General features: G+C 58.7%; 52 protein-coding genes and 2 pseudogenes (2 of these 54 cut by a window edge). 29 read left to right on the top strand and 25 right to left on the bottom strand.

What is annotated here, in order from left to right:
* Positions 1–228, bottom strand: the beginning of a protein-coding gene (locus BN1135_RS19240; protein WP_042023952.1) for a lipoprotein. Its footprint begins 324 nt before the window's first position; 228 of the gene's 552 nt are visible here — the first part of the coding sequence; the start codon lies at positions 226–228; its stop codon lies off the left edge, out of view.
* A gap of 291 nt (positions 229–519) precedes the next feature.
* Here BN1135_RS19240 and BN1135_RS19235 point away from each other — a divergent pair, with 291 nt between their 5' ends.
* A complete protein-coding gene (locus BN1135_RS19235; protein ID WP_396027180.1) occupies positions 520–1,239 on the top strand; it encodes a hypothetical protein in 720 nt (239 codons plus the stop codon).
* A gap of 16 nt (positions 1,240–1,255) precedes the next feature.
* On the opposite strand, the gene BN1135_RS19230 is transcribed toward BN1135_RS19235, so the two are convergent.
* The 3 genes from BN1135_RS19230 to BN1135_RS19220 all read right to left on the bottom strand — a co-directional run bounded on the left by BN1135_RS19230 (position 1,256) and on the right by BN1135_RS19220 (position 4,765).
* Entirely contained in the window at positions 1,256–1,717 is a 462-nt protein-coding gene (locus tag BN1135_RS19230) for a DUF2919 domain-containing protein (RefSeq protein ID WP_042023947.1), read from the bottom strand.
* A gap of 148 nt (positions 1,718–1,865) precedes the next feature.
* Complete coding sequence (gene corA / locus BN1135_RS19225; RefSeq protein WP_042023944.1) at positions 1,866–2,813, bottom strand: magnesium/cobalt transporter CorA; 948 nt, start codon at positions 2,811–2,813, stop codon at positions 1,866–1,868.
* A 308-nt stretch (positions 2,814–3,121) separates the two neighbouring features.
* Positions 3,122–4,765, bottom strand: coding sequence for an electron transfer flavoprotein-ubiquinone oxidoreductase (locus tag BN1135_RS19220; RefSeq protein ID WP_042023941.1), 1,644 nt, complete (start codon positions 4,763–4,765; stop codon positions 3,122–3,124).
* Positions 4,766–4,934: 169 nt separating this feature from the next.
* Between BN1135_RS19220 and BN1135_RS19215 the strand changes: the two genes are divergently transcribed.
* The 6 genes from BN1135_RS19215 (at position 4,935) to BN1135_RS19190 (ending at position 11,278) form a co-directional block, all read left to right on the top strand.
* Positions 4,935–5,687 carry an electron transfer flavoprotein subunit beta/FixA family protein gene (locus BN1135_RS19215; protein WP_042023937.1) on the top strand — a complete coding sequence of 251 codons (753 nt, stop codon included), beginning with the start codon at positions 4,935–4,937 and terminating at the stop codon, positions 5,685–5,687.
* A complete protein-coding gene (locus BN1135_RS19210; protein ID WP_042023933.1) occupies positions 5,684–6,610 on the top strand; it encodes an electron transfer flavoprotein subunit alpha/FixB family protein in 927 nt (308 codons plus the stop codon). The genes BN1135_RS19215 and BN1135_RS19210 overlap by 4 nt, the downstream gene beginning before the upstream one ends.
* A 225-nt stretch (positions 6,611–6,835) precedes the next feature.
* The gene (gene serC / locus BN1135_RS19205) at positions 6,836–7,924 is read left to right on the top strand and encodes a 3-phosphoserine/phosphohydroxythreonine transaminase (protein ID WP_042023929.1); all 1,089 of its coding nucleotides are present in this window, start codon (positions 6,836–6,838) and stop codon (positions 7,922–7,924) included.
* A gap of 224 nt (positions 7,925–8,148) precedes the next feature.
* Positions 8,149–9,432 (top strand): 3-phosphoshikimate 1-carboxyvinyltransferase, encoded by a 1,284-nt coding sequence (aroA, locus tag BN1135_RS19200; RefSeq protein ID WP_042023927.1) that lies wholly within the window; start codon positions 8,149–8,151, stop codon positions 9,430–9,432.
* 220 nt (positions 9,433–9,652) lie between these two features.
* Positions 9,653–10,708: a 3-deoxy-7-phosphoheptulonate synthase AroG gene (aroG, locus tag BN1135_RS19195; protein WP_042023924.1), complete on the top strand. Its 1,056-nt coding sequence runs from the start codon at positions 9,653–9,655 to the stop codon at positions 10,706–10,708.
* Between the two features lie 96 nt (positions 10,709–10,804).
* Positions 10,805–11,278, top strand: coding sequence for a DUF4442 domain-containing protein (locus BN1135_RS19190; RefSeq protein WP_042023922.1), 474 nt, complete (start codon positions 10,805–10,807; stop codon positions 11,276–11,278).
* Positions 11,279–11,312: 34 nt separating this feature from the next.
* Here the strand turns inward: BN1135_RS19190 and ybcJ are convergent, their stop codons facing one another.
* Positions 11,313–11,546: a ribosome-associated protein YbcJ gene (ybcJ, locus tag BN1135_RS19185; protein WP_042023921.1), complete on the bottom strand. Its 234-nt coding sequence runs from the start codon at positions 11,544–11,546 to the stop codon at positions 11,313–11,315.
* Between the two features lie 262 nt (positions 11,547–11,808).
* On the opposite strand from ybcJ, the gene BN1135_RS19180 reads away from it, so the two are divergent.
* From BN1135_RS19180 to pdxY, 3 genes are all read left to right on the top strand, one after another.
* Positions 11,809–12,387 carry a VC2662 family protein gene (locus BN1135_RS19180; protein WP_042023918.1) on the top strand — a complete coding sequence of 193 codons (579 nt, stop codon included), beginning with the start codon at positions 11,809–11,811 and terminating at the stop codon, positions 12,385–12,387.
* 83 nt (positions 12,388–12,470) lie between these two features.
* Positions 12,471–13,223, top strand: coding sequence for a DUF429 domain-containing protein (locus tag BN1135_RS19175; protein WP_042023917.1), 753 nt, complete (start codon positions 12,471–12,473; stop codon positions 13,221–13,223).
* A gap of 200 nt (positions 13,224–13,423) precedes the next feature.
* Positions 13,424–14,287 (top strand): pyridoxal kinase PdxY, encoded by an 864-nt coding sequence (gene pdxY, locus BN1135_RS19170; RefSeq protein ID WP_042023915.1) that lies wholly within the window; start codon positions 13,424–13,426, stop codon positions 14,285–14,287.
* Positions 14,288–14,361: 74 nt separating this feature from the next.
* Here pdxY and BN1135_RS19165 read toward each other — a convergent pair whose 3' ends face one another.
* On the bottom strand, positions 14,362–14,754 hold the full coding sequence (locus BN1135_RS19165; RefSeq protein ID WP_042023914.1) for an NUDIX hydrolase: 393 nt from the start codon (positions 14,752–14,754) through the stop codon (positions 14,362–14,364).
* 338 nt (positions 14,755–15,092) lie between these two features.
* Here BN1135_RS19165 and BN1135_RS19160 point away from each other — a divergent pair, with 338 nt between their 5' ends.
* Complete coding sequence (locus BN1135_RS19160; protein WP_042024079.1) at positions 15,093–15,938, top strand: DUF5718 family protein; 846 nt, start codon at positions 15,093–15,095, stop codon at positions 15,936–15,938.
* A 57-nt stretch (positions 15,939–15,995) separates the two neighbouring features.
* Positions 15,996–16,436, top strand: a complete 441-nt coding sequence (locus tag BN1135_RS19155; RefSeq protein ID WP_042023912.1) for an acetyltransferase — start codon at positions 15,996–15,998, stop codon at positions 16,434–16,436.
* Between the two features lie 77 nt (positions 16,437–16,513).
* On the opposite strand, the gene BN1135_RS19150 is transcribed toward BN1135_RS19155, so the two are convergent.
* From BN1135_RS19150 to BN1135_RS22270, 3 genes are all read right to left on the bottom strand, one after another.
* Positions 16,514–16,834, bottom strand: coding sequence for a DUF4377 domain-containing protein (locus BN1135_RS19150; RefSeq protein WP_042023910.1), 321 nt, complete (start codon positions 16,832–16,834; stop codon positions 16,514–16,516).
* Between the two features lie 94 nt (positions 16,835–16,928).
* Positions 16,929–18,215, bottom strand: coding sequence for a citrate synthase (locus BN1135_RS19145; RefSeq protein WP_042023908.1), 1,287 nt, complete (start codon positions 18,213–18,215; stop codon positions 16,929–16,931).
* A gap of 177 nt (positions 18,216–18,392) precedes the next feature.
* The gene (locus tag BN1135_RS22270; protein ID WP_139244989.1) at positions 18,393–18,593 is read right to left on the bottom strand and encodes a hypothetical protein; all 201 of its coding nucleotides are present in this window, start codon (positions 18,591–18,593) and stop codon (positions 18,393–18,395) included.
* 64 nt (positions 18,594–18,657) lie between these two features.
* Here BN1135_RS22270 and sdhC point away from each other — a divergent pair, with 64 nt between their 5' ends.
* The 8 genes from sdhC (at position 18,658) to sucD (ending at position 28,277) form a co-directional block, all read left to right on the top strand.
* A complete protein-coding gene (gene sdhC, locus BN1135_RS19140) occupies positions 18,658–19,035 on the top strand; it encodes a succinate dehydrogenase cytochrome b556 subunit (protein WP_042023905.1) in 378 nt (125 codons plus the stop codon).
* Positions 19,029–19,373: a succinate dehydrogenase, hydrophobic membrane anchor protein gene (gene sdhD, locus BN1135_RS19135; protein WP_005333558.1), complete on the top strand. Its 345-nt coding sequence runs from the start codon at positions 19,029–19,031 to the stop codon at positions 19,371–19,373. The genes sdhC and sdhD overlap by 7 nt, the downstream gene beginning before the upstream one ends.
* A gap of 1 nt (position 19,374) precedes the next feature.
* Entirely contained in the window at positions 19,375–21,141 is a 1,767-nt protein-coding gene (gene sdhA, locus BN1135_RS19130) for a succinate dehydrogenase flavoprotein subunit (protein WP_042023903.1), read from the top strand.
* A gap of 130 nt (positions 21,142–21,271) precedes the next feature.
* Entirely contained in the window at positions 21,272–21,988 is a 717-nt protein-coding gene (locus BN1135_RS19125; RefSeq protein WP_042023901.1) for a succinate dehydrogenase iron-sulfur subunit, read from the top strand.
* 104 nt (positions 21,989–22,092) lie between these two features.
* Entirely contained in the window at positions 22,093–24,900 is a 2,808-nt protein-coding gene (sucA, locus tag BN1135_RS19120) for a 2-oxoglutarate dehydrogenase E1 component (protein ID WP_042023894.1), read from the top strand.
* A 34-nt stretch (positions 24,901–24,934) separates the two neighbouring features.
* Entirely contained in the window at positions 24,935–26,122 is a 1,188-nt protein-coding gene (gene odhB, locus BN1135_RS19115) for a 2-oxoglutarate dehydrogenase complex dihydrolipoyllysine-residue succinyltransferase (RefSeq protein ID WP_042023892.1), read from the top strand.
* Positions 26,123–26,238: 116 nt separating this feature from the next.
* Positions 26,239–27,405 (top strand): ADP-forming succinate--CoA ligase subunit beta, encoded by a 1,167-nt coding sequence (sucC, locus tag BN1135_RS19110; RefSeq protein WP_042023890.1) that lies wholly within the window; start codon positions 26,239–26,241, stop codon positions 27,403–27,405.
* The gene (sucD, locus tag BN1135_RS19105; RefSeq protein WP_042023888.1) at positions 27,405–28,277 is read left to right on the top strand and encodes a succinate--CoA ligase subunit alpha; all 873 of its coding nucleotides are present in this window, start codon (positions 27,405–27,407) and stop codon (positions 28,275–28,277) included. The genes sucC and sucD overlap by 1 nt, the downstream gene beginning before the upstream one ends.
* A 97-nt stretch (positions 28,278–28,374) precedes the next feature.
* Here the strand turns inward: sucD and BN1135_RS19100 are convergent, their stop codons facing one another.
* Together BN1135_RS19100 and BN1135_RS19095 are read right to left on the bottom strand one after the other, a co-directional pair.
* Entirely contained in the window at positions 28,375–29,178 is an 804-nt protein-coding gene (locus BN1135_RS19100; RefSeq protein ID WP_139244987.1) for a hypothetical protein, read from the bottom strand.
* Between the two features lie 459 nt (positions 29,179–29,637).
* A complete protein-coding gene (locus BN1135_RS19095; protein WP_042023884.1) occupies positions 29,638–31,578 on the bottom strand; it encodes an amidohydrolase in 1,941 nt (646 codons plus the stop codon).
* A gap of 191 nt (positions 31,579–31,769) precedes the next feature.
* Between BN1135_RS19095 and BN1135_RS19090 the strand changes: the two genes are divergently transcribed.
* From BN1135_RS19090 to BN1135_RS19085, 3 genes and pseudogenes are all read left to right on the top strand, one after another.
* Positions 31,770–32,483 (top strand): TetR/AcrR family transcriptional regulator, encoded by a 714-nt coding sequence (locus BN1135_RS19090; protein ID WP_175479077.1) that lies wholly within the window; start codon positions 31,770–31,772, stop codon positions 32,481–32,483.
* Between the two features lie 105 nt (positions 32,484–32,588).
* A pseudogene (locus BN1135_RS22690) lies at positions 32,589–32,691 on the top strand (sigma 54-interacting transcriptional regulator); the annotation flags it as partial.
* A 31-nt stretch (positions 32,692–32,722) separates the two neighbouring features.
* Positions 32,723–32,950 (top strand): annotated as a pseudogene (locus BN1135_RS19085) (formate dehydrogenase accessory sulfurtransferase FdhD); the annotation flags it as partial.
* A gap of 123 nt (positions 32,951–33,073) precedes the next feature.
* Here the strand turns inward: BN1135_RS19085 and asd are convergent.
* Both asd and BN1135_RS19075 read right to left on the bottom strand, forming a co-directional pair.
* On the bottom strand, positions 33,074–34,186 hold the full coding sequence (gene asd, locus BN1135_RS19080; RefSeq protein ID WP_042023879.1) for an aspartate-semialdehyde dehydrogenase: 1,113 nt from the start codon (positions 34,184–34,186) through the stop codon (positions 33,074–33,076).
* Between the two features lie 361 nt (positions 34,187–34,547).
* Positions 34,548–35,849 (bottom strand): D-amino acid dehydrogenase, encoded by a 1,302-nt coding sequence (locus tag BN1135_RS19075; RefSeq protein ID WP_342344175.1) that lies wholly within the window; start codon positions 35,847–35,849, stop codon positions 34,548–34,550.
* A gap of 430 nt (positions 35,850–36,279) precedes the next feature.
* Here BN1135_RS19075 and BN1135_RS19070 point away from each other — a divergent pair, with 430 nt between their 5' ends.
* From BN1135_RS19070 to rplY, 5 genes are all read left to right on the top strand, one after another.
* Positions 36,280–37,572 (top strand): HD-GYP domain-containing protein, encoded by a 1,293-nt coding sequence (locus BN1135_RS19070; RefSeq protein ID WP_082186849.1) that lies wholly within the window; start codon positions 36,280–36,282, stop codon positions 37,570–37,572.
* Between the two features lie 116 nt (positions 37,573–37,688).
* Entirely contained in the window at positions 37,689–38,111 is a 423-nt protein-coding gene (locus BN1135_RS19065) for a CBS domain-containing protein (protein ID WP_042023873.1), read from the top strand.
* Positions 38,112–38,354: 243 nt separating this feature from the next.
* On the top strand, positions 38,355–42,266 hold the full coding sequence (hrpA, locus tag BN1135_RS19060; protein WP_042023870.1) for an ATP-dependent RNA helicase HrpA: 3,912 nt from the start codon (positions 38,355–38,357) through the stop codon (positions 42,264–42,266).
* A 92-nt stretch (positions 42,267–42,358) separates the two neighbouring features.
* Entirely contained in the window at positions 42,359–43,240 is an 882-nt protein-coding gene (locus BN1135_RS19055; protein ID WP_042023868.1) for a hypothetical protein, read from the top strand.
* A gap of 113 nt (positions 43,241–43,353) precedes the next feature.
* Entirely contained in the window at positions 43,354–43,641 is a 288-nt protein-coding gene (rplY, locus tag BN1135_RS19050) for a 50S ribosomal protein L25 (protein ID WP_042023867.1), read from the top strand.
* A gap of 124 nt (positions 43,642–43,765) precedes the next feature.
* Here the strand turns inward: rplY and BN1135_RS19045 are convergent, their stop codons facing one another.
* Entirely contained in the window at positions 43,766–44,161 is a 396-nt protein-coding gene (locus BN1135_RS19045; RefSeq protein WP_042023864.1) for a MerR family transcriptional regulator, read from the bottom strand.
* 121 nt (positions 44,162–44,282) lie between these two features.
* On the opposite strand from BN1135_RS19045, the gene BN1135_RS19040 reads away from it, so the two are divergent.
* On the top strand, positions 44,283–45,446 hold the full coding sequence (locus BN1135_RS19040) for a thiolase family protein (RefSeq protein ID WP_042023862.1): 1,164 nt from the start codon (positions 44,283–44,285) through the stop codon (positions 45,444–45,446).
* On the opposite strand, the gene BN1135_RS19035 is transcribed toward BN1135_RS19040, so the two are convergent.
* From BN1135_RS19035 to BN1135_RS18985, 11 genes are all read right to left on the bottom strand, one after another.
* Complete coding sequence (locus tag BN1135_RS19035; protein ID WP_042023860.1) at positions 45,439–46,665, bottom strand: EAL and HDOD domain-containing protein; 1,227 nt, start codon at positions 46,663–46,665, stop codon at positions 45,439–45,441. The genes BN1135_RS19040 and BN1135_RS19035 overlap by 8 nt on opposite strands.
* A gap of 116 nt (positions 46,666–46,781) precedes the next feature.
* Positions 46,782–48,056 carry an OmpP1/FadL family transporter gene (locus tag BN1135_RS19030; RefSeq protein WP_042023857.1) on the bottom strand — a complete coding sequence of 425 codons (1,275 nt, stop codon included), beginning with the start codon at positions 48,054–48,056 and terminating at the stop codon, positions 46,782–46,784.
* Positions 48,057–48,308: 252 nt separating this feature from the next.
* The gene (locus tag BN1135_RS19025) at positions 48,309–49,589 is read right to left on the bottom strand and encodes an outer membrane protein transport protein (protein ID WP_042023854.1); all 1,281 of its coding nucleotides are present in this window, start codon (positions 49,587–49,589) and stop codon (positions 48,309–48,311) included.
* Between the two features lie 386 nt (positions 49,590–49,975).
* On the bottom strand, positions 49,976–50,749 hold the full coding sequence (locus BN1135_RS19020) for a DUF3379 domain-containing protein (protein WP_042023853.1): 774 nt from the start codon (positions 50,747–50,749) through the stop codon (positions 49,976–49,978).
* Positions 50,742–51,341, bottom strand: a complete 600-nt coding sequence (locus tag BN1135_RS19015; RefSeq protein WP_042023850.1) for a sigma-70 family RNA polymerase sigma factor — start codon at positions 51,339–51,341, stop codon at positions 50,742–50,744. The genes BN1135_RS19020 and BN1135_RS19015 overlap by 8 nt, the downstream gene beginning before the upstream one ends.
* 13 nt (positions 51,342–51,354) lie before the next feature.
* Positions 51,355–52,866, bottom strand: coding sequence for a BatD family protein (locus BN1135_RS19010; protein ID WP_042023848.1), 1,512 nt, complete (start codon positions 52,864–52,866; stop codon positions 51,355–51,357).
* Positions 52,867–52,886: 20 nt separating this feature from the next.
* Complete coding sequence (locus BN1135_RS19005) at positions 52,887–54,335, bottom strand: VWA domain-containing protein (RefSeq protein WP_042023846.1); 1,449 nt, start codon at positions 54,333–54,335, stop codon at positions 52,887–52,889.
* Positions 54,326–55,318 carry a VWA domain-containing protein gene (locus BN1135_RS19000; protein ID WP_042023844.1) on the bottom strand — a complete coding sequence of 331 codons (993 nt, stop codon included), beginning with the start codon at positions 55,316–55,318 and terminating at the stop codon, positions 54,326–54,328. The genes BN1135_RS19005 and BN1135_RS19000 overlap by 10 nt, the downstream gene beginning before the upstream one ends.
* Positions 55,315–55,854, bottom strand: a complete 540-nt coding sequence (locus BN1135_RS18995; RefSeq protein WP_042023840.1) for a DUF4381 domain-containing protein — start codon at positions 55,852–55,854, stop codon at positions 55,315–55,317. The genes BN1135_RS19000 and BN1135_RS18995 overlap by 4 nt, the downstream gene beginning before the upstream one ends.
* Complete coding sequence (locus tag BN1135_RS18990; RefSeq protein WP_042023838.1) at positions 55,839–56,741, bottom strand: DUF58 domain-containing protein; 903 nt, start codon at positions 56,739–56,741, stop codon at positions 55,839–55,841. The genes BN1135_RS18995 and BN1135_RS18990 overlap by 16 nt, the downstream gene beginning before the upstream one ends.
* Positions 56,732–56,834 carry the 3' portion of an AAA family ATPase gene (locus BN1135_RS18985; protein WP_042023837.1) on the bottom strand. The gene runs 848 nt beyond the window's last position, so 103 of the gene's 951 nt are visible here — the last part of the coding sequence; its start codon lies beyond the right edge, outside the window; its stop codon occupies positions 56,732–56,734. Before BN1135_RS18985 ends, BN1135_RS18990 begins: the two co-directional genes overlap by 10 nt.

Raw genomic sequence — 56,834 nt, 5'->3', positions numbered from 1 at the left:
GCCAGCGGCATCCAGTTCGATGCGATCCGGTTGCTTGCGGCCGATACGGCTCTGCATCTCGTCCAGACGGATCTTGCTCGACATGATGCCGGGGATCCCCAGCTGTTTTTCAAAAGAGACCTGATCTTTGAGGTACTGGTTGATTTCGGCCTCGCTGACGTTGTACTGGGTCAGTGAGCAGGCCCCCAGCAGCAGGGCGAGGGGGAGTAACAGCAGCTGTTTCAACATGATGGATTCCGCTTGGGCAAATATGATGGCGCTATCTTACGCGATAATGGGCGTGGATTGAGAGCCTCATACCGTGGGAAAGCACGGGGTTGCTGCATTCCCGGTTGTTTTTTGGCAACCGTCGGGTTCATCATCGACGGGTGAACAGAGTAGGGCAGGCCGTTGGCTGCTGGCGTGGGTCTACGCCTGAGCAGAGAGAGAACAGAGAACGAGAAGAGCACAGAGAGCGAGGAGAGCGCAATGGTTCGGATGAGCAAGGTTGGCCGCAGGGTGCTGCTGTGGCTTGGCTGCATGATGGGGCTCTGGAGCCCGTTGCTGTGGGCCGAGGTGAAAGTGATTCCGGTCTTCGAGGCTCAGGCGGCGGTGCAGACCCTCAAGGAGATCTATCCCCAGCTTGGGGTGAGTGCCATGGGCAATCAGCTGGTGCTGAGCGGAACGCCAGCCCAGCTGCAGGAGGCCGAAGCCACGTTGGCGCAGATCAACCAGCCGCCGCAAAGCCTGCTTATCGAGTGGCGGGTCGATGGTGCCGCCAGCGGTCAGCAACTGGGGGGCTCAATCAGTCGCGACAAGGCCAAACGGCAGTGGCTGCTCGATGGCAATGCCGAGCAGTATCAGCTCAGCCAGAACGACAGCTGGCAGGTGCGTGGGCTTTCGGGTCGTCCCGTGCTGCTGCAGATGGGCTCCTATCAGCCGGTGACCTTCTATCAGTGGAACGGGGGCGCCGTGGTGGGGATGATGCCGCTGATCAACGGCCTCTATGCCACGGCCACCTTGATTGGCGATCGGGTGCAGATTGCGCTGAGCAGCGAGCAGGCGAGGCTGGAGCAGGGCACCATCAGCACGGGACAGAGTGCCACCGAAGTGAGCGGGGCCCCGGGCCAGTGGCTGACGGTAGGGGAACTTTCGACCAGCTCAGCGGATCAGGGGAGCCGCCTTGGTACCCAGCTACAGGGAGGGCGAGGCAGTCAGAGCGAGCGCCAGACCCTGCAGATCCGGGTTACTCGCCAATAGATGTCAGCCCCGTCCGTCAGTGGGGCTGGTCTGCGGCATATTCCCGCAGCTGGCGACTGCGCAGCAGATACCAGAGGGCCCAGAGGCTGGCGACCAGCACCAGCGCGGTGGGCCAGCTGAACGACCATTTTTGCAGATTGAGGCTATGCAGTTGCATCAGCAGGCCGCTGACGGCAGAGCAGAGTAGCAGCAGCGGGCTGTGGCGCCTGAGTCTGGCGCGGATGCTTTGGGTCTGCTGATAGGTCCCCCCGCAGGCGAGCAGCGCCAGCATGGCGGGCACGTCGGTCAGCAGACTGATGTAGAGGGTGATCTTGTCCGGATAGAAGAGGGTCAGGATCTCGCTACCGCTCTCGCGGGTGACCCCAGCCATCAGAAACAGCCAGACCGAGCGGGTCAGCAGCAGGGCGATGGGCCAGAACCAGAGGGGCGGGCGTAACTGGCCGTGATCGTCATATCGGTGTTCGGGGTAGAGGGTCATGGTTGCCCGTTATCCACGTGAATGGAGTGATAGAGGGGATATGGGGCGACGAAGAGCCCTTTGCAAGGCGTTGGGAGCTGCGTGAATTAATCGGGGGGCCATGCCCCCCAATCTGTTTCTGCAGATATCGCAGCGTGCGTCAGCGGCCTTATAGCCAGCCTTTGCGCTTGAAGAAGAGGCCGGTGCCAAGCGATGACATCACCATCAGCACCAGCGACATGGGATAACCATACTCCCAGGCGAGCTCCGGCATCCGGCCGAAGTTCATGCCGTAGATACTGGCGATCAGGGTCGGCGGCAGGAAGATCACCGCAGCAACCGAGAAGATCTTGATCACCTTGTTCTGCTCCAGATTGGTGACCCCCATGGAGGCCTCCAGCTGGAAGTTGATCTTGTCGAACAGGAACTGGGTGTGAGGCAACAGCGATTCCACGTCGTGCAGCATCTCGTCAATCCACTTGTTCTGCTCCAGGCTCATGCGCTGGCGCAGGCTGCGTTTGAGGAAACGCAGGGCACGGCGGGTATCGTGCAGGGAGAGACGGATCTGGCCGTTGGCCTCTTCCTGCGCCATCAGCTCCTTGAGCATTGAATTGATTTGATCAGGCTCGAAGATTTGATCCGCGGTGTTTTCCAGGGTCTTGTAACCATCTTCGATCAGGTCAGAGAGGTACTCTACCTTGAGGTTTTGCACCTCGAGCAACACATCGAGGGCATCTTCCACCTCCAGCCGATCCTGGCGCATATAGTGGCGTAGCAGGCGCACCAGCCCGATATCATCTTCACGAATACTGATCAGCAGGTTGTTGCGCAGGGTAAAGGATACGTGGACACCCTTGGTGTCACGGCCGATCCGCTGGGGAAACAGAGAGTGAATGTGCAGACCATCGGTATCCCAGTAAAAACGGGCAGATGCTTCGATGTCGTCAAGCTCTTCCTTGTCGGGAACCTCTTCCAGAAACAGGCCCGTCAACCATTCTCGCTCTGCCGTGTCTGGTTTGTAGGCATCCAGCCAGATCGTGTTGTCAGGCACTATGTCGTCAGGCCCGAGCGTGACTATGTCCAGCACCTTGTTATTGAGAATGTAGGCGGTGATCATCTGTCCCCCCTTAAAAAGTCATGGGTCATCAGGGATGGTTGCACAGGTCATGCGGCCTAGATCGCACAGAAAGCGATCCCGTGGATAAGCAAAACGGGCCGATGGAAAACCTGAATGCGGCGAACTATACAGGGGCGGGCCGCGCTTGTCAGGGCCAATTCATAGGGGGTCTGGCGTGTTTGTTTAAAAAATCAGCGAGGTCGGATCAGCTGAGCGGCCGTGCGGGGTCGAGCCCGCACCAAGCAGGGGGGGATGGATATCAGGAACAGGGTTTTGATGTCACCACATCTTGGTATCGCTGTAGTTCATCACATATTGGGATAGTTGGGCCCGGATCCACCCTGTGGTGGTGTCCATACGATGTTTTGACTGGGATCTTTAATGTCACAGGTCTTGCAGTGAATGCAGTTGGCGGCATTGATCTGCAGTTTGGCCGCATCTTCCGTTTCCAGTACTTCAAACACCCCGGCCGGGCAGTAGCGTTGGGCGGGTTCGGCCCAGGTGGGCAGATTGACCTCGACCGGAATGCGCTCGTCCTGCAGCTTGAGGTGGCAAGGCTGATCCTCGTCGTGACTGGTGTTGGCCAGATACACAGACGAGAGCTTGTCAAAGCTCAGTCTGCCATCGGGTTTGGGATAATGGATGGGCTCGCAGCGGCTGGCCACGCGCAGCTGACGGTAGTCGTGAGCCTTATCGAGCAGCTTGAAGGGCGAGTTTGTGCCAAACAGCCGTTGCTCCAGCCAGTTGAAGGCACCGCCCAACCAGGGACCATAGTTGTGAAGAGCCGCGCCAAAGTTGCGCGCCGCCTTGAGCTCGCGGGCCAGCCAGCTCTGTTGCAGCTCGTCACCATACTGGGCCAGATCCCGTCCCCCCTCATCGCCCCCCCGCAGTGCCATCGCGACGGTTTTTGCCGCCAGCATCCCAGATTTCATGGCGGTGTGGATCCCCTTGATGCGGGAAAAATCCAGTGTGCCCGCATCACAACCGATCAGCAGGCCGCCCGGGAAGTGCATGCGGGGCAGGGCGTGCCAGCCCCCTTTGGTGATGGCGCGAGCACCGTAGCTGATGCGCTCTCCCCCTTGCAGCAGGTCGGCGATGAGCGGGTGATGCTTGAGGCGCTGGAATTCGTCGAACGGGCTGAGCCAGGGATTCTGGTAGTTGAGATCGACAATCAGCCCGACCGCGACCTGATCCCCTTCCATTTGATAGAGATAGAAACCACCGTGGCTATCGTCGCCGCCCTGCTTGCCAAGGGGCCAGCCACTGCCGTGCAGCACCTGTCCTGCTTTCCCCCGACCTGCTGGCAGTTGCCACAGCTCCTTGAAGCCGATGGCATAGTGCTGGGGCTGGGCAGGATTTGCCAGATTGAAGTCGGCGATCAGCTGCTTGCCGAGATGGCCGCGAGCCCCTTCGGCAAAGAGGGTGTAGCGGCCGAGCAGCGCCATGCCGGGCACATGATCCGCTTTCGGGTTGCCTGCCCGATCCAGCCCCAGATCGCCGGTGATAACCCCCTTGACCCGGCCCGCTTCCATGATAAGTTCGCTGGCGGTAAACCCCGGGTATATTTCGACTCCCAGTTTTTCCGCCTGCTGGCCGAGCCAGCGGCAAAGGTTGCCGAGGCTGACGATGTGACAGCCCTCATTGTGCATCCGGGGTGGCACCGCCCAGGCGGGCAGTTGCAGGGAGCGTTGCTCGCTTTGCAGCAGATGTACCTGATCGTCGCTGACCGGCACGCCAAGCGGCGCTTGCTGCCAGCAATCCGGCAGCAGCTCTTGCAAGGCGACGGGATCAAACAGGGCGCCGGAGAGCAGGTGGGCGCCAATTTCGGCCCCTTTCTCCAGCAGACAGACAGATAGAGTGGCATCCTGCTGTTTCAGGGCGATGGCTGCAGTGAGCCCCGCCGGACCGCCGCCGACGATGACGACATCAAATTCCATTGCTTCCCGTTCCATCTTGCCTCTGCGCTCTGGTTGGCCTAGGGTAATGCTGGTAGTTTACGTAAACGTAAAGCGGTTGTAAGCAAAACTGAGCAAGAAAAAGCAAAAAATCAGGCAAAGGCGTACTGCAACAAGTGCAGAGGCAATCTAATGAATTCAATCCAAACAGACGAGGCATGACCCCATGAAGCTGCTGGTCGCGATCAAACGGGTAGTCGACTACAACGTCAAGATCCGGGTGAAGGGAGACGGCTCCGACGTGGAGCTCGCCAATGTGAAGATGGGGATCAACCCCTTTTGTGAAATTGCGGTGGAGGAGGGGGTCAGGCTGCGGGAAGCGGGTATTGCCAGCGAGCTGGTGGTGGTGACCTTCGGCCCTGACGCGGCGGCCGAGCAGCTGCGCCATGCGCTGGCACTGGGGGCGGATCGGGCTCGTCATTATGTGACTGACGAGACGCTTACACCGCTCACCGTTGCCCGCGCCTTGCACAAGGTGTGTGAGCAGGAGCTGCCGGATCTGGTGCTGCTCGGCAAACAGTCCATTGATTCGGACAACAATCAGGTGGCCCAGATACTGGCAGCCCTCAATGATTGGCCGCTGGCGACCTGCGCGTCCGTCCTTAAGGTGGCCGCGGGGGAACTGCTGGTGACCCGCGAAATCGACGGCGGGCTGGAGACCCTCGGCATGCCGCTGCCTGCGGTGGTGAGCGCCGATCTGCGTTTGAATGAACCACGTTTTGCCTCGCTGCCCAATATCATGAAGGCCAAGCGCAAGCCGCTGGATAGCGCCCCGTTCTCGACACTCGCCGTTGAGGTGGCCAACCAGACCCGCCTGCTCGGGGTGATGGCGCCGCCAGCCCGCAGCGCCGGGATCAAGGTGGGCTCGGTGGATGAGCTGGTGGACAAACTCAAACACGAAGCGAAGGTGCTGCCATGAGCGTGCTGATCATTGCCGAACATCATCAGGGCCATCTGGCCGACAACGTGGCACAACTGGTCACTGCCGCCGTGTCCATCGGCGGTCAGGTCGATCTGCTGTTGCTGGGGCAGGGGCTGACCGAGGCGGGTGAACATGCGGCTGCCCTTGGCGGTGTCGACAAGGTGTTGCTTGCCGAACATCCCCGCTTGGCCGACGGGCTGCTGGATGGGGTCGACAAGTTGTTGGCCAGCTGGTGTCAGGGGTACAGCCACTGCTTGATGGCGGCGAGTGCCATGGGCAAGGCGCTCTTGCCACAGGTGGCGGCTCGGTTCGGGGTGGAGATGCTCTCCGAGGTGATCGGCATCGAGAGCAGCGACACCTTCCTGCGCCCCATCTATGCGGGCAATGCCATTGCCAGAGTGGCAAGCTCGGCGCCCGTCAAGGTGATGACGGTGCGGGCCACCGCTTTTGCCAAGGCGGCGACGGGCGGGCAGGCTCCCATCGAGCACTTGGCCGTGCCCGAATTCGCTGGCCGTACCCGGCTGGTTGAGCGCTGCGCGGTGCGATCCAGCAGGCCCGAACTGACCGCTGCCCGGGTGGTGGTCTCCGGTGGCCGGGCGCTTGGCTCCAAGGCGCAGTTTGCTTTGATAGAAGCGCTGGCCGACAAGCTGGGCGGCGCGGTAGGGGCATCGCGGGCCGCCGTTGATGCGGGATATGTCGCCAACGATCTGCAAGTAGGGCAGACCGGCAAGGTGGTGGCGCCGGAGCTCTATATCGCGGTCGGTATTTCGGGGGCCATCCAGCATCTGGCGGGGATGAAGGAGTCGAAGGTGATCGTGGCCATCAACAAGGACAGCGAGGCGCCCATCTTTCAGGTGGCGGACTATGGGTTGGTGGGGGATCTCTTCACCCTGCTGCCGGAGCTCACCGCCAAACTGTAAATTTGTCAGAAATGGCTGAGCTGTGGTCGTTTGTGCGCTCTGCCCGCCATTTCTGTGCATGTTCCCTGCAAGCCCTGACCCGTTCAGGGCTTTTTCTACTGCAAGGGGGATGCAGAGTGACGGTAAAAGGTTGAGCCAGCTCCCAAAAAGCCTTTGATCCTGTGGCGGCTCTTGTGTAAAACCTGACAAGTCATCGATTCCTCTCATCCACTCACGGAAAGCGTCATGAGCAAACAGATTTACAACTTCTGCGCCGGCCCCGCCATGCTGCCGGTTGAAGTCATGGAGCGCGCCCAGCGCGAATTTTGTAATTTTCAGGGGCTGGGAGCCTCGGTCATGGAGCTTTCCCATCGCGGCAAGCCCTACATGGCGGTGGCCGAGAAGGCCGAAGCCGATCTGCGCGAGTTGCTGGCGGTGCCGGACAACTACAAGGTACTGTTCATGCACGGTGGTGGTCGCGGTCAGTTCTCCGCCGTGCCCATGAACCTGCTGGGAGGGGCCAACAAGAAGGCGGACTTCCTGCTGACCGGCGTCTGGTCCCAGAGTGCGGTGGATGAAGCCAAAAAGTATGGCGATATCCAGACCTTCCAGGGTGTTGCCAAGAACGAGCAGGGGATCTCTCACCTGCTGCCGACCCCGGCATTTCGCGCCGATGCGGCCTATGTTCACTACTGTCCGAACGAAACCATCGACGGCATCGAGATGTTCGACATCCCGGCCACCGGCGAGGTGCCGCTGGTGGCGGATCTCTCCTCCACTATTCTCTCCCGTCCTATCGACGTGAGCCGCTTTGGCATCATCTATGCCGGTGCCCAGAAGAATATCGGGCCGTCCGGGCTTGCCATCGCCATCGTGCGCGATGATCTGCTGGATCAGGCGAGAGCCGATGTCCCCTCGATTTTTGACTACAAGCTCACTGCCAAGAACGACTCCATGTTCAACACGCCGCCCACCTACGCCTGGTATCTGGCCGGTCTGGTGTTCGAGTGGCTGAAAGAACAGGGTGGCCTCGAGGCGATGGAAGCGCGCAACAAGGAGAAGGCCGACTTCCTGTACGACTATCTCGATCAGTCGAGCTTCTACGGCAATCAGGTGGATGTCAGCTGCCGTTCGCGGATGAACATCCCGTTCCAGCTGAAAAATGCCGAGCTGGACAAGCAGTTCCTGACGGAATCGGAAGCGGCCGGCCTGCTGGCCCTCAAAGGGCACCGCATCGTCGGTGGCATGCGCGCCAGCATCTACAATGCCATGCCGCTGGAGGGGGTAAAAGCGCTGGTGAGCTTTATGGATGGCTTTGCCAAGCGTCACGGTTGAGAAACCACCCACATGCTTGCTGACGGCCTCTTGTGACAACTCGAGAGCCGCTTCCAGCTTTTTGCTGTGACTCAAGACGCCGGGGAGACCCCGGCGTCTTTTTTTCAACAGAACCAGCGCGCTGGCGTTCGCCGTGCGATTTCCCCTGAAAGTGCCCTTGCCGAGCGGGACGCAGGCTGTTAACGTCCGGACAGGCGTTTATTTTGAGATAGCACAGGAAGTCTATGAATTCGTTGCGTTTGGAACCCATCTCTCGTGTGGCCGGGGAGGTCAATCTGCCCGGCTCCAAAAGTGTCTCTAACCGTGCGCTGCTGCTGGCGGCGCTGGCCCGTGGCACCACCCGTCTGACCAACCTGCTCGACAGCGATGACATTCGTCATATGCTGGCTGCGCTGACCCAGCTTGGGGTCAAGTACAAGCTCTCCGCCGACAAGACCGAGTGCACCGTGCACGGTCTGGGTCGCAGCTTTGCGGTGAAAGAGCCGGTCAATCTGTTCCTCGGCAACGCCGGTACCGCCATGCGTCCGCTGTGCGCCGCACTGTGCCTCGGCTCCGGTGAATATACCCTGGGTGGCGAGCCGCGCATGGAAGAGCGTCCCATCGGCCATCTGGTGGATGCCCTGCGTGAAGCGGGTGCCCATATCCAGTACCTGAAAAAAGATGGCTATCCGCCACTGGTAGTGGACGCCAAGGGGCTGTGGGGCGGCGATGTGCACGTCGATGGCTCTGTCTCCAGCCAGTTCCTGACCGCGTTTTTGATGGCGGCGCCGATGGCGGCCGGTGATACCCGGATCCACATCAAGGGGGAGCTGGTCTCCAAGCCCTACATCGACATTACCCTGCACATCATGAAGCAGTTCGGGGTGGTCATCGAGCACGACAACTACAAGCTGTTCTACATCAAGGGCAACCAGACCTACATCAGCCCGGGTGACTTTCTGGTGGAAGGGGATGCCTCCAGCGCCTCCTACTTCCTCGCGGCAGGCGCCATCAAGGGCAAGGTGCGGGTGACCGGTATCGGCAAGCACAGCATTCAGGGTGATATCCACTTCGCCGACGTGCTGGAGAAGATGGGCGCGCGCATCACCTGGGGCGATGATTTCATCGAGGCGGAACAGGCGCCGCTGCACGGGGTGGATATGGACATGAACCATATTCCCGATGCGGCCATGACCATCGCCGTTGCCGCGCTGTTTGCCGAGGGGCCGACCTCCATTCGCAATATCTACAACTGGCGGGTGAAAGAGACCGATCGTCTGCACGCCATGGCGACCGAGCTGCGCAAGCTGGGTGTTGAGGTAGATGAGGGGCGGGACTTCATTACCGTGACCCCGCCGACCCAGCTCAAGCACGCCGAGATCGATACCTACAACGATCACCGTATCGCCATGTGCTTCTCGCTGGTGGCGCTGTCGGATACCCCGGTCACCATCAATGATCCCAAGTGCACCTCGAAGACCTTCCCGGATTACTTCGACAAGCTGGCCAGTATCAGCCAGCGTGGCTGATTACTGACAAATCCGTCACCAACTACTCTTCGGGCCCGCGCTGAGCGGGCCTTTTTGCCTTCCTCACCCGCATCGCCATTTCGCCTAGCATCATTTCAATAACTTGCAAGATTTCCTCGCAAAATAGTTCTGTGATTGCTGTAATTTCCTATTTACACATGCCCTGTCGCGGGCTATGTTGAGATTTCTTAATCGCAGTCATCTAGCAGGAAGCCTTGTCATGCAGCATCAAACCGACGACGTTCGTATCAGTGAAATCAAAGAGTTATTACCCCCGGTTGCGGTGCTTGAGAAGTTTCCGGCTACCGAGACCGCATCAAATACGGTCTTTGAATCCCGTCAGGCCATCCATCGGATCCTGACCGGTGAAGATGAGCGTCTGCTGGTGGTTATTGGCCCTTGCTCCATCCACGATCCGGTGGCCGCGCTGGAATATGGCAAGCGCCTCAAGGCATTGCGCGACGAGCTGAAAGGTCAGCTGGAGATCGTGATGCGGGTCTACTTCGAAAAACCGCGCACCACTGTTGGCTGGAAGGGGCTGATCAACGATCCATACCTCGACAACAGCTGCAACATCAACGACGGTCTGCGTATTGGTCGCAAGCTGTTGCTGGATCTCAACGACATGGGGCTGCCGACCGCCTCCGAGTTCCTCGACATGATCACCCCGCAATATGTGGCGGATCTGATGAGCTGGGGCGCTATCGGTGCCCGTACCACCGAATCCCAGGTTCACCGCGAGCTGGCCTCCGGTCTCTCTTGTCCAGTGGGGTTCAAGAACGGCACTGACGGCACCATCAAGGTCGCCATCGATGCCATCGGGGCTGCCAGTGCGCCGCACCACTTCCTCTCGGTTACCAAATATGGTCACTCTGCCATCGTGGCGACCCGCGGCAACCCGGATTGTCACATCATCCTGCGCGGTGGCCGTGAGCCGAACTACAGCGCCGCCCATGTCAGCGAGGTGGTGAAGGGGCTGGAGAAGGCCGGTCTGCCACAAAAGGTGATGATCGATTTTAGCCACGCCAACAGCAGCAAGCAGTTCAAGAACCAGATGGTAGTGGCTGAAGACGTAGCCGGTCAGCTGCGTGCTGGTAGCAAGGCGGTGTTTGGCGTGATGGTGGAGAGCCATCTGGTGGAAGGCCGTCAGGATCTGGTGGAAGGGTGTGAACTCACCGTCGGCCAGAGCATCACCGATGCCTGCATCGGCTGGGCCGACACCGAAGTGCTGCTGCGCAATTTGGCGGATGGTGTCGCCACCCGCAATGCCGTTTAACTGAGTCACAGGCTTCCAGCGCCATCGGAAGCCTTGTAGAACAGCTGCCATGCTGGCAACATGCTGTTTACACAAACTCATCGGATCAGTTCGCATATGGATTTGCAACGCTTCAAAGCCAATCTGGCGCTTCGGCTGTTTGCCTGGCGCTACATTCCCGTCATCGGATTTTGCGCTCCCGTTATCGAACAGATGAGCGCCAAAGCGCTGCGCATTCGCATTCCCCTTGGCTGGCGTACCCGCAACCATTTGGGCAGCATGTATTTCGGGGCGCTGGCCACCGGCGCCGATCTGGTGGGCGGCCTGCTGGTGATGGAGAAGGGGCGGCAGCGGCGCAAGAAGGTGCACTTCGCCTTCAAGGATGTGCAGGGGGAATTTCTGAAGCGTCCGGAAGGGGATGTACAGTTTGACTGCGCAGCGGGGGAGGAGATCGATGCCATGATCGACGAGTCGCTGGCGACCGGTCAGCGCATCAACCGCCCCATCCAGGTGGTGGCCACCTGTCCGTCATTGAACGGGGATGAGGCGATGGCGCGCTTTGTACTGACCTTGTCGATCAAGGCCAGCTAGCGAGTTATCAGAGGCAGACCCCTGACTCGGGGCGTTAGCCAATCTCCGGGCTGATGCCCTCTTTGACGACTACTTTCATGCCGTTGAAGTTGACGACTTGCTCCGCCACGATTTTGCAGCGTTTGCGGGTTTCGATCTGGCCGTCTACTTCTACCAGACCTTCGGCGATCAGCGCCTTGGATGCGCCACCACAGTCGGCCCAACCCTGATGTTTGATAAGGTCACACAAGGCAACGAAGGGGTGGCCTTCGAGCAAAAACGTCTCCATGGAAAATCCTCTAGATGGATGAATGCCGATTACAGCAGGGCGGCTATTTTAGGCAGTTAAGTGAGGCAATGAAAGGAAAGGCCGGTATGTCAGGCGAAAAAGTGCCAGATAGTGCTATTCCGTGTGCCAATCCGCCAAAAATCGCGGGATACCGCCGCTGGCGGCCGTGACGTATCGTGACGCACCTCGTCCCCGCTGGTGTGCCCACACTCTCCCCTGACTGTTAGGATCGGGTCACTCTCAATGGCCCAAGGAACTTCCCATGACACTTTCACGACAGCAACTGGCACGCCTGCTACTGGCGTGCAGCGCCCTTACCCTGTGCGGTGTCGCGCAGGCCAGTACACCGGTGCAGATTTCGCTGCCCGGGGTCAATTTGCCCGCCTCCCATCAGGTAGAGGGGGCACGCGCCTCGCTGCTCTATGGCCGCACCGGTCAGGTGAAGGGGATCGATCTGCCGATCTTCGCGCTGTCTGATGTGGATCAGTTCAGCGGTCTGCAGCTCGGGGTCTTCCTCGGTGCTGGGCGGGTGCGCCACCAGTTTAGCGGGGTGGCCATCAATGCCATCAACTGGCACGAAGGGCAGGATACCGGCGTCAATCTGGGGCTGGTCAACCTGACCAACAACGTGCATGGCCTCAACTGGGGTGCGGTCAACATCGCCAAGGGCAACGCGCTGGCCAACGTTGGTCTGGTCAACTATGCCGAGCGCACCACCTTCCAGATTGGCTTTATCAATGCCACCCAGCATCTCGATGGGTTGCAGATCGGGCTCGCCAACTACGCCGCCAACGGCGTTTTCCCCATTTTGCCGCTGGTGAACTTCCAGAAATCGTTCTGACAAGGCGGTTCGCTTTGCGTTAAGGGCGTCTGCTGATTACCCTGTGCCCCTTGCAACGTGTGACAGGCAAAATGAGGTAATTGATGACGGCAGGGCAGATGAGTGCAATCGGGATCGGCTGGGATGTGCGTGGTTGGCAGGGCAGCGCCCAGGCGGTGGCCGTGGTGGGCTGGCAGGCCGGTTCAAACAGCCTGCACTGGCTCGGGGTGTCGCCGCTGTTTCGCCTGAGCTCGCGGGTGGCGCCGGATCTGGCGGCCCTGCTGCGTCCGGCCCTGCAAAATGAGGCCACATTGGCGCAGGTCGAGGCCTGTCCGCAACTGGCGCTCGGTATCGACGCACCGCTCGCCTTTCCCCGCGCCTTGCGTGATCTGCTCAATGGCCAGCCACACAGTTGCGCCGCCCCCGAGCGGGAGATAGACAACCCCTACGCCTATCGCGACTGCGAACGCTGGCTTTATCAGCAGTACGGCAAGAAGCCCCTCTCGGCCACTTTCGACCGGCTCGGCAACAACGCCACCCTGGCGCTCTCCATGCTGCCGCAGCTCTCTGATCTGCAACTGGTGCCCAAGGTGCAGGCGCAGGCCAGCCGCGCCGTGCTGGAGGTCTATCCGGCACTGGCCAAAGTCGGCGGCAAGGCATCCCCAGCACGGCCCGAGCTGGCAGCCTTGCTGCCCGATGATCTGGTGGTTGGCACCGATCGCTACGATGCGGCGCTCTGCGCCCTGATGGCGCTGCAATATGCCGCTGGTGGCAAGATGGCTGCGTTGCCCGCACTGGTGCAACCGCCAAGTGACATGCCTCGTGACGAGGGGTGGGTCTATCACTTTGCCCGCTAGTATGGTGTTAAGCACAACGGGATATAACGGACGGGGGCACGGCGCATCATGGCGCCGCTCACTGTTCCGAACTTGGCTAAATGGCGCAAAAACCTGTCTTTAGTCAGGAAATTGCCTGTTCATCCCGCGCCAAGGTGGCGCATCGTTATCTTCATCCGATATATTGCCCACCTTGCTGATCCTTTGCTGTGGTATTCCCGATGAAATCCGTTCTCTCTATTCAGTCCCACGTGGTCTTTGGCTGTGCCGGTAACAGTGCGGCCGTCTTCCCCATGCGCCGCCTTGGTATGGATGTATGGCCCATCAACACGGTGCAGTTTTCCAACCATACCCAATATGCCCAGGGGTGGCAGGGGATGGCGATGCCAGCTGGCCATATCAGCGCGTTGGTTGAGGGATTGGGCAATATCGAGGTGCTCGGTGGCTGTGACGCCGTGCTGAGCGGATACCTTGGCTCCGCCGAGCAGGGGGACGAGATCCTGACCGTGGTCAAGGCCGTCAAGGCCGCCAACCCCGATGCCATCTATTTTTGTGACCCCGTGATGGGCCATCCGGAGAAGGGATGTATCGTTGCCCCCGGCGTCACCCGATTCCTGACCGAGCAGGCATTGCCGGTAGCCGACATGATGGCCCCCAACCTGCTGGAGCTGGAGACCCTCTGCGATACCCATCTGGCGGATCTGGCCCAGACCCGCACCGCCGCCCATCAGCTGCTGGCCCGCGGCGTCAAGCTGGTGCTGGTCAAACATCTCGGCCGTGCGGCGCAGGACTCCAGCCGCTTCGAGATGCTGCTGGCGACCCCGCAAGGGGATTACCTGATTGCCCGTCCGCTCTACGACTTTGCCCGCCAGCCGGTGGGGGTTGGCGATCTCATCAGCGCCCTGATGCTGGCCAATTTGCTGGCTGGCCACGATGCGGTCAGCGCATTCGAGCGCACCAACGCCTCGGTGGATGCGGTGCTGCAAGAGACCTGGCGCCAGCAGGCTTACGAGCTGCAGCTGATCGCCGCGCAAGACGCCTTTGCTTTGCCGGAGGTTCAGGCGCGGGCGGTGAAACTGCCCTGATGTAGGTAGCTTCGAATGTAAAGAGGTGAGCCATTGGCTCACCTCTTTTGTTTGCGCCGCTCCCGTTTGTGGGGTTAGCGGATCAGCCCCTGCTCAACCAGCCAGGCAAACAGCAGGCGGGAGACGGGGGAGAGTTCATCGAGATGAGTGCTGTCGAGCCAGCGCAGCTCGGCGATCTCGGCTGAGGCGACCGGGGTGCCGCTGGCTTCGCCGGTGTAGCAGCGCAGTCGCACCTCGACCCCTGCCGGTTTGCCATCGGCCTGGGCGCTGAATTCGCAGGCAAAGCGCAGGGTATCGGGTTGCAGAGTGACGGTTAGCTCCTCCTCAATTTCGCGGATAAGGGCCGCCTCATCGCTCTCGCCCGGTTCGCGCTTGCCGCCGGGGATGTAATAGATATCCTTGCCGTGGGAGCGGGCACAGAGCAGTTGCTGATCTTTAAAAGTGAGCCAGGCGAGTTTGTCGATCATCCGTTTTCTCTCCAATGGTGTTGCCGTGATGAGCCGTAGCGCAGTCAAGCGCGCCGCGGTTTTGCATGCTGGCAGCCTAACAAAGATGAAGTTGAGTCCCAAGGGGAAAGAGGGGAGAGGCCGGAAACGCACTGTTTCCAGCGCGGTGACCGTGCTGGTGAAATGGTGCGCAAGCGTTGTCTCGCCACAGGCGCCTCGTTCCTAAAAAAGCGGACTGGCGCACACCACAGCAGGCCCGGACTGGGCGAAGGTGGGGGCCTTGTGGTTTAATCTTGCCACTTTAGCGGTAGTGGGCGATGGGCCTGCTACCTGACGTGGGCAAGATGCAGGTGAGCAAGATGCAGATAGCAGCAGAGAGCAAGTTTATCGGACTCGGGGTAGCGGGCAATTTCGCCGGTCATCTGGAGCAGGCAGGCGAAGCGTCAGACTTCGTGGCGGTGGTGGTGCGTGATACCACGGCGCCCAAGGCACTGTTCCCCTTCTTCGTGCCGGGCCACCCGGGCCAGCTTGGGGTGTTCCCCTTAAGCGACAAGGCAGTGTTCCTGCCGGAAGCTGCGGTCAGTGGTGACGAGAAGGTGCAGATTGAGCCGGAAGTTGCCCTCTGGTGCGAGCTGGAGTATGCAGACAAGCAGGTGGTGGCGATCCATCCCCGTGCCTTTGGTGCCTACAACGACTGCTCCATCCGCCGTCCCAACGCCAAGAAGATCAGCGAGAAGAAGAACTGGGGCGAAGAGAGCAAGGGGCTGGCGGCCAAGCTGCTGCCACTTTCCGGTTTCGCCGCCGGTTGCGAACTCGATGACTATCGCATCGCCTGCTATCTGGAGCGGGACGGTGAGCTGCACGCCTACGGGGTAGACAGCGCCGCCATCGATTACAGCTACTTCCACGGTCAGCTGCTCGACTGGGCCATCGACAAGTTCAACCATCAACAGGAGGAAGGTCCGGCGGAGCACATTCAGGGGCTGCTGGCGCAGGCGGGACACCCTCCCCATGCGCTGATCAGTATCGGTGCCACCCGTTATACCCCGTTTGGCGAGACCCACTTCCTCAAACCGGGCGACACGGCCTGCGTGGTGGTCTACCCGGGCAGCCGTTATAGCGAAGTGGATATCTGCGAGGCGATCCGCACCCGCAGCTTTGGCGCCGATGTGTCGGTGCTGCTGCAGGCGGTGCAGGCTCGCTAATCACCTTTGCCAGCGGGGAGGTGTCTCTTCCCGCTGGTTATCATATCGAGTCATTTAATGAAGATTGTTCCTGTATCCCGAGCCGATTATCCGGCGCTGATCAAGCTGTGGGAGGCCTCGGTGCGGGCAACCCACCACTTCCTGCCACAGGCCGAGATCCTGGCCCTCAAACCCCTTATTCTCGAACACTACTTCGATGCGGTGACACTGCACTGTGCCCGCACAGAAGAGGGGAGCATTGCTGGCTTTAGCGGATTGCACGAGGGCAAGCTGGAGATGCTGTTTGTGGCCCCCGAGGCGCGTGGCGGCGGTGTGGGTCGTCTGCTGGTGGAACATGCCATCGATCAGGGTGGCGTGACGCAGGTTGACGTCAACGAGCAGAACGAACAGGCGGTGGGCTTCTATCTGAAGATGGGGTTCACCGTGACCGGGCGCTCACCGCTGGATGGTCAGGGCAAGCCCTATCCGCTGCTGCATATGGCGCTGGCGACGAGCTAGTCGCTCCTGATGAGGCGTTGCACCCATAAACGAACGGGGGATGGCGTCTGCCATCCCCCGTTTTTTGATCCCGCCTGTTACTTGCTGGCGACCTTGCTCACCACCTTGATCAGCTGATAGCGCAGGGACGAGGCGTCGGCCGGTACATCGGTGAGCTGCTCCTTGCTGACGCTGAGCTGGTACTGGTAGCCCGGCTCGAACTGGAAGCCTTCAATATCCTGGTAGAACAGCGTCCAGGGCTGCTGCTCATCGCTGCGCACCTGCATGCACTGCATCGGGCCAACCCCGACGCAATCGACCAGCTGGCTGTTGATATAGAGGGTCTCCCCCTGTGACGGTGCGGGTGCGCTCTGGCAGGCGGTCAGCAGCAAGGCGGCGCTGATAAACAGTGGTTTCATGATGGACTCCTTCAACGCGAAAGGGGGCATTAGAGCGGCAAACAAAAAGGCGGTCAATGACCGCCTTTGTAACAAATTATGTTGATTCAGCCTGTTAGCGCTGCTCGAGCGGAACGAATTCCCGCTGTGGCTGGCCGATATAGAGCTGACGGGGACGACCGATCTTCTGATCCGGATCCGAGTGCATTTCGTTCCAGTGGGCAATCCAGCCGATGGTACGAGAGATGGCGAAGATCACGGTGAACATACTCATCGGGATACCGATCGCCTTCATGATGATGCCGGAGTAGAAGTCCACGTTAGGGTAGAGCTTCTTCTCGACGAAGTAGGGGTCGGACAGCGCAATGCGCTCCAGCTCCATGGCGACATCCAGCAGTGGATCCTTGATCTGCAATTCGGTCAGCACTTCGTGACAGGTTTGACGCATCACCTGGGCACGGGGGTCATGGTTCTTGTAGACCCGGTGACCGAAGCCCATCAGACGGAACGGATCGTTCTTGTCTTTGGCCTTGGCGATGAACTCGGGAATTCGCTCCACCGAGCCGATCTCTTCCAGCATCCGCAGGCAGGCTTCGTTGGCACCGCCGTGAGCCGGACCCCACAGGGAGGCGATCCCCGCAGCGATACAGGCGAACGGGTTGGCACCGGAGGAGCCAGCCAGACGGACAGTGGAGGTGGAGGCATTCTGCTCGTGATCGGCATGGAGGGTAAAAATACGATCCATGGCCCGTTCGACGGTGGGGTTGACCTTGTACTCTTCGGTCGGCACGCCAAACATCATGTGCAGGAAGTTGCCCGCATAGGAGAGGGCGTTACGTGGCTGCATAAACGGCTGGCCGATGGAGTACTTGTAACACATGGCGGCCAGGGTCGGCATCTTGGAGAGCAGACGGAAGGCGCAGATCTCGCGGTGCTGCTCGTTGTTGATATCGAGGGCATCGTGGTAGAAGGCGGAGAGGGCGCTGACGACACCACACATGATGGCCATGGGATGGGAGTCACGACGAAAACCGCGGAAGAAGAAGGCGATCTGCTCGTGCACCATGGTGTGACGGGTCACCAGTCGGTGGAACTCGGCATATTGCGCCTTGGTCGGTGCTTCGCCATAGAGCAGGATGTAGCAAACTTCGAGGTAGCTCGATTGCATCGCCAGTTGGGCGATGGGGAAACCACGGTGCAGCAAGACACCTTGATCGCCGTCGATGTAGGTAATAGCGGATTTGCAAGAACCGGTGGCCATAAAACCGGGATCGAAGGTGAAATACCCTTGGGCGCCCAATTTTCTGACATCGATGACATCCGGTCCGATCGTACCAGAGAGGATAGGCAGTTCGACCGGATCTTTTCCGGGTAGGTGTAGGGTGGCTATTTTATCAGCCATAGCACGTCTCCTTTGCTCTTTATAATTTGGTTCCAGTCCTACTCTATTACGACTTTCATGACGCTGGCAAAGGTTGTTACCCATACCGAGGCGGCTGGAGCGCCTTATTTGAAACAGAGTTCCTTATCAATGTCAATTTTGCTGGGACCCCATTAATGACATTAATGAAATGTTAAATTAAATATGCGATCCAGTTTGCGGTTTTGTGTTTTCTTTGTAGCTGTTTGATTGTCTTCGGTTAAAGCCGCCGATATACTGCGCCACGTGGGTCATGGCTGTGGGCGTTTGAAACGCGTTGGCAAAGCCTGATGTGAAACCGAAAACTGGATTTTTGGCTTTTTCAGCGTGTTTTGGTAACAAATAACCAACAATCACCATCCCGTGCCCTCAAGTGTGAGTTAAAACAATAACTAACGTGCTCAATGGAGCTGAGTGGGCAAGCGTGAAAAACAAACAGAGACCGGTCAACCTCGACCTACAGACGATCAGCTTTCCTGTCACTGCCATTGCATCCATCTTGCACCGTGTTTCAGGGGTTATCACCTTTGTCGCACTGGGCATCTTGCTGTGGATGCTTGGTACTTCACTCGCCTCTCCCGAAGGGTTTGCCACCGTAGTTGCCATCATGGACAACTTGCTGGTCAAACTCGTGCTGTGGGGGATCCTGACTGCGCTGGCATACCACATTGTGGGCGGCTTGCGTCATCTGGTCATGGATATGGGCTATTGGGAAGAGCTGGAATCCGGTAATCAGAGTGCCCGTGTGGCCTTTATGATCACCGCGATCCTGGCGGTATTGGCGGGAGTGCTTGTATGGTAACCAATTCTGCAACCTTCGGGCGCAGCGGCGTTCACGATTACATCCTGATCCGCGCCACCGCCCTCATCATGACCTGTTACGTGCTCTATCTGGTGGGATTTGTCGCGTTTAACGACATCACCTACGAGGTGTGGGCAGGCTTCTTCGCCAAAACATTCACCAAAGTATTCACCCTGTTGACCCTGCTCTGCGTACTGATCCACGCCTGGATTGGTCTGTGGCAGGTGCTGACTGACTATATCAAGCCGGTAGGGCTGCGTGGGGCGCTGCAATTTGCCCTGGTCGTGGTGCTGTTTGTCTATCTGATGACGGGTTTCGTCGTGCTGTGGGGTGTGTAAGGTGACTATTCCAACTCGTGAATTTGATGCTGTGGTGATTGGTGCCGGTGGTGCCGGTATGCGCGCCGCGCTCTCGATTGCCCAGTCCGGCAAGAGCTGCGCGCTGTTGTCCAAGGTCTTTCCAACCCGTTCCCACACGGTTTCCGCTCAGGGCGGGATCACGGTTGCGCTGGGCAATGCCCACGACGACAACTGGCAGTGGCACATGTATGACACAGTCAAAGGCTCCGACTATATCGGTGACCAGGAGGCCATCGAGTACATGTGCAAGACCGGCCCCGAGGCCATCTACGAGCTGGAGAACATGGGCCTGCCCTTCTCCCGCTTTGAAAACGGTTCTGTCTACCAGCGTCCGTTTGGTGGCCAGTCCAAGAATTTCGGTGGCGAGCAGGCTGCTCGTACCGCGGCGGCCGCTGACCGTACCGGTCACGCCCTGCTGCACACCCTCTATCAGCAGAACGTCAAGAGCAAGACCACTGTCTTCTCCGAGTGGTATGCGCTGGATCTGGTGAAGAACCAGGACGGTCACATCGTTGGCTGTACCGCCATCGATATGGAGAGCGGTGAAGTGGTCTACTTCAAGGCCAAGGCCACCGTGCTGGCCACCGGCGGCGCCGGTCGTATCTACCAGTCCACCACCAATGCCCACATCAACACTGGTGACGGTGTCGGCATGGCGTTGCGCGCCGGGGTAGGGGTGCAGGACATGGAGTTCTGGCAGTTCCACCCGACCGGCATCGCCGGGGCAGGGGTACTGGTGACCGAAGGGTGCCGTGGTGAAGGCGGTTATCTGCTTAACAAAGATGGCGAGCGCTTCATGGAGCGTTACGCCCCCAACGCCAAGGATCTGGCCGGTCGCGACGTGGTGGCCCGCTCCATCATGATCGAGATCCGCGAAGGCCGTGGTTGCGACGGCCCCTGGGGCCCGCACATCAAGCTCAAGCTGGATCACCTCGGCAAAGAGGTGCTGGAATCCCGTCTGCCGGGCATCTGCGAGCTTTCGCGCACTTTCGCCCACGTGGATCCGGTCAAAGAGCCTATTCCGATCATCCCGACCTGCCACTACATGATGGGCGGCGTGCCGACCAACGTGAATGGCCAGTGTCTGGCGCAAGACAAAGATGGCAATGACGTACCTGTAGTCGGCCTGTTTGCGGTGGGCGAAATTGCCTGCGTTTCGGTGCACGGCGCCAACCGTCTGGGTGGCAACTCGCTGCTGGATCTGGTGGTGTTTGGTCGTGCCGCTGGCATGTATCTGGTCAACACCCTGGGCGAGATGGAGCACGGCCGCGAAGCGTCAGAGTCCGACATCGATGCCGCCATGGCCCGCTTCAACCGCTGGGAAAATTGCCGTGACGGCGAAGACCCGGTGCAGATCCGCAAGGACCTGCAGACCTGCATGCAGAATAACTTCTCGGTGTTCCGTGAAGGTGATGCCATGGCAGAAGGGTTGGCCGAGCTGAAACTCATTCGCGAGCGCCTCAAGCGTGCCCGGCTGGATGACACCTCCAAGGAGTTCAACACCCAGCGCATCGAGTGCCTGGAGCTGGACAACCTGATGGAGACGGCGTTTGCCACTGCGGTGGCGGCCAACTTCCGTACCGAGAGTCGCGGTGCGCATAGCCGCTTTGACTTCCCGGATCGGGACGACGAGAGCTGGTTGTGCCACAGCCTCTATCATCCGGACTCCGAGTCCATGACCCGTCGCGCGGTCAACATGTCTCCGAAAACCCGTGAAGCGTTCCCACCCAAGGTGCGGACTTACTGATTACGGAGACAAGCACAATGAAGGTCACATTCTCGGTATGTCGCGACATCTGCCGGTCTGTGAACAGAGGGGAGGAACACCCCTCCCTCTTATCCAACGTGCGGTATTACTGATTGCGGAGCCAAGCCCTATGAACGTCACATTCTCTGTCTACAGATACAATCCGGATGTTGATAACGTCCCCCATATGAAGGAATATCGTCTTGATATTCCTGAAGGTTCCGACATGATGGTGCTCGATGCACTGATCCAGTTGAAAGAGCTGGACCCCACCCTTTCCTTTCGCCGCTCTTGCCGCGAAGGGGTCTGTGGATCTGACGGTCTCAACATGAATGGCAAGAACGGTCTTGCTTGTATCACCCCGCTCTCTGATCTGCTGAAGAAGGGCAATAACGTGGTGCTGCGTCCCTTGCCCGGGCTGCCGGTAATCCGCGATCTGGTGATCGACATGACCCAGTTCTACACCCAGTGGGAGAAGGTCAAACCCTTCCTCATCAACGATGACAAGTTGCCGCCGGTGCGTGAGCACCTGCAATCCCCCGAAGAGCGCGCCAAGCTTGACGGCCTGTACGAGTGCATTCTCTGTGCCTGCTGCTCCACTTCGTGCCCCTCCTTCTGGTGGAACCCTGACAAGTTCATCGGTCCGGCCGGGCTGCTCGCAGCCTACCGCTGGCTGGCAGACAGCCGCGACACCGCGACCACCGAGCGATTGGGTAATCTGGACGACGCCTTTAGCGTGTTCCGCTGCCACGGCATCATGAACTGCGTGAACGTCTGTCCGAAAGGCTTGAACCCGACCAAGGCGATTGGCCAGATCAAGTCGATGTTGCTCAATCGGGCCGTTTAGTTTTTGGGCTAGCCCAACGTCTGGAGAGCCATCCCACCCGTGGCAGGATGGCTTTTTGAACCCTACAAGCTGCGCAGCAGTAACAAGATGTACAAGGGATAGAAATGCATAACGGCGTGATGAAGGCCTGGTTGGAGTCATCTCACCTGGCTGGTGCGAATGCTAGCTATATCGAGGATCTTTACGAATCCTTTCTGGAAAATCCTGACTCCGTGTCCGACGAGTGGCGCAGCCTGTTTAGCGAGCTGCCCCAGGTCAATGGCCACGTGGTTGAACAACCTCACTCCCAGGTCCGCGATTATTTCCGTCGTCTGGCCAAGGATCCTTCCCGTTACAGCGCCCCTGTTACTGATCCCCAAGTGGATGCCAAGCAGGTACGGGTGCTGCAGCTGATCAATGCCTTCCGTTTTCGTGGTCACCAGAATGCCAATCTGGACCCGCTGGGCCTGTGGCAGCGTGAAACCGTTGCCGAACTGGATCCCGCATTCCACAACCTGCAGGGCGCAGACATGGAGGCCACCTTCAATGTGGGCTCCTATGCCATCGGTCGCGAGACCATGGTACTTGGTGATCTGTACGCCTCCCTGAAAAAGACCTACTGCAGCAGCATAGGTGCCGATTATATGCACCTCACCTCCACCGAGGAGAAGCGCTGGCTGCAACAGCGTCTCGAATCCATTGAAGGGAAGGGGAGCTACACCCTCGAAGAGAAGACCCGTTTCCTCGAGAGCCTGACCGCCGCCGAAGGGTTGGAGAAATACCTGGGCGCCAAGTTCCCGGGGGCCAAGCGCTTCTCGCTGGAAGGGGGCGATGCCATGATCCCCATGCTCAAGGAGCTGATCCGTCGCGCCGGTGAGCAGGGCTGCAAAGAGGCTGTCATCGGCATGGCCCACCGCGGCCGCCTCAACGTGCTGATCAACGTGCTTGGCAAACGCGCACAAGACCTGTTCGACGAGTTCGCCGGCAAGCATGGGGAATCCTGGGGCACTGGTGATGTGAAGTACCACATGGGCTTCTCCTCCGACTTCGCGACCCCGGGTGGCAACGTGCATTTGGCGCTTGCGTTCAACCCGTCCCACCTCGAGATCGTCAACCCTGTTGTCATCGGTTCGGTGCGTGCGCGGATGGATCGCCATGGTGACAAGGATGGCTCCAGCGTGTTGCCCATCACCATTCACGGTGACTCGGCCATGTCCGGTCAGGGGGTGGTGGCCGAGACCTTCAACATGTCCCAGACCCGTGCTTATGGCGTGGGCGGGACGGTGCGCATTGTCATCAACAACCAGGTCGGTTTCACCACCTCTTACCATCGTGATCTGCGCTCCACCGAATATTGCACCGACATCGCCAAGGCGGTACAGGCGCCAGTGCTGCATGTTAACGGCGATGATCCGGAAGCCGTGGTGCTGGTGACCCAGATTGCACTGGATTACCGCAATACCTTCAAGCGCGACGTGGTGATCGAGCTGGTCTGCTACCGTCGTCATGGTCACAACGAAGCGGACGAGCCGAGTGCGACCCAGCCGCTGATGTACCAGCAGATCAAACAGCACCCGACCCCGCGCAAGATCTACGCCGATCAGCTGGTGGCCGAGGGCGCTGTCAGTCAGGAGCTGGCCACTACCCTGGTCAACGACTATCGCGACACCCTGGATCGCGGTGAGCGGGTGAGCAAAGAGTGGCGGCCGATGGAGTTGCACTCCGTCGACTGGACCCCTTATCTGGGTCACGACTGGGCGATGCACTATGACAGCACCTTGCCGCTGGATTACCTCAAATCCCTCGGCGATCGGGTGAGCCAGTATCCGGCGACCCATGTGCTGCAGCGTCAGGTTGAGAAAATTTACGAAGACCGTCGTCTGATGGCGGCGGGTGAGAAGTTGCTGGATTGGGGCTTTGCCGAGACCTTGGCCTACGCCACTCTGGTGGACAAGGGCTCCCGCATCCGCTTCACCGGTGAAGACTCCGGCCGAGGCACCTTCTTCCACCGCCACGCCGTGGTCCACAATCAGACCGATGCCAGCACCTACACCCCGCTGTGCAACCTGCACGACGAGCAGGGGCCGTTCGAGATTTACGACTCGGTGCTGACCGAGAACGCGGTACTGGCCTTTGAATATGGCTACGCCAGCGCCGAGCCGGCTGGCCTCACTATCTGGGAAGCCCAGTTCGGTGACTTCGCCAACTGTGCCCAGGTGGTAGTGGATCAGTTCCTCTCCTCCGGTGAGCAGAAGTGGGGCCGGATGTGTGGCCTGACCATGCTGCTGCCGCACGGTTACGAGGGCCAGGGCCCGGAGCACTCCTCCGCCCGTCTCGAGCGTTTCTTGCAGATGTGTGCCCAACACAACATGCAGGTGTGCGTGCCCTCTACCCCGGCGCAGGTATTCCACATGCTGCGTCGTCAGGTGATCCGTCCGATGCGCCGTCCGCTGATCGTGATGACGCCCAAATCCCTGCTGCGCCACCCACTGGCGGTGAGCAAGCTCGAAGAGCTGGCGGAAGGCACCTTCCAGAATGCTATCGGCGAAATTGATGCGCTGGATCCGAAAGCGGTCAAACGCGTGGTGTTCTGCTCCGGCAAGGTCTACTACGACCTGCTCGATGCCCGTCGCAAGGCCGAGCAGCAGGATGTGGCACTGGTGCGAATTGAGCAGCTCTACCCCTTCCCGGAAGAGGAAGTGCGCGCCATTCTGGCCCACTACAGCCATGTCACCGACTTTGTCTGGTGTCAGGAAGAGCCACAGAATCAGGGCGCCTGGTACTGCACCCGTCACCACTACGATGGGGTGCTGCCGGTCGGTGCCACCCTGCGTTATGCCGGTCGCCCCGCGTCAGCCTCGCCGGCCGTTGGTTATATGTCTGTCCACACCAAGCAGCAAAAAGCCTTGGTGGAAGATGCCCTTACCCTGTAAAGCCTCTGGCATAGAAGTAAAAGGAACTGATTAGATGACTATCGAGATCAAGGTACCGGACCTGCCGGAATCAGTGGCCGATGCCACTATCGCCACCTGGCACAAAAAGCCCGGTGATCTGGTCGCCCGTGACGAAGTGCTGGTCGACATCGAAACTGACAAAGTAGTGCTGGAAGTGCCGGCACCGCAAGCCGGTGTGCTGGGGGAGATCCTGCAAGGGGAAGGGGCGACCGTGTTGTCCCGTCAGCTGATTGCCATCCTCAACGCGGCCCCGGTGGCCGGTGAAGAGACTAAAGAGAAACCGGCAGAAGCGGTGGCCGATGACGGCGCCGATGGCTTGAGCCCCTCGGTGCGCCGCCTGATTGGCGAGCATGACATCGATGTGAGCAAGGTAACTGGCACCGGCAAAGGCGGTCGCATCAGCAAGGAAGATGTGGAGGCCTACATCAAGGCCAAGAGCCAGCCAGCTGCTGCCGCGCCCGTCGCTGTTGCCCCTGCGGCCAAAGTGGCGCCGCTGGGTGGTCGCAGTGACAAGCGGGTGCCGATGACCCGTTTGCGCAAGCGCATTGCCGAGCGTCTGCTGGAAGCGAAAAACACCACCGCCATGCTGACCACCTTCAACGAGGTCAACATGAAGCCCATCATGGATCTGCGCAAGCAGTACGGCGAGATCTTCGAGAAGAAGCACGGCATCAAGCTCGGCTTCATGTCCTTCTACGTGAAAGCGGTGGTGGAGTCCCTCAAGCGCTATCCGGAAGTGAATGCCGCACTGGATGGCGATGAAGTGGTTTACCACAACTACTTCGATGTCAGCATCGCCGTCTCGACCCCGCGCGGGTTGGTGACCCCGGTGCTGCGCGACTGCGACAACATGAGCCTGTCGGACATCGAGAAGGCCATCAAGGATCTGGCGGGCAAAGGCCGTGACGGCAAGCTGACCGTGGATGAACTGACCGGTGGCAACTTCACCATCACCAACGGTGGCGTATTTGGCTCCCTGATGTCCACCCCGATCATCAACCCGCCCCAGAGCGCCATTCTGGGGATGCACAAGATCCAGGATCGCCCGATGGCGGTCAACGGCAAGGTCGAGATCCTGCCGATGATGTACCTGGCGCTTTCCTATGATCACCGTCTCATCGACGGACGCGAATCGGTCGGCTTCCTGGTCTCCGTCAAGGAGCTGCTGGAAGATCCAACCCGTCTGTTGCTGGACGTCTGAGCACTGTAATACCCGAGTGAGCGAAAGATAACGAGGGGCCGCCCAGGCCCCCATTCATAGGGGATTGAGAAACACCAACCCCGGACGGAAATACCTACAACACGGATAGAGCATCTATGAATCTGCATGAATATCAGGCAAAAAAGCTGTTTGCCGAGTATGGCCTGCCGGTCTCCGAAGGTTATGCCTGTGCTACCCCACAAGAAGCGGCCGAAGCGGCTGACAAGATTGGCGGCAATATCTGGGTCGTCAAATGCCAGGTGCACGCTGGTGGTCGCGGTAAAGCGGGCGGCGTGAAAGTGGCCAAGAGCAAGGATGAGATCCGTGCCTTCGCCCAGAACTGGCTTGGCAAAAATCTGGTGACCTACCAGACAGATGCAGGCGGCCAGCCGGTCACCAAGATCCTGGTTGAATCTTGCACCGACATCGCCAAAGAGCTCTACCTGGGTGCCGTGGTTGACCGTGGTTCGCGCCGCGTGGTCTTCATGGCTTCTACCGAAGGTGGCGTGGATATCGAGAAGATTGCCCACGAAACCCCCCATTTGATCCACAAGGCGGCCATCGATCCGCTGGTGGGTCCGCAGGCCTATCAGGCCCGCGAACTGGCCTTCAAACTGGGTCTGGTCGGCGATCAGATCAAGCAGTTCACCAAGATCTTCTTAGGCTTGGGCAAGATGTTCCTCGACTGCGACTTCGCACTGCTGGAGATCAACCCGCTGGTGATCACCAAGCAGGGCAACCTGCACTGCCTGGATGGCAAGATCAACATCGACGCCAACGCCCTCTATCGTCAGCCCAAGCTGCGCGAGATGCACGACCCGTCACAGGATGACCCCCGCGAAGCGCACGCCGCTCAGTGGGAACTCAACTATGTGGCCCTCGATGGCAACATCGGCTGCATGGTCAACGGCGCGGGTCTGGCCATGGGCACCATGGACATCGTCAACCTGCACGGCGGCAAGCCCGCCAACTTCCTTGACGTTGGCGGTGGCGCCACCAAGGAGCGGGTGACCGAGGCGTTCAAGATCATCCTCTCCGACAGCAACGTCAAAGCGGTGCTGGTCAACATCTTCGGCGGCATCGTGCGCTGCGACATGATCGCAGAAGGCATTATCGGTGCGGTCAAGGAAGTGGGGGTCAAGGTGCCCGTGGTTGTGCGTCTGGAAGGCAACAATGCCGAGCTGGGTGGTATCAAGCTGGCCGAGAGCGGCCTCAACATCATTGCGGCCAAGAGTCTGACCGATGCCGCGCAGCAAGTCGTCAAAGCAGCGGAGGCCAACTGATGAGCGTACTGATTAACAAGGAAACCCGAGTCATCTGCCAGGGCTTTACCGGCGGTCAGGGTACTTTCCACTCCGAGCAGGCGCTCTCCTACGGCACCCAGCTGGTGGGCGGCGTCTCCCCGGGCAAGGGCGGCACCACCCATCTGGGCCTGCCGGTGTTCAACACCGTCCGTGACGCGGTCGACGCGACCGGCGCCACAGCCTCCGTCATCTATGTCCCGGCGCCGTTCTGCAAGGACGCGATCCTGGAAGCGATCGATGCGGGCATCAAGCTCATCGTCACCATCACCGAAGGCATCCCGACTCTGGATATGCTGGATGTGAAAGTGAAGCTGCAAGAGACCGGCGTGCGGATGATCGGCCCCAACTGCCCAGGCGTTATCACCCCGGGTGAGTGCAAGATCGGCATCATGCCGGGCCACATTCACAAGCCGGGCAAAGTGGGCATTGTCTCCCGCTCCGGCACCCTGACCTACGAAGCGGTCAAGCAGACCACTGACGAGGGCTTTGGCCAGTCCACCTGCGTTGGTATCGGTGGTGACCCCATCCCGGGCTCCAACTTTATCGACATTCTGGAGATGTTCCAGAACGACCCGCAGACCGAAGCGATCGTGATGATCGGCGAGATCGGCGGCAACGCCGAGGAAGACGCGGCTGCCTATATCAAGGCCCACGTCACCAAGCCGGTGGTCTCTTATATCGCCGGTGTCACTGCGCCTCCCGGCAAGCGGATGGGCCACGCTGGTGCCATCATCTCCGGTGGTAAGGGGACTGCCGCCGAGAAGTTTGCCGCGCTGGAAGATGCTGGCGTGAAAACCGTCCGCTCCCTTGCCGATATCGGCAAGGCCCTGCGCGAAGTAACCGGCTGGTAATTCTTTTTAGCCCGTTATCTCTAATAAAAATGCCGCCCGATGGGCGGCTTTTTTTGGAGCATTTTTAGTAAGCGTTATAATATATTTTTAGTCGAAACTACAGTCTCTTAAGTTCACTAATAGACTTGTTTTTATCGCCTAAATCTTGAGCTAGCTTTTGTATTTTTGCTGCTTTTTCTAAGCCAGAAGCGTCAAGCGTTTCTCCATTCATGATTGACTCTAACTCTAGAAGTATTTTATCCTGCAACTCATCTAATAAATAACCCAAAGCATCAGAACCAAACTCATCAATAAATTCTTTCTGGTGGGGTAATGCAACGTGCACGATTGTTTTTATTTTCTCTACATCTAATAAATTATCACTTAGCCCAGACTCAAAAAGTTTGGCTTGTACAACATAATGCCAAACAATTGCGCTGTAAGCTGAATAGTATGCCCATGCCAATTTACTGATAAATGGTCTGGCAGGAAGAGGGTTGATTGATACCAGCTCCTGCATGTCAATGTGCATGGAGATATATTTGAAAAATTGTTGTAGCTTCTTATCATGAGTAATAACATTAGATATTTCACTTGTCTTCAATCTTTGCATCATCGTAGATATTGGCTTTCCTAAATCTAGTTTACAAGTCGCAGCCCATAGTAATTCAATTGCATCTACCTGCTTGTTGAAAAGAATGTTCTGTCTTTGTTGCAATCCACTAAAACCGACCTGACGTAACGATTCTATTTCCCTGTCCTTTCTTGATAAGTCGGATTTTAATAGCTCTAGTTTTGTATCATATTCATGTTTAACAGCATTTGTTAAGCGCGTCAAAATAAGATTTCTAGATAAAAACAGTATAATCGCTAACGATGAAGTAGAAAATATTGCAGGTAGCCAATACATAAGTTTTTCCATATGAAATTTATTTCGTGACCCTATGAGCTAACTCGAATAGAGAGATGTATTAAATCCGTAGGTTCGAATAGCGAAGCGTATTCGGAGGTTCGGGAAATGTATTATGCCACAAGCGTCTTCAGCCACCAGTGACAAACAGCCCAATATTGTTACGCTGCCGCAACCAAGTTGGTTGATGCTGTTTCGCTGGTGAATCAATCCTGCCGCTGCTTGGGGCAGCCAGCTGGCCATGCTGGTTGCCAATGCCCCGTCGATTTGGTGCAAAGGGGCACGCCGAACGTGGGTTAAACCCGCTCATTATCCCTTGCGTAACTTTCCTCGCTATCAGTTCTGGCTATCACTCCCCGAAGTAAAAATGCCGACCCGGAGGTCGGCATGTTGCTTTTAGAGGCGCAGGTCTGGCTGCATGTGTTCAGAGTACCGCTGACGAGATACTCACACTCGCCATTTCGCCTGAGTCTATTGGCTAAAGACCGTCTGCCCGCGAAAGACGGTGCGGGTGACCTGGGTGTCGGCGATCTGCTCCGGCTTGCCGCTGGCGACCAGCTGGTAGAGATCCCGATCCAGCACGATAAAGTCGGCCGATTTGCCCGCTTCGATGGAGCCGCTGACGGCCTGCTGGCGCACCGCGCGGGCGCCGTTGATGGTGTAGGCATCCAGCATCTGGTCGAGGGTGATGCGCTGGTTCGCCCGAAAATCATCGCCGCTCTGGGGCGCATGGTTGACACCGGCGGCCATATTGACGAAGGGGCGTGGATCGCGGCTGTCGACCGGCGCATCGCTGCCGGCCACCAGAATGGCTCCCGCCTTGCGTGAGCTGGCCACCGGATAGAGGGCCTGCTTGAGATACCCCTTGGGATCGTACATCGCCTCATGAAGGTGCTGTCCCTTGCGGGTCGGCTGGATAAAGGGGGTGACCAGCATGTCATATTCGGGCTGGGGGTTGGTCCAGGCGTAGGTGAAGGTAAGGTAGAGGCCAAGCTGGCCGAGCCGCTGCTGATCGTCCGGATGCACTACCTGCAGATGGGCGAGGGTGTGGGGAATGCCGTGATCACCGTTGCTGGCGCGGGCCGCTTCCAGTGCATCGAGGGCCATGCGGGTAGTGCGATCGCCGATGCTGTGCATATGGATGCTAAAGCCCCCCTTGTCGAGTTCCCCTACGTAGCGGGTGAGATCGGCGGCGCGGTAGTTGACCAGCCCATTACTGCCGGCATCCTCGCTGTTGGCGGTGATGGTGACCTGCTCGCTTGCCTGATCCATGGCGAGGTGGGGCGTCTGGTAGTTGGCCAGCATGCCGGCGTTGGGCAGGAAGGGGGGCGTGCTGAAGGGATCCCCCTCCAATACACCGTCGAGGAAGATCTTGACCGCATCGGCCTTGATCAGCGGATCGCCGGCGAACTGGTCGCGCACCCGGTTGGCCTTGGCCAGATGGCCGCCGATATCGAGCTTGCCGCTGTAGTCATCCTCGTGAAAACAGGTGGTGGCGGTGACCCGCATATTGAGCAGCCCCTTATCTTCCATCTCCCGCAGGCGATCGCGGATAGAGTCGGTGGCACAGGCATCCTGAATGCTGGTAATGCCGCGTGAGGCCATCAGGGTCGAAACGGCGGGCAGGATTTGGCGATACTGGCTTGCCGCCTGCTCGTCATGGGCGCTGAGCAGGCCGTTGTCGGGGGAGGGGATGGCGCTGCGGGCCCCCTCGCGAATGACGCCGCTATCGAGATCCACATAGGGTTTGAAGGTGGCAAAGAGGCCACCCGGCGCCAGGGTGGCGTCGGTGAAGCCGACCTGTTTGCCGCTCTGGTTGGTCGCCTGTGCCAGTGCCCGCGAGTTGTAGGCACTGGCGTGGCCATCGACCCCGGCCAGCACCACCGGATTGTCGGGGGCGGCGGCATCGAGGGCCGCCAGTACGGTTTTATAAGCGGCGGTGGGGGTGTTGCCCTCGTAGGGGGACCACTGATTGATCACCAGCCAGTCGCCAGCCTTGGGGGCGTAGCGGGGCAGGCAGCGCTTCACCTTGGCCGCCAGCTCGCCGAGATCGACCGGCTTGCCGTCGAGATCGCACATATCGAGCGCCACCGTGCCCAGCAGGTGGATATGGTTGTCGTGCAGCCCCGGCAGCACCATCTTCCCTTGCAGATCCACCATCTGGGTGTCGGGGGTGCTGAGCGCCTCGGCCCCCTGCCGGTTGCCGACATAGAGGAACTGGCCACCGCTCACCACCATGGCCTCTGCCACCTGCCGTTGGCCATCTTGGGTGTGGATCTTGCCGTTGAGATAAAGAGTGCGAGCGGCGGTGGGCGGCTGCCCCTGTTGGCAACCCGCCAGCGTGACCGCCAGCAGCGGGGCGAGTAGTAAACATGTGCGGGAACGGGCGTGGTATGGTGCCTTGCAATCCATGCGGTGATCTCCTTGAGAGTCGTATTTAGTGCAGTGTTTACTGCACATTGCGCGATCTCTTTATGGTTGCTTGGTCAAAAAATGCCAGCAATTGCTGCAAATATTTAACGTTTTGTTTACCATGTCACATCAATCGGTGGCGAGTGAGGTGCAGATCACGCTTGCCGATGCATTCACAACAGGGAGGCGTGATGTCAGAGGAGTCAGTGACCGAGGGGCCTTTACCCCGGGGGGTTGCCATGCGCCGCCAACCCAAGCAGCAGCGCAGTCAGGCGGTGGCCAGCCGCATCGAGGAGGCGACCCTGAGCCTGTTGCAGGAGCAGGGCTTTGCGGCCCTCAACACCAATGCCATCGCTGATCGGGCGGGGGTGGGGATCAAGTCGCTCTACCATCTCTATCCCAACAAGGAGGCGATCATCGGCCGCCTCGCCATGGGGTGGCTGGCGGCGGTCTGCGAGGCGCAGGCGGCTATCCGGCTGCAGGCGACCAGCTGGCCGCAGGCGCTGGTGCTGCTCGACGAGGCACTGGAGGAGTTGGAGCGCCGCTTTGTCGGCTATGGCGCCCTCTGGCATGCGATGGATTTGATCCCCGAGCTGCATGCGCTGGAGCAGCAGCACGAGTGGGGCCAGATTGACTTCTGGTCATCCCTGCTGCGCGACTTTGGCTGCCGCTGGCCCGAGCCGGAGCTCACGAGTCTGGTGCGCTACTTCTATCGCACCGCCGATGTCACCAAGCAGTGCACCCGGAGCGATGGGGATCTCGGCCAGCAGATGTGGCTGCTGCACCGCCACTGGAGCGAGCAGCTGATCGCTGCCGCCATTGTCGAGCCCGACCCCGAACGGGTGTGGCAGGCAAGGCCAGCCCTGCTGCTGGGCACAGCGGTGCAGGCCAAGGTGGCGCCATAACAGGAACCGCAAGGTGTGCGGGCAGGCGCTCTTTGCCCTGATCGGCTGGCATCTATCTGGCAAGATATCTCTGCGAGGTGGGAAATCTGGGACACCCATCTTTTTGACAGCAACCCCATCGCGGTGGATGTGCGGCTGGTTGGTTGCCACCAACTGTGATTTGCTCTCCATGGTCAAGAACAAGTGCTTTAGAAGCGACCTCTACTACTAAAAGATCGCTGTCCACATTCTTCCGCTATCTGTGCCGTAGCGGTCGGCCGGATGGCGCCATTCTGGTGACCAGCCGCGCCAGCTTCGAGATGGTGCAAAAGTGCGCCAGCGCCAGGGTCGAGATCCTGCTTGCCATCTCGGCCGCCACTGAACTGGCGGTCGAGCGGGCCGAGCAGACCGGGCTGACGTTGGTGGGCTTTTACCGCCCCGGGCGGGCCGAGATCTACAGCGGTTGTCAGCGCATTTTGCTTAAGTGACGGCTAGAGAGAGGGCAAGGCCACGGGCCTACTCCACGGGCAAAGAGGGCAGGCAAAATGAAATAAAGAAAAAGGGCGGGGAGTGTGACTCCCCGCCCTTGTTGTTTCTGCTTCTGTAGCGGATTAACGGGCCAGCAGGATACGCAGCATGCGGCGCAGCGGTTCGGCGGCGCCCCACAGCAGCTGGTCACCCACGGTAAAGGCGGCCAGATACTCCGGGCCCATATTGAGCTTGCGCAGACGACCGACCGGAATGCTGAGGGTGCCGGTGACGGCCGCCGGGGTCAGCTCGCGGGCGGTGATGTCGCGATCGTTTGGGATCACTTTCACCCAGTCGTTGTGGGCAGCCAGCAGCGCTTCGATCTCCGCCAGCGGCACATCCTTTTTCAGCTTGATGGTGAACGCCTGGCTGTGGCAGCGCAGGGCGCCGATCCGCACACAGAGACCATCCACCGGAATGACGGCGTTCTCGATACCCAAAATCTTGTTGGTCTCGGCCTGACCCTTCCACTCTTCACGGCTCTGGCCGTTGTCGAGCTTGGTGTCGATCCAGGGGATGAGGCCACCGGCCAGCGGTACGCCGAAGTTGTCTACCGGCAGGGTGCCGGAGCGGGTCTTCTCGGTGATCTTGCGCTCGATGTCGAGGATGGCGGAGGCAGGGTCGGCCAGCTCGACCGCCACTTCATCGCGCAGCATCCCCATCTGGGTCACCAGCTCGCGCATATGGCGGGCACCACCACCGGAGGCGGCCTGATAGGTGGCCACGCTCACCCACTCCACCAGATCGGCCTTGAACAGGCCGCCTAGGGCCAGCAGCATCAGGCTGACGGTGCAGTTGCCGCCAACGAAGGTCTTGATGCCGTCGTTCAGGGCCTGCTCAATCACGTCGCCGTTGACCGGATCCAGAATGATGACGGCGTCTTTCGCCATCCGCAGGGAGGAGGCGGCGTCAATCCAGTAACCCTGCCAGCCAGCGGCTTTCAGGCGCGGATAGACATCCTTGGTGTAGTCGCCGCCTTGGGCGGTGATGATGATATCCTGCTTGGCCAGTGCCTCGATATCGAAGGCGTCCTGCAGGGTACCGGCATCGACGCCGAAGTTGGGTGCGGCCTCACCGGCCTGGGAGGTGGTGAAGAATGTGGGTTGAATATGGGCGAAATCCTGCTCTTCCTGCATCCGGCTCATCAGAACCGATCCCACCATGCCACGCCAACCGACCAAACCTACTTTTTTCATATTGTCCTACCCTGGATTGCTGCTAAAGAAACTCGCGATGACACCCGTAACCCCTTGTCTGGCGACGCCTGTTTACAAGCGGTTTACAGGCCATTTAAAAAATATGCGCTGCGAAAAATGCGTCTATCCACATTACGGATTGTGACGGCTTGCGCAAGTCGAATTGCACAATATTCTGTGCCGTTTGCTGCATTAACCGGCAGGGACAGCGTAGCTGCGACAGGCGGGTGGGGGAGAGGTCAACATCAGACGAAAAGGCCACCGGTTATGGCGGTGGCCTGTCAATAAAGCGGTTGAGAACGTCCTCTGCTGTTGTCTGAGGGCGTAGTTGGCAAGTGAAACAGCCCGACAGCTTAGGCGCTTAGCCGTAGCGGGCCAGGGTCAACCCCTCATCGCTAATGGCGGGCTCGCTGCCGCTGATAAGATCGCACAACAGCTGACCCGAACCGGCTGCCATGGTCCAGCCCAATGTGCCGTGGCCGGTATTGAGCCAGAGCCCGGGAATGGGGCTCGGCCCCACCAGCGGGGTGCCGTCCGGCGTCATGGGGCGCAGGCCGGTCCAGAACTCGGCCTGACTGATATCGCCCCCCTCGGGGAAGAGATCCCCCACCACCATCGCCAGGGTGTCATGGCGCCTTGGGTTGAGAGCGAGGTTGTAACCCGACAGCTCCGCCATGCCGCCGACCCGGATCCGCTCATCGAAACGGGTGATGGCCACCTTGTAGGTTTCATCGAGAACTGTGCTGCGCGGGGCTGCGTCTGCGTTGATCATCGGCAGGGTGAGGGAGTAGCCCTTGACCGGATAGACCGGCAACTCCAACCCGAGCGGGCGCAGCAGCGGCCGCAAAAAGCCGGTGGCATAGCTGCCGAGCGCACAGACGATGGCATCGGCGCGATAGCGCTGCTCGCCCGCCCGCACCGCCACGGCGCGGCCGCGGGCCTGCTCAATCTCGTCGATGTCACAGTTGAAGACAAACTTGACCCCGAGCTTCTCGGCTTCAAGGGCAAGGGCCTTGGTGAAGCGGAAGCAGTCGCCGGTCTCGTCGCCGGGCAGGCGCAGGCCGCCGACGATTTTGCCGCGTACCCGTGCCAGCGCCGGCTCTGCCGCTTCGCAGCCGCTGGCATCCAGCGACTGGTAGGGGACGCCATACTCCTCCAGCACCTCGATATCGCGCTGGCTGGCATCAAGCTGGGATTGGCTTCTAAACAGCTGCAAGGTGCCGAGCTGGCGCCCTTCGTAATCGATGCTCAGCTCGTCGCGCAGCAGCTTCATGCAGTCACGGCTGTATTCGGCGAGGCGCACCATGCGGCCCTTGTTGGTGGCATAGGCGGTCGGGGTGCAGTTGGCGAGCATTCTGAGCATCCAGCGCAGCTGGAAGGGGTCGGTGGTGGGACGCACGGTGAAGGGGGCATGTTTTTGCAGCATCCATTTGGCGGCCTTGAGGGGGATGCCGGGGGCCGCCCAGGGGGCCGCATAGCCGGGGGATATCTGCCCGGCGTTGGCATGGCTGGTTTCAAGGGCAACGCCCCCCTGCCGCTCCAGCAGGGTGACTTGATGCCCCGCCTTGGCCAGATACCAGGCACTGGTTACTCCGATCACGCCGCCACCGAGTATGACAATCTTCATACCGTCTTTCCTTGACTGATGTTCTGATGTGGCCACCACCTTAATCAGCCGCCACAGGATATTCAACCGCTCTGCGAAGGATTGGGATCTTCATCTGCCGCTATCGAACTGGCTGGTGTTTGTGGCGCTAAAAGAGCGATGCCCCAGTTACATGTTGTGTGTGGCCTAAGCTGGCCAAGGGACCTGTGGTATGTCATTCGTTGGGTTGTGGGGAAATCGCTGCCAGCAGGATGGGGAGGCAAGTCTGGCAACGGCAGGATAGCGAAGCAAGGTATTGGCAGACAGGTGTATTTTGATGGTGGTCCCCAAGTTGATTGCAGACTGGCCTTCCAACACGTTGTTGTGAAAGAACCAGCTTTATCGGGGCTATGAGGTAAAAGCGGCTTTTGTTGACTAACTTAATATTTAAGAGGGTGTAAATCGACTCATTCTATTCAGCATAACGTAGAAAATAGCACCGCATGGGATGTGGATCATGAACAATGAGCATGCAGGGACGAGCACAATTTCGTTGCAGGTAGATCTTCGGCAGGTGGTGTATGCCCTGTCGGCGTCACTCGATTTGGTGGGGATCGGTGATGTGGCTCATGGTAAGCGGGTCGGGATCATGGCGGCAGAATGTAGCCGGAACTTGGGAATGGATGATGTTGAACGCTGCTTGTTGTTCGAGTTAGGGGTGCTGCACGACATCGGTGTCTCCTCGACTATTACTCATTATCACCTTGTTAGCGAGTTCGATTGGGAGTCGTCCCAGCGCCACTGTGAGGTGGGATATCAACTACTCAAGGACTTTCGACCGCTGGCACCTCTGGCTCTGCCCATCCGTTATCATCACACTCACTGGCATCAGCTGTGCAAGCTGCGTGAAGTCGACGCCAAGGTCGCTCTTCAGGCGAACCTTATCTTTCTGGTGGATCGCTGTGATGCGCTGGCAGCACCCTATTATGGTGATGGCACACTGTTGCTGCATACCAGTGACATTCGTGCAAAATTGCAGTCATGTAGCGGCGAGTTTTTTGCCCCTGAGCTGGTGGATGCCTTTTTGGACACCTCCCGTGCGGAAGCGTTCTGGCTGCAACTGGAAGCGAGAGCCATCAATGATTACATGTTGGAAATGTTGCGGGAGCGGGAACCTTGCTTGACCTCCAATGGAGAACTGAAGGCGCTGGCGCGGATCTTTTCCGGCATTGTTGATGCCAAGAGCCCCTTTACCATGGCTCACTCCCTGGGGGTTGCTCGTGTGTCACGTTTGCTAGCCGAAGATATGGGGGTCAGTACGACTCATTGCGACATGCTCGAAATCGCGGGGTTATTGCACGATCTGGGCAAGCTCAGGGTGCCGGACGAAATTTTGGATAAACCCGGCCGTCTGACGGGGGCCGAGCGTGCCGTTATCAATACCCACAGCTTCGAAACTTACCAGATCTTGCGCCATATCGAGGGATTTGAAGAGATCGCCTGTTGGGCTGCCTATCACCACGAAGAGCCTGATGGAGAGGGCTACCCATTCCATCTGCCCGCCTCTGCTATGGCATTAGAGGCGCGCATTTTACGGGTAGCGGATATTTTTCAGGCGATGGTGCAGGATCGGCCTTATCGGCGCGGTCTGCCCACCGGTGAGGTGCTTGCCTTTATGATGCAACTGGGAGGTCAGGGGCGAGTCGATCCTGCAGTGGTTGCGGTCCTCGCTGATAATCTGCCAAGCATGATGCAGGCGGCCATTCCGGTTGCCAAAGCGGTTGATTTATATGACCACTAACGTGCAGGTGGCGCACACCTGACCGCGAGCCAGCTATGCTTGCAATAAGCTGTGCATAGCGCTTGCCGGAATAAGCGCATGAGGCCAGCGTTATTGACCACAATAGGGGAGTCGATATGGAATCGCTAAAAGCCCAAGATTATATGCAAAGCAGGCCCATTACCTTCACTGCCGACATGATGGTGCAGTCTGCGGTCGAAAAATTTTTGAACAGTCATCAATTGGGCGGCCCGGTGGTGGATGAGAAGGGGCATTTGATCGGCTGGATCTCGGAGCAGGATTGTATTGCTGTGATGCTCAAGGAGGCCTATCACTGCGAGCAAATAGCGCAGGTCAAGGATGTGATGCGCAACGAGGTGCTGACGGTCGGACCAGATACCAGCATTCTGGCACTGGCAGAGATGATGATGGGGCAAAAGCCGAAGATCTATCCGGTGGTGCAGGATGGGCGGCTGCTCGGGGTGATCAACCGTCACAACGTGATGCAGGCCATTCACGCCCAGCTTACCAGTTGTTTTGTCCACCATTCCCACGGCTGATCCCCAAATATTCTCTTCCCCAAAGCAGGCTTCGGTCTGCTTTGGCTATGTAGGGGCATCAATCAGCGATGATGTATGCCATCACGCAAAATGTTCCAATTCGTGCGCTGATCATCAGTGGCACATCCCGGCCGCTTGGCTTGCATGATGTTAGGGCTTGCACCTGTGTCACTCGCTCTTTAGGATCTGCCGCAGCTTATCGATATGGCCCCTTGTCGGGCTCCCATTTAAGGAATTCGTACCTTGTCTCTCTCTATCGAGGCGCTGCGCCGCCGCCTTTCCGCCTGCATGAACCTCGACGCCCGTCGTCTCTCCAGCCGTCTGCACGGGGTCAAGAAACTGCCGGAGGCTAAGCAGACTGCTGTGCTTGAGACCATTGCCGCTGATCTGGATGCCGCGCAAGCGCGCTATCAGTCGCGTCTGGCCGGCGTGCCCAAGGTCACCTATCCAGCCAACCTGCCGGTCAGCCAGAAGCAGGGGGAGATCGCCAAAGCGATCAGTGAACATCAGGTGGTGATCATCGCCGGGGAAACCGGTTCGGGCAAAACCACCCAGATCCCCAAGATTTGTCTGGCCCTCGGGCGCGGGGTGAAGGGCTTTATCGGTCACACCCAGCCGCGACGTCTGGCGGCCCGAACCGTTGCTGCGCGTATTGCCGAGGAGATGGAGTCCGAGCTGGGTCAATATGTGGGTTACAAGGTGCGCTTTACCGATCAGGTGAGCGAGCAGACCCACATCAAGCTGATGACAGACGGTATTTTGCTGGCAGAGATCCAGAATGACCGGATGCTCACCCAGTACGACACCATCATCATCGATGAAGCCCACGAGCGCAGCCTCAACATCGACTTCATTCTGGGTTACCTCAAGCAACTGCTGCCACGGCGCCCGGACCTCAAGGTGATCATCACCTCGGCCACTATTGATCCGCAGCGTTTCTCTCGCCATTTCAACAAGGCGCCGGTGATCGAGGTCTCCGGCAGGACTTATCCCGTTGATGTGCGTTATCGCCCCCTTGCCAGTGATAAAAGTGAAGGGCTGGAGGAGCGCGACGAGCTGCAGGGGATCTTCGACGCGGTAGAAGAACTGGCCCGTGAAGGGCTGGGGGACATCCTGATCTTCATGAACGGCGAGCGGGAGATCCGTGATACCGCCGATGCCTTGCGCAAGCTCAATCTGCGCGATACCGAGGTGTTGCCGCTCTACGCCCGTCTCTCCAACGCCGAGCAGAACAAGGTGTTCCAGCAGCATGCAGGGCGGCGTATCGTGCTCGCCACCAACGTGGCAGAGACCTCACTCACAGTGCCGGGCATCCGCTATGTCATCGATCCGGGTACTGCCCGGATCAGCCGTTACTCCTGGCGTACCAAGGTGCAGCGTCTGCCTATCGAGGCGGTCTCTCAGGCGAGTGCCAACCAGCGTAAAGGGCGTTGTGGCCGGGTGGCGGACGGTATCTGTATCCGGCTTTACTCGGAGGAGGATTTCAACGGCCGTCCGGCCTTTACCGATCCCGAGATCTTGCGCACCAACCTGGCGTCGGTCATCTTGCAGATGCTGGCGCTGGGGCTTGGCAATATGGAAGCCTTCCCCTTCGTTGAGCCACCCGAGTCGCGTCACATCAAAGATGGCCTGACGCTGCTCAAAGAGCTGGGGGCGGTGCGTGAACTGCCGGCCCGTGAATCACAAGGGCAGGAGCTGGAAGCCAAACTGCAACTGACCGATACCGGTCGTCAGCTGTCGCGCATTCCCCTGGATCCCCGTCTGGCGAAGATGGTGATCACCGCAGCGCAAACCGGTTGTTTGAGTGAGGTGATGGTGATCACCGCCGGTCTCAGTATCCAGGATCCTCGCGAGCGGCCGATGGAGAAAAAGCAGGCCGCCGACGAGCAGCACCGACGCTTTGAAGACAAAGACTCGGATTTTCTCGCCTTCGTCAATCTGTGGAACTACCTCAAAGAGCAGCAGGATCTGCTGGGCAGCAACCCGTTCCGCCGGATGTGTCAGAAGGAGTTTCTCTCCTCCCTGCGGGTACGCGAATGGCAGGATATCCACTTCCAGTTGCGCCAGACGGTAAAAGAGCTCGGTTTTAAAGCCAACCATGAACCGGCAGACTTCAAGACGGTGCACTGTGCGCTGTTGACCGGGTTGCTCAGCCATATTGGCAACAAGGATCTGGAAAAACCGGAGTTTCTTGGTGCGCGCAACGGTCGTTTTCACCTCTTCCCGGCGTCGGGTCTGTTCAAGAAGCCGCCCAAGTGGGTGATGGCCGCCGAGTTGGTGGAGACCTCACGGCTCTACGCCCGGGTCAACGCTAAGATCGAACCCGAATGGGTGGAGCCGCTGGCAGCGCATCTGATTAAATTGCACCACAGTGACCCCCATTGGTCGAAGAAAAATGGTGCCGTGATGGCCAAGGAGAAGGTGACCCTCTACGGTCTGACCCTGGTCAATGAGCGGACCATCAACTTCAGCACCCTGGATCCGGCCCTGTGCCGTGAGCTGTTTATCCGCCGCGCGCTGGTGGAGGGGGATTTCGAGACCCGTCATCGCTTCTTTGGCGAAAACCGCAAATTGTTGGCCGAGGTGGAAGCGCTGGAGCACAAATCCCGTCGCCGCGACATTCTGGTGGATGATGAGGACCTGTTCCGCTTCTATGATGCTCGCCTGCCCGAGGAGGTGATATCAAGCCGCCACTTCGACAAATGGTGGAAGGAGGCCCACAAGCAGGATCCCGAACTGCTCAACTTCGAGCGGGAGATGTTGATGAAGGGCGATGCGGCCCACATCAGTGATCTTGATTATCCCAACTTCTGGCAGCAGGGGCGGCTCAAGCTCAAGTTGAGCTATCAGTTTGAACCGGGGGAGGCGGCCGATGGCGTCACCCTGCATATTCCGTTGCCGCTACTGAATCAGGTAGACGTGCAGGGGTTCGAGTGGCTTATTCCGGGCTTGCGTCATGAGCTGTTGGTCGCGCTGATCAAGTCGATGCCAAAGCCGATGCGCAAAAACTTCGTACCGGCGCCCAACTATGCCGATGCGCTGCTGGCCAGCCTTAATCCCGAGCAGGGGCCGCTGTTGGACGAGATGGAGCGCCAGCTGCGGCGGATGACAGGTGTCACAGTGCCTCGCGAGTCATGGGACTGGAATGCGGTGCCCGATCACCTGAAGCTCACCTTCCGGGTAGTGGATGACAAGCACAAGCAGGTGGCGGAAGGGAAAGATCTGGACGCGCTGAAAGAATCCTTGCGTGGCAAGGTGCAGGAGACCTTGTCGCAAGTGGCGGATGATGACATCGAGCAATCCGGCCTGACCCTCTGGAGCTTTGGCGAGTTGCCGCAGGAGTACAGCCAGAAGCGGGGCGGTTTCGAAGTGAAGGCTTATCCGGCGCTGGTGGATGAGAAAGACTCGGTCTCCATTCAGCTGGTGGAGAGTCCGGTGGCCCAGCAGCAACTGATGTGGGCGGGTCAGCGCCGGCTGGTGCTGCTCAACGTGCCTTCTCCCATCAAGTACCTGCAAGAGAAGCTGCCCAACAAGGCCAAGCTGGGGCTCTACTTCAATCCGTTTGGCAAGGTGGCCGAGCTGATCGATGACTGTATTGCCTGCGGTTGCGACAAGCTCATCGAGCGCCATGGCGGCCTGGCATGGGATGAGGCCGGTTTTGAGGGGCTCAAAGAGTTTGTCCGGGCCGAGCTCAACGATGCGGTGGTGGAAGTGGCCAAGCAGGTGGAAGCCGTGCTGACCCTCTCCCATGAGATCAAGAAGCGGCTCAAGGGCAAGATGCAGCTCGATACCGCGTTCGCCATGTCAGATATTCAGCTCCAGCTCGACAAACTGATCCATAAAGGCTTTGTGACCGAGACCGGCTGGCAGCGGCTGCCGGACTTGTTGCGTTACTTGCGTGCCATTGAGCGGCGCATGGAGAAGTTGGCTATCGACCCCAACCGGGATCGGGTCTACATGCTCAAGGTGCAGAGCGTGGAAAGCGATTACAAGGGGCTGTTGGCCAAGATCCCCAAATCCCAGCTGGTACCGACCGAGGTGGCTAATATCCGCTGGATGATCGAGGAGCTGCGGGTGTCATTTTTTGCCCAGAATCTGGGGACCCCCTATCCGGTTTCAGATAAACGGGTGCTTAACGCCATTGCGCAGTGCTAAGCTGCTATCTGTCTGTTTTAACAGCGTGATATAGAGAATGAGAAGGGGCTGCTGTGTGGCGGCTCCCTTCCTCTGGGGGTCAGGAGGCAAGGATGCTGGGGATCTGGTTAGGGGTCGCACAGGTGATGATCAGCGGCTATCAACCCATTGCGGAACACACATGGGTGCAATTAAACCCGGAATACTACCCATTGGCGCGTACCCCGCCTGCGATGTTTGTTGCCTGGCGCGGCAATCAGTTTCCGCCTTTGGCTCAAAAGCAGAAACAGGGTCGCTGGCAGATCCTGTTTCCTGCCAGATTAGTGCCCCCCTTTGATCTGTTCGAGGGGGAGGCGCAGCTTTCTAAAACCTATCTGGCAAGGCTGCGGCGTATCGATGAGATGGCCTATGGGGTCGCGTCTGGCCAGGCCGTTGCCGTGATGCAGCAGGGGAGTCGTTCACCGGTTGATGTTGATACTGCGCAGTCTGTGACCCCTTTTATCGCCGAGTTCCATATCCCCCAAGGGGCATTTGGCGGCACTGATATGCCCATTCCTGCTGACAACAGCGAACCCCTGCTGGCAAAGCTTGGGCTGACGCCGCGTGCAGCGGGAATGCTGTCCACCAAAGGGATGAAGCCTGCCGATATGACGCTGGCCAGTAGCGTGGCTGAGTCATCAGTGAGCCGCGATACCATGCTCACCCTCTCTGCTCCGGCAGCGGGTACGCAGCATACGGTGTGCCATCAGGTCGCCGCGGGTGAGACCCTGTGGCGCATTGCCAACCAGTTATCCAGTGCCCAGGGGGCGGATACCTATAGCTATTTGCTGGCGCTGGTAGCCGAAAATCGGGGGCGGCTCGGTAACAGCATCAACGTCAGGACGGGGGATGGACTTTATTGCCCTCGCGCCGAGACACTGGCGCAGTTTGATGCTTTGAGTGCGGCCCAGCGCCAACAGCAATTTGCCCGCCTGGAGCAGGGGCAGCGGAGGTAAGGGGCATCTGCCTTGTATCCCTATTTAGCCCGTGGTAGTATTCGCGCTCGTTTTGCGAGGTGTTGACCGGTCGCAGTCAACACCATAAATTCATCTTAAAAGAGATACACACTATGTCTTTCGTATTCCAAGCTGAAGTCCGTACTGACCTGGGGAAAGGTGCGAGCCGCCGCCTGCGTCACGCTGACCAAGTTCCTGCCATCATCTACGGTGCTGGTAAAGAAGCACTGTCCATCGCTGTTGACCACAAGAAAATTGTTCTGGCTCAAGAGAAGCCGGAATTCTATGAGTCTGTACTGACCATGGTTATCAATGGCGAAGAAGTTAACGTAAAAGTGAAAGCTATCCAGCGTCACCCTGTACGTTACAAGCTGGTTCACCTGGACTTCGTTCGCGTTTAATCGCGAGCTATTCAGTTGAAGAAAAAGCCACTCTCAGGAGTGGCTTTTTGCTATCTGATATTTAATAAAGCCAGCCAGTAGCGACCCGAATCATGAGGTGCCGGGTGGTGCTAGTTGATCCAGGCTATCTCAATTGACCGAGTGCTTGCTGGCAACGCTGTTCGGCTGCATCCAGCTCCAGCAGTACCATCCTGATATCTTCCATCTGCTGTTGCAGTGTCTCCCGCTTCTCTGCGACCAGCCCTAGCATGGTCTGCAGCTGGCTGCGGCTGCTCTTGTCGGCATCGTAGAGATCAAATAATTCGCGGATCTCCGCCAGACTGAAACCAAGCCGTTTGCCACGCAAGGTGAGCTTGAGACGCACCCGATCCTGCTTGCTGTAGATCCGGGTCTGGCCCTCTCTGCCTGGATCCAGCAGACCCTGATCTTCATAGAAGCGAATGCTGCGCGTTGTAATATCAAATTCCCGGGCCAGCTCACTGATGCTGTAGCGCCGTTTATCATCCTTGCTTTTGTTCATACAGGCTTCTTGGCGAACGTTCCTGATGGGCACCTTACCTAAACGTAAACGGCACTGCAACTCTTGTTCCATCGCGCCAGACCGCCTATGTTATGGCCATGTAACAAGGAAGGGTCTGCAGATGGATATTGTGATTGTGGCGGCAAAGCGTACCCCCATGGGGGCATTTCAGGGGGCATTGGCAGCGATGACGGCCCCTGAGTTGGGGGCTTGCGCCATTGCGGCGGCACTGACTCAAAGCGGGCTTGATCCTGCACAGATCGATGAAGGGTTCATGGGTAACGTGCTGGCTGCAGGGATGGGCCAAGCACCTGCCAGACAGGCGCTGTTGAAGGCGGGGCTGCCTGATAGTGTACCCGCCACCACGGTCAACAAGGTGTGCGGTTCAGGCATGAAGGCGGTGATGCTGGCGGCAGACTCCATTCGCCTGGGAGATAACCGGGTGGTGGTGGCGGGCGGAATGGAGAGCATGAGCCGAGCCCCCTATCTGCTGGAGAATGCCCGCAGCGGCTTTCGGATGGGTCATCAACAGGTGCTGGACCACCTGTTTCTTGATGGCTTGCAGGATGCCTATGATGGCCAGCTGATGGGCGTACATGCCCAGCACAGTGCGGATCATGCCGGGCTGACCCGCAGCGCCATGGATGCGTTTGCTCTGGCATCGTTGCAACGGGCTCGTCAGGCGCAGCAAGCGGGCTCTTTTGCCATGGAGCTGGCGCCTTGTTATCAAGATGGCCGGCTGTTGCTGGCCGAAGATGAGCAGCCGGGCAAGGGGCGACCGGATAAAATACCGACCCTGAAACCTGCGTTTGGCCAGGGCGGAACCATCACAGCTGCCAATTCAAGCTCGATTTCGGATGGCGCTGCGGCACTGATCTTGATGGATGGCGCCACCGCGCGCGCGCGGCAGATACCGGTGCTGGCACGGATTGTCGGTTATCAGAGCCATGCTGCGTTGCCCGCCGAGTTTACCTCTGCACCTATCGGCGCGATATCACGCTTGCTTGAACGGCTGGCCTGGTCGGTGGACGAGGTGGATCTGTTCGAAATCAACGAGGCCTTTGCCATGGTCACTATGCTGGCCATGAGCGGGTGTGGCATTCCTCATCACAAGGTCAATGTGCATGGCGGGGCTTGTGCGCTGGGTCATCCGCTGGGGGCGAGCGGCGCGCGGATTCTGGTGACGCTGATCACTGCGTTGAGACAAGAGGGCTTGCGCCGGGGGGTGGCTACGCTCTGTATCGGTGGCGGGGAGGCGACCGCCATCGCGGTCGAAGTCATTTAACCGGGGCAGTTATCGCGTGCCACTGTTCATTGACCCAGGCGGTTGCCGTCAGGTAGAGGTGACTCACCTTGTCCTCATTGAGCCCTAACTGTGCTGTCTTGGCGGTGACCCGCGACCAGTTGGCATTTTCATAATCTTCACAAAATGCGAGATAAAAACCGAGGTTGCCTTGGCGTTTCAGCAATGCCAGCCGGATATCTTCGACTAAGGGGATAGTCCCCAGTAGCTTGTCCATGGGTTGTTCCATCAACACATCCAGCAAAGAGAAAAGGCCGGTAATAAAGGCTTGTTGTGACTGCTGGGCCGGGGCGTGGGCATGGGCGAGCAGTTCGCAGAAACGTGCTCTGATCAGCGACATCTGGTAGAGCTCGGCGCTCTTGCCCTTACCTGCACTGGTGGTAGCGATCAGCGAAACAAAACGTTTTAGTTGGGTATTGCCGAGGTAGATGGCTGCTTGGCGAAACGAGGAGATAGGGTTGCTCTGTCCTTTGAGGTGGTTGACGTAGCGTAGCAGCTTGAGGGAAAGGGACACATCCTGGCTCAATAACTGCTCAATCCGGTTAAAGTCCAGCTCGGTTTCGTTGACCACATTGAGCAACTGCATTACCACGACCTGGGCTGGTGCCATGGTGGCTTGCTTGACCATTTCTGGGCGGCTAAAGAAAAAGCCCTGGAACAGCTGGATGCCCATATTTTTGACCCGTTCGAACTCGGCCTTATCCTCTACTTTTTCAGCCAGATAGGTCAATCCAAGTGACGTATGACGCTGGATAAACACCTTGATCATCATCAACGACGTGGCACGTAAATCAAACTTGATGATATGGATAAAGGGGAGAAAGCGCTCCCAATCCGGCGACATGGTGAAGTCATCGAGCGCCAGCTGATAACCCAGTTTGTGCAGCTGTTTCACCTTTTCTAGCAACGCATCATCCGGCGGCGAGTCTTCCAGAATTTCGATCACTACTTTTTCGGGCGGCAGGCACTCTGCCAAGCCCTCTAACAGCAGTGAGTGAGGGAAGTTGATAAAGCAGGGCAGGCCACCCAGCAGTTGATCGATGTTCTGTTGCAGGAATTGTTCGACCACCAGACGCGAAGTAGCCTGCTGGGAGGAGATACCAGGGAAGACGTTATTCAGGCTATCGCGAAAGAGCAGCTCATAGGCATAGGTATTGAGGTCTCTATCGAGTATTGGCTGTCTTGCTACGTAGGAATACATGCCTTGCTCCAGTATGGGTACTGGGTTGAGTTTATGGTGTAGCAGAACACTATGCCAGTGCTCACCATATGGAGTAAGGCAATAATTGGCATAGTGTTTTTCTGCAGGGAAGGAATTTAGAAGAGATAGCTCAATTGTGCACCAGCCAGCCAGGCATCCCCTTCGGAAGTGCCCTGGAAGGTGGAGCTTGTTGTTTTATTGGTGTTTGGTATCGGTAGTTGCATTGTTTCAGTGACATCTACTTTTTTACCATCGATCAGGGTCAGCCCGAGATCCATGGTCAGGTTTGACGTGAACTGATAACCCATTCCCAGGCTGTACCAGATCCGATCGGCGTCCGGGATGGAGATGGTGCGACGATCGGCTGGCACCGGACTTGCGTCATAGGCCACACCGGATCGCAGTTGCCACTTGGGCGTGACCTGATAGGTCATACCGACGGCATAGCGCCAGCTATCTTCCCAGTGCTCATCCTTGATGTGCATGCTCTGCAAATTGTTAAGATCAGCTTCCAACTGAACGAATTTGCTCCAGTTGGTCCAGTTCAGGCTGCCGTGGAGAGCCAGCTTGTCAGTCAGCTGATGGAAAGCCGCCAATTCTGCCGTCGCGGGCAATGGTAGATCCAGACTGCCGGTATCTCTGAGCTCGGTAACGGAGCCGTCAGCATTGGGCCGGCCTACAATAGCGTTCCCCGAGAGCGTCAAAGTGACATCGTGACGGTAGGAGAGGCCGATCCGGGTTTGCTCGGACAACTCCAGCAAAGTGCTCACATTCCAGCCCCATGCCCAGCCATCTCCTTGCAGATGTTTTGCGATCAGGTTGCGAGAGGGGAAGGTGCCGCCGACTTCGCCTTCGCCCTGAATGGCCGAAATTCCGGCCCCCACCGACCACATCTCATTAATGCGATAGGCGAGTGAGGTACCCAGATCCATGGTCTTGATATCAGAGACATTGCCAAAGTGGCCGGCGCTGTAGTTATCCGGCATCTTGACGCCAAGACCGTAGTAAGAGGTAGCCGAGAAGCCGAGGCGCCACTGCTCATTGAGTGGAATGATGAGATAAGCGTTGGGAACCCAGGCTGCGGCGGCGATATCGTGTGCACTTGCATCGGAAGTGACGATGCCGGTTTTTGTCGGCAAGCGGGAGTTGCCTTCAATATTGACGTCAGGACTGACATAGATGGCACCGCCAGACAGCGCCATCTGATCGAAGCGGGTCATGGCAGCCGCATTGCGGGAGAGCACGCTGGCGTTATCTGCAATGGCGGCCTCACCGGCAAAGGCGCGTCCGAGACCTGTAGCGGACTGTTCAGCCAGCTGGAACCCGGCGGCATGGGTCTGACCCGCGATCACCAGCAGGGCGATTGCGGACGGTTTGATGATGGGATGCATGGCAAAATCCTTGCTGTTACCCGAAGGTTCAATAGGTCATATGAATGGAGGCAGGATTTTATATGGTATGACCAGTAAGGCAACGGTAATGGCCGGTATCTGGATAAAACAAGATTTAATGCTGGGATGATGCACTCTAATAGCTTGATTGGAAAAGAAAAATAAACACGTGTGTGCTACATGTGTGCGCTGAAATGAGTATTTCGGATAAAAAAAGAGCGCCTGGCGGCGCTCTTTCAAATCGGTCAATCATCAGAACTTCATATTGAAGCCAACAGAAGCCAGGAATGCATCGCCATGGGAAGTACCGACCCAATGCGGGTTTGTTGGGCTTGCAGGGCCATGTGTAGCACCCAAGCTTTCATCTACATCTACTTTCTTGCCATCGATATAGGTCAGGCCGAAGTCCAAGCTCATATCCGGGTTGAAGTGGTAAGTTGTACCGGCGCTATACCAGATACGATCAGAGTCAGGAATGCTCAAGCTGCGATATTCAGCTTCGATCGGGGTCTTGTCATAAGCAAAGCCCAAGCGCGCTTCCCAAGCAGGGTTGATGTACCAGGTACCGCCGATCGCATAACGTGTTGAATCTTTAAACTTCTCATCTTTTTGCAACAGAGTTGCACCGCTAGTAGAGGTTGCTTTCAGCTCTTGGAAAGCGCTCCAGTCGGTCCAGTTGACAGAGTAGTGAACAGCAAACTGCTGATTGAGACGGTGGTAACCGGCAAACTCAGCTTGAGCTGGTAAGTCTATTTTCAGATTGCCATCAACAGTTTTGCCAGCCAAACCACCTGCAACAGCAGGAAGATCATTGGAATAATCACCATCAAAGCTCATTTTCACTTGTGAGCGATAAGTAAGTGCAAGACGGTTATTCTCGTTGATTTCGTAGAGTGAGCCGACATTCCAGCCAAAGCCCCAAGTATCCCCCTTCATATGGGAAACGCGTGTCTCATTAGGCAGCGTGGGAATCAGGTCTCCGTTGAAACGGTTCAACTCTGCAGCGCCATAAACCGCATTGATACCGGCACCGATGCTGAATTGGTCATTGATCCGGTAGGCAATATTAGGGTTGATATTGAAGGTAGTGAGAGAGGTGTCACCTGCACCTGAGCCAGCGGCAAAACTTTTATCGTATTCAGTAGACAGTCCGTAGTTGGAGAACAAGCCAATTCCCCAAGCCCACTGGTCATTTAGTGGCTGGATAAAATAAGAGGCAGGAACAAATGCTGCGGGGGCAATGCCGTCTTCGCTAGCACTTGCTCTGCGCAAAGGAACTGTTCCATCCACATCCACATCCGGCTTGATATAGGTGCCGGAGACGGAGACCGCCATCTTGTCGAAGGTGGTCATGGCTGCCGGGTTACGGGCCAGCACGGAGGCGTTATCGGCGATGGCTGCTTCGCCTGCATAGGCGCGACCCAGACCGGAGGCTGAGTGCTCGTTCAACTGGAATGCCGCAGCATGGACTTGACCGGTGGCCAGTGCGATGGTGGCGGCAATCAGGCTCTTCTTGAAAATAGTTGTCGTCATGGGGTTCTCTCTTGTAGGCAGATTTTTTTGCCAATGAAGACTGCACGTCCGGTGCAGATCACGGCAAAATCCGTTTTTATTTCAGCTTCTTCTTGTCAATTCTGGTTCGATTCTATGGATCTGGTAGGAGGTAAGAAATCAGACCAGTGACAGCAGAATACATAAAAGTGACTAGTGTGTTAATCATTTGTTTTAACTTGCTGTTTAATTCATCACTTTCAAGGGGTAACGGGGGATTATTGACCGAGATAACCGATCCGGGTCACAAAAATAATTTTACTGATTTTTCGAAATTTTGAGGCAAATCAGCGGTAAAGGGGCGTAAGGGGAGATAACAGGCAGCGGCTTACCACCGCCACCTGTCATTCAGGGGCTGTCAAGCTTTGTTAAATGGCCCAGTGCAGGCGTGACTGCAGTGCCGTGGCAACAGGTTCGAGGGACTCTTTCATCTCGCCAATCAGCACCATGTTGGCCCCTTTGAGTTGGACGATTTCCCCTTTGAGGGTGCCATCTTCAAAGCTGGCCTGTTGCAGGGTGAGGGGCACATGTTTGGGCACCAAAAACAGGGTGATGGGCCCCATCTTCCCCTGGATCACCATGTGTAAGGCCGGCCCTTGATAAAATGAGCAGTGATTGGCATAGGTGACGTTAAGTCCATTCATCTCGCTCAGGGTTGCCCCGTATTTTTCCATCTTGCTGTTGATGCTGTGCAGGTTGACCCTCTCATCCGTTCCCTGGATAAAGGGCGCTTCCTCATAGACATGGGCCATGGCCACTTGGGCGAGGGAGCTAGCGGTGGGGGCCGCTTCTGGCAGGCTGATCCAGCGAGTGCTCATCCCCAACAAGAAGGCCACCGATGCAGCCATGGCGATCTGGCGCCAGGGGGACGGCGTCCGATCGCTGGCGAATGTTTTGGCGCTGTTCAGGGGATGAATATAGTCATCGGGCGTATCTTGCAGCATGGCTTGTTTGAGCAGGATCCGCTCGGCTAGTCCGGCGGGGACGTCTACCTGCATGGCGCGCTTGAGGGTTCTGTCAAACTGCTTCATCTCGTCGAGGTAGTGGCGATTGGCCTGGCTGGCATCGGCAGTCTCGAGAAAGTCGGGCTGTTGATCATTGGGCTGGATCATGGCGTTGCGGCGAAATTCGAGTTCATCCATGTCCGTGTCCTCTTGCTTGGTTCTTCTGCTCCATCGCCTCCTTGATCTGGTTGCGGGCGCGAAACAGTCTGGTCATGACAGTATTTTTGTTCAGGCCGAGCATCTTGGCGATCTCCTCACCACTGAATCCCCCTACGACTTGCAGCAGGAGTGGCTCCTGATATTCCTCTGGCAGGCGGGTGATGTGACGGCGCAGCCATTCGTTTTCCATCTCCTGCTCGCTGTGTAAGGCGTCAGGATCACTTTGCGGGAAATCATCGAGATCGACCAAATCGAACTGCTTGCGTTCAAAGCGGCGAGCGTTTTCCCGTCTGAGGATGGTGATCAGCCACCCCTTGGCTGCCTTGTCATCCTGCAGGGTGTCGATCGCCTTCCAGGCGCGCAGGAAGGTCTCTTGCACCAGATCTTCCGCCACGCTGGGATCCCGGGTCAGCCAGTAGCCATACCGGTAGAGATCCCCGTGCAGCGCATGGACCAGAGCTTCAAATTTGGTTTGTTTGTCAGCCATAGGAGTAGAGACCGGCGCAGTGGCCGGATCATTTCCACCCATATGCTGTTGAGCGCGTTTTTTGCTAAAAAACAGCAGAGCCATGGGGTAATCCTTGTCAGGGGGCGTGGCGGCGGGAGCGGGAACCCCTGTACGCCAGCAGGGAAATCAGGTGCGCAATACCAGCGGTTTCATGAGCCCTGAGGGTATGCGCCAGAGCGCACCACTCGATGGGCTCGCCAGAAGAGGGCGGTGAAAAACAGGCTCGCTCGAGTTCGCCGAGCGCGTTGCTGATCCGATTATGCCCAGCGCCGGGCAACTGGCCTAATTGATAATAGGGAACCTGCCAGCGCAAGGTAGCCCAGTGGATCAGCGCCTTGCGGCTTGCCTCTGGTTGACGCCGGGCCAGTGCCCGTTGCAGTCGATAGAAGGCGTACCAGCGTGGTCCGTGGCGCTGGACGGCACGAAGGGCTAGCGCTAGCAGCACCCACCAGAGGCTCTCTGGTCTAGGGATCTGTGGCGGCTGACTGTCTGGCTGTGGGCGAGCCGTCGCGAGGACAGTCAGGTCGATAGCGGGCAGACTGGCTTGCTCAATCCGGCCACTTTGGGTGCTGAACCAGGGCACGGCAATGGGGGGGAGCTGATACTTGCCGCTGTTCTCTGCGACCAGGGTTTGTCGCCACTCCCGTTCAAACAGCAGTTTTCCCTCGCGATAGCGTTCCTGTTGCTGCTCGCCATCGGGATGGGCCAGCACCCCGGTTGGCAGCTGATGAGCCATCAGTTGGGCAAGCTGGAGTTGGCTGCCATCGCCATTTTCCATGGTCAGGGTCAGGATCCGGATCAGCGGTTCCCCCACCTCTGCGGTGGTGCCGGGTTCCAGTCGTTGTGTCAGGGTGAGGCGGGATGCCACCGCAGTGGCGGGGGCCTTGTCTACCCGTATCGCAAGAGGTGCCGCTCTGGCTGAGAGTCGCTGTGGGTTGCTCCCTTGCTGTATCAGCTGGCCTTGCAAGCGGGGGGAGTCGATATGCCAGAGCCCCGCTGCTTTTGCCTGAACGAGCCAGCTGCGGGTGAGTCGGCCGGGTAGCCCTGCTTGCGCAGGGGCGATCCACTCATCACTGCCGAGGCGACGGATGGTGAAGTGGGTTGAGCTCAGCTCGCTCAGTCCCGGGTTTTGCATGCTGGTGGGCAGCCAGAGGGTCAGCCGATAGATCACCGGCTGGCCGGGATAGAGCGGGCCCTGATGATCAAGGCTGGCTTGCATCTCGAGGGGCGAGGGGACTGCGGGCTGCGGCAGCGCCGCGGCACTCGCCTGACGCATGGGCAGGGTGAGCGAAGGGGTGAACTCATTTCCCAGTTTGAGCGGGGCAATCACCACCCCTGTATTCGCAGGTGAACCGCTCTGGTGCAGCGGGATCTGCCAGCGAGTCAGTTGTTGTACCGGGGTGGTGACCCGGCTCATGGTCACTCTGCCCACCGCAAACTGGCGCAGCAAGGGTGTGATCTCCAGCTCGCTGCTCTGGCGCTCGCCATCCGCTTCGATGATCAGCAGCCAATCGCTGGGGTCGGCCCCCGGCAGCAGCTCTGCCCGGGGGGGCAGGGCCCAGCCAAGCGGACTCGTCAGTGCGAGCAACAGTCCCCATCCTGCCCGCGTCACCAGGGCTCCTCCACCTTGATAAGGTCCCGGCGCAGCGCCTCTTTGCGCAGTCGCTGTTCCAGCAGCAACACCGGGGGAGAGGGTGGCAGGGGCATTGCCGTTGCCTGCTGATCAGCTGCTGGCTCGGGCTGCTTGCCGCTGGTGTCGGGAGCGGTCGCCGCTCCACCTTGTAACAGAGAGAGGTTATAGAGCGCATCTTCATGGCCGGGTTCCAGCGCCAGGGCGGCCAGATAGGCCTCTTTGGCTGCAGCAAACTCCCCCAGTTGCAGCAGGGCATTGCCGCGGTTGTAGTGGGCGGTGGCGCTCGCTGCTTGCTGATAGGCTGCGATGGCTTGCCGGTAGGCTCCGGCTCGATACCAGGCGTTGCCGCGCCAGATCGGATCGTCGAAAGTGCGGGCGGCCTGTTGAAAATTTCCCTGTTGATAATCCTGCATCGCTTGCAGCTCCCCCCTCTCAGCTGCTTGCAGATCTTGCGGCGCAAGCAGTTGCCACCCCAGTATCAGCGCTACCATCAGCCGAGCGCCGACTCTGGCCAGTAAGGCCAGCGGTAACAAGGGGATCAGCAGCCAGGGGCCTAAATCGAGAGGCGCCGGGGTGAGGGCCGAGGTAGTCGTGGGCAGCGGCGCAAAGCGAGGGATGTCGCTGCCAAGCCACTGCAGCTCACCGCCGAGACGATTGGCCAGCGCGGCAATGGCCTGACTATCGGGGGCTGGCAGTTGTGCGGGCACGCGGGTAGCAAAACCCAGCTCATTGGCTGGAATGGCGGGCATGCTGGCCGCTTGCCCGCTGCTGGCGAGCAGGATATCGAGGCGAGCCGGTTGGGTGCCACGGCAAAGCAGGCGCTGTTGGCAGGGCCACAAGGCGCTAATTTGTTCCATCTGGTTCGTGGTGAGGTCATCGGTGATCAGCAGCAGACGCGCCTGCTCACCGGGGGCCAGCTGCTTCATGGCAAGTTCAACGGCCCGTGCCGGGTTGCTGCCCTGCAGCGGCATGATATCGGGGCGCAAGTCGGGCAGCAGCAGCGAAAGGGCCTGATGATCCCGAGTGGGTGGCATGGCGAGGTAGGCATCGCCTGCGTAGAGGATCAGCGCGATGCGCTCGCCCTGAGCACGGCTCAGCAGTTGCTGCAACTGCCACCTGACCCGGGTCGCCCGATCCGGTTTGAGGTCGGTGGCGGTCATCGAGCGTGACAAGTCCAGCAGCCAGATATCGAGCGGCGCTGCAGGCTGCTGTTGCAACTCACCGCGCAGTGCCGGTCCGCTCAGGGCCAAAATGACGGGCAGGGTCGCCAGCCAGAGCCAGGGACGTTGAGGGCGGGATTTCGGCAGTAGATAAGCGTGCATGGCTGGGGCGAGCAGCGGGGGCTGGCGACGACGGCGCCACCCTTGCCAGAGCCAGGGGATGAGAGCGATAAGCCACAGGGGTCGCAACAAGATCAGCTCCATCTGCGCGCGCCTTTAGCCAGCCAGCTACGTACCTTGCGCAACTCCAGCCTGCCACGCCCTGCCGGCAGAAGCAGCAAGCCACCAAGCAGTGCCAGCGGCCAGGGGTAGAGCTCGATCACCGGCTGGTAGTGGGCAACGGGCATGGGGGCAGGTTCAAGGGTATTGAGGGTCGCGTTGATGGCAGCGAGATCGCTCTGGGTGCGTGCCCGAAAGTAATGCCCCTTGCCGATCTGCGCCAGCTCTTTAAGCAGCGGCTCGTCCAGTTCACTGCTGGGATCGGCCTGACCGCTGCCCGCTTCATCGTAGGGCTGGATAAAGGTATCGGGATCAGCACCGACCCCCAGCGTATAGATCCGTATTCCCTGCGCTGCAGCGAGTTTGGCCTCCTGCTGCGGGTCGGCATTGCCTGCAGTATTGCGGCCATCGGTGACCAGTAGCAGAGCGGTCGGGCGACCTGGGTCTCCATGCTGGCGTGCCAGCAAAATGGCCTCACCAAGGGCGGTGGTGCGGCCGACCAGATCAAAATCGAGCTCGTCGCTCAAGGTCAGCAGCGCCGGGATCTCTTGAGTAAGGGGAGAGAGCAGGTAGGCGTGATCGGCAAAGACGATAATGCCCACCCTGTCACCGGCCCGTTTGGCGATCAACGCCTTGATCTGCTGGCGCACTGCCGTCAGCCGCGCTTGCTGCTCGCCGTTGTCGAGCATATCCGGGGTGCGCATGCTGTCGGAGAGATCCACTGCGATCAGCAGATCCCGGCTCCCTTCATATCGGATGACGGGTTCTCCCCACCACTGGGGGCGGCAGAGGGCGAGGATAAGGGCACACCAGAGCAGCATGGCGCGCCAGAGCGGCAATCCGGCGTGAGGGCGCAGCAGGGCAAACCCGGGGTGAGTCAGATAACCACGGCGCAGGGGCGGCAAGCCGAAGCGCACCAGCAAGGGCAGCACCAGTGCTAGGGCGAACCAGGGCCAGGCCAGGATCATGGATGTCTCCGCGCGGGTTTGCGCCCTGAGCGGGGAGAGCGCTGCAAGAAGAGGGTTTGACCCCAGCGACGATAATCTTGCCGCAGCTGTTCGCACTGTTCGCGAGTCGGGCGCTGGCTGCCATAGAGCCAACTGCTCCAGTGATGGGAGAATTGGCTGAAATCGCTGCCGCCGTGACGATCGACGAAGGCGAGCCACGCCTCTCCCTGCAGCTGGCGCGCCTCGGGCCAGCGTTGCAGCGCTTCATGGCGCAGGGTCTCTTGTATGCGTGGCACCAGCAGCGCCGGATCTCCCTCCAGCTGACGACACCAGCGGCGGTAACGTATTACCCTCTGGGCAATCTGGGCGATCAGTAGCAACAATAAGCTTGTGATCAGTAGCCACAATAGCGCCTGTATTCTGGGGTCCAGACTTTGCTCAATCAGATCAGGTCCCGGGTGAATGTCCCGCATCAGGGCGGCCAACTGCGCGGTCATGGCCTCGGAGGCGGGACTGGCAGTGCCGAGATCCGTTGGCACGATCATCCCTGATGACATAACCCCTCCTGCCACTGTTGTTGCAGCGTCTGACTGTTATCGAGCAGATAGAGGCGCTGTACCAACGGCAACAACTGCTGCTTGCCGTGGGCCAGCTGCTGTTCGGCGGCTTGCTGGTAGCGGCGGGAGAAACCGGCATGGCCCCCATCCAGCCAGCCCTGATAGTGCTGGGCTGGCCGATCGATGGCCACCGGCAGCTGGCCGTCAGGGGGAAGGGCAGCCTCTAGCGGATCGCGGATCTGCCAATAGTGGATATCGTGGCGCCGCGAGAGCAGCTGCAACTGCTGACAGAGCGCCGACTCGCAGGGTCTGTGGTCGGTGATGATCGTCAGCTTTGCACCATGGGGCAGCTTCACGCCGGACAAGGTGTCGGCCAGCGAGTGAGAGAGTATCCGACGTGTCAGCCCTTGCTGGTAGTGATGGCAGAGAGATTCGAGCAGGGGCAGCACGCTGCCGCGTTGGCTCTGGCGATGTGAAACAAGTCCGTGGCAGATCAGGGTGTTGTGCTGCTTCTCCCCTTGCCAGATCAGGGCTGCCGCCAGCTCGCATGCGAGACGCGCCTTGAGCTGCAGCGTGGAGCCGAAATACATGGCGGGAGAGAGATCGAGCAGCAGCCAGTGCGCCTGATCCAGCTCCTCGCTATAGAGGCGGGTATAGGGGCGACCGAGGCGTGCGGTCACCCGCCAGTCGATATGGCGGACCTCGTCACCCGCCTGATAGGCGCGCAGTTCTCGAAACGTGAGCCCGGGGGAGCGGCCCGGTTTGCCGCGTTCGCTGCTGCTTTTGCCTGCTCTTGGTCTGGTCCTCGCGTTGGCCCAGAGTCGGATATTGAGCAGCCGTGGCAGCGACAGGGCGATGTCGGGATGCTGGTTGGGATCTAGGGGCATGGCACCTGATCCAGCAGTTGGGCGATCAGGATATCGTTATCCAGATTGTCAGCCAGTGCCTGATAGCTGGGAATAAGGCGGTGGCGCAGCACC

Source organism: Aeromonas sobria, from assembly GCF_000820145.1.
GTDB classification, from domain to species: Bacteria; Pseudomonadota; Gammaproteobacteria; order Enterobacterales; family Aeromonadaceae; genus Aeromonas; species Aeromonas sobria.
The sequence above is the reverse complement of the archived record's forward strand: the minus strand, read 5'-3'. Positions and strand labels throughout refer to the sequence as shown.

Coding starts and splice junctions, on each gene's coding strand:
- BN1135_RS19235 (WP_396027180.1), top strand. CDS start 520: ATGATGGGGCTCTGGAGCCCGTTGCTGTGGGCCGAGGTGAAAGTGATT.
- BN1135_RS19230 (WP_042023947.1), bottom strand. CDS start 1,717: ATGACCCTCTACCCCGAACACCGATATGACGATCACGGCCAGTTACGC.
- corA (WP_042023944.1), bottom strand. CDS start 2,813: ATGATCACCGCCTACATTCTCAATAACAAGGTGCTGGACATAGTCACG.
- BN1135_RS19220 (WP_042023941.1), bottom strand. CDS start 4,765: ATGGAACGGGAAGCAATGGAATTTGATGTCGTCATCGTCGGCGGCGGT.
- BN1135_RS19215 (WP_042023937.1), top strand. CDS start 4,935: ATGAAGCTGCTGGTCGCGATCAAACGGGTAGTCGACTACAACGTCAAG.
- BN1135_RS19210 (WP_042023933.1), top strand. CDS start 5,684: ATGAGCGTGCTGATCATTGCCGAACATCATCAGGGCCATCTGGCCGAC.
- serC (WP_042023929.1), top strand. CDS start 6,836: ATGAGCAAACAGATTTACAACTTCTGCGCCGGCCCCGCCATGCTGCCG.
- aroA (WP_042023927.1), top strand. CDS start 8,149: ATGAATTCGTTGCGTTTGGAACCCATCTCTCGTGTGGCCGGGGAGGTC.
- aroG (WP_042023924.1), top strand. CDS start 9,653: ATGCAGCATCAAACCGACGACGTTCGTATCAGTGAAATCAAAGAGTTA.
- BN1135_RS19190 (WP_042023922.1), top strand. CDS start 10,805: ATGGATTTGCAACGCTTCAAAGCCAATCTGGCGCTTCGGCTGTTTGCC.
- ybcJ (WP_042023921.1), bottom strand. CDS start 11,546: ATGGAGACGTTTTTGCTCGAAGGCCACCCCTTCGTTGCCTTGTGTGAC.
- BN1135_RS19180 (WP_042023918.1), top strand. CDS start 11,809: ATGACACTTTCACGACAGCAACTGGCACGCCTGCTACTGGCGTGCAGC.
- BN1135_RS19175 (WP_042023917.1), top strand. CDS start 12,471: ATGACGGCAGGGCAGATGAGTGCAATCGGGATCGGCTGGGATGTGCGT.
- pdxY (WP_042023915.1), top strand. CDS start 13,424: ATGAAATCCGTTCTCTCTATTCAGTCCCACGTGGTCTTTGGCTGTGCC.
- BN1135_RS19165 (WP_042023914.1), bottom strand. CDS start 14,754: ATGATCGACAAACTCGCCTGGCTCACTTTTAAAGATCAGCAACTGCTC.
- BN1135_RS19160 (WP_042024079.1), top strand. CDS start 15,093: ATGCAGATAGCAGCAGAGAGCAAGTTTATCGGACTCGGGGTAGCGGGC.
- BN1135_RS19155 (WP_042023912.1), top strand. CDS start 15,996: ATGAAGATTGTTCCTGTATCCCGAGCCGATTATCCGGCGCTGATCAAG.
- BN1135_RS19150 (WP_042023910.1), bottom strand. CDS start 16,834: ATGAAACCACTGTTTATCAGCGCCGCCTTGCTGCTGACCGCCTGCCAG.
- BN1135_RS19145 (WP_042023908.1), bottom strand. CDS start 18,215: ATGGCTGATAAAATAGCCACCCTACACCTACCCGGAAAAGATCCGGTC.
- BN1135_RS22270 (WP_139244989.1), bottom strand. CDS start 18,593: ATGGTGATTGTTGGTTATTTGTTACCAAAACACGCTGAAAAAGCCAAA.
- sdhD (WP_005333558.1), top strand. CDS start 19,029: ATGGTAACCAATTCTGCAACCTTCGGGCGCAGCGGCGTTCACGATTAC.
- BN1135_RS19125 (WP_042023901.1), top strand. CDS start 21,272: ATGAACGTCACATTCTCTGTCTACAGATACAATCCGGATGTTGATAAC.
- sucA (WP_042023894.1), top strand. CDS start 22,093: ATGCATAACGGCGTGATGAAGGCCTGGTTGGAGTCATCTCACCTGGCT.
- odhB (WP_042023892.1), top strand. CDS start 24,935: ATGACTATCGAGATCAAGGTACCGGACCTGCCGGAATCAGTGGCCGAT.
- sucC (WP_042023890.1), top strand. CDS start 26,239: ATGAATCTGCATGAATATCAGGCAAAAAAGCTGTTTGCCGAGTATGGC.
- sucD (WP_042023888.1), top strand. CDS start 27,405: ATGAGCGTACTGATTAACAAGGAAACCCGAGTCATCTGCCAGGGCTTT.
- BN1135_RS19100 (WP_139244987.1), bottom strand. CDS start 29,178: ATGGAAAAACTTATGTATTGGCTACCTGCAATATTTTCTACTTCATCG.
- BN1135_RS19095 (WP_042023884.1), bottom strand. CDS start 31,578: ATGGATTGCAAGGCACCATACCACGCCCGTTCCCGCACATGTTTACTA.
- BN1135_RS19090 (WP_175479077.1), top strand. CDS start 31,770: ATGTCAGAGGAGTCAGTGACCGAGGGGCCTTTACCCCGGGGGGTTGCC.
- asd (WP_042023879.1), bottom strand. CDS start 34,186: ATGAAAAAAGTAGGTTTGGTCGGTTGGCGTGGCATGGTGGGATCGGTT.
- BN1135_RS19070 (WP_082186849.1), top strand. CDS start 36,280: ATGTGGATCATGAACAATGAGCATGCAGGGACGAGCACAATTTCGTTG.
- BN1135_RS19065 (WP_042023873.1), top strand. CDS start 37,689: ATGGAATCGCTAAAAGCCCAAGATTATATGCAAAGCAGGCCCATTACC.
- BN1135_RS19055 (WP_042023868.1), top strand. CDS start 42,359: ATGCTGGGGATCTGGTTAGGGGTCGCACAGGTGATGATCAGCGGCTAT.
- rplY (WP_042023867.1), top strand. CDS start 43,354: ATGTCTTTCGTATTCCAAGCTGAAGTCCGTACTGACCTGGGGAAAGGT.
- BN1135_RS19045 (WP_042023864.1), bottom strand. CDS start 44,161: ATGAACAAAAGCAAGGATGATAAACGGCGCTACAGCATCAGTGAGCTG.
- BN1135_RS19040 (WP_042023862.1), top strand. CDS start 44,283: ATGGATATTGTGATTGTGGCGGCAAAGCGTACCCCCATGGGGGCATTT.
- BN1135_RS19035 (WP_042023860.1), bottom strand. CDS start 46,665: ATGTATTCCTACGTAGCAAGACAGCCAATACTCGATAGAGACCTCAAT.
- BN1135_RS19030 (WP_042023857.1), bottom strand. CDS start 48,056: ATGCATCCCATCATCAAACCGTCCGCAATCGCCCTGCTGGTGATCGCG.
- BN1135_RS19025 (WP_042023854.1), bottom strand. CDS start 49,589: ATGACGACAACTATTTTCAAGAAGAGCCTGATTGCCGCCACCATCGCA.
- BN1135_RS19020 (WP_042023853.1), bottom strand. CDS start 50,749: ATGGATGAACTCGAATTTCGCCGCAACGCCATGATCCAGCCCAATGAT.
- BN1135_RS19015 (WP_042023850.1), bottom strand. CDS start 51,341: ATGGCTCTGCTGTTTTTTAGCAAAAAACGCGCTCAACAGCATATGGGT.
- BN1135_RS19005 (WP_042023846.1), bottom strand. CDS start 54,335: ATGGAGCTGATCTTGTTGCGACCCCTGTGGCTTATCGCTCTCATCCCC.
- BN1135_RS19000 (WP_042023844.1), bottom strand. CDS start 55,318: ATGATCCTGGCCTGGCCCTGGTTCGCCCTAGCACTGGTGCTGCCCTTG.
- BN1135_RS18995 (WP_042023840.1), bottom strand. CDS start 55,854: ATGTCATCAGGGATGATCGTGCCAACGGATCTCGGCACTGCCAGTCCC.
- BN1135_RS18990 (WP_042023838.1), bottom strand. CDS start 56,741: ATGCCCCTAGATCCCAACCAGCATCCCGACATCGCCCTGTCGCTGCCA.